The organism is Acidocella sp., assembly GCF_028687955.1.
Lineage (GTDB): Bacteria > Pseudomonadota > Alphaproteobacteria > Acetobacterales > Acetobacteraceae > Acidocella.
Genome location: NZ_JAQTZC010000002.1, coordinates 1 through 55,183 on the forward strand (window position 1 = coordinate 1; position 55,183 = coordinate 55,183).

Here is a 55,183-nt window from a genome sequence, read left to right on the forward strand (position 1 = left end):
TGCCCAGGTACTCTCCTGACTTCAACCCAATCGAAAAGGCGTTCGCCATCCTCAAACGGCAGAGATGCTTCTCAGAAAAATCCGTCGACGAGTTAATAACATGCCACTCTTAATTGGAAAAACTATAGAATTTCCTCGGCCGCGCGGCCGGCCACGATCGCCACAAGAAATGCATCAAGCGCGGACACCGTCATCGGCTTGCCCCGCCTCACACCCATGGCCGTGCCACCGGCCGCATCATTCGACCCGACGATCGTGACATGATCGAGCAGAAGCTCGGGGAAAGACAAAGTTGCGATGGCATGGCCTGCCTCATGGATCGATGCACGAAGGGGCAACTCTCGTGAGCCATGGGATTCCTCCCCAGTTATCACCATGAGCAAATCCTCAAAGAGAATCGAACGCCCGGCATTGCGCGCGTACCGCCGCGTGGTCCTGGGATATTCAAACTGACCCACTACTCAATTTCCAGCTCCCCTTGACGCCGGAGCAGAATCAATAAAAAGCTGCTCTTACCGGGGTGCCCGCAATCCGCTGGCTGAGATCAAACCCGCTGAACCTGTCTGGGTAATGCCAGCGAAGGGAGTGCATATGAGACTACACCGCCGTACCCTGTTGTCTGCCGCCACCGCCAGCGCCGCTCTGGCCGGTCCGCTTGCGCGCGCCGGAACACCGCAAAAATTCACCGTATTGCTGGATTGGTTCGTCAACCCTGACCACGCCCCGCTGTTCGCCGCCAAATATATTGGCGCCTATGCCCGCACGGGGCTGGATGTGGCGCTCATCGCGCCTACTGACCCGGATCTGCCGCCGCGCCTGCTCGCCGCTGGCAAGGCGGATGTGGCGCTCAGCTACCAGACCCAGCTTTACCTGCTGGTGGACCAGGGCCTGTCCGTGCGCCGCATTGGCACGCTGATCGACAAGCCCTTGAACACGCTGACCGCGCTGGGCGGCCGGGGCATTGCCACCCTGCATGATCTCAAGGGCAAGAAGATCGGCTATTCCATCGCCGGGGTGGAGGAAGTTCTGATCGGCACCATGCTGAAATCCGTTGGCCTGGGGTTGAGCGATGTCACGCTGGTCAATGTCAATTTCAATCTTGTCAGCTCGCTGCAAAGCCACGCGGTGGATGCCGTGATTGGCACCTACCGCACCTATGAGGATATTCAGCTGGCCCAGGCTGGGCTGAACCCGGTGATCTTTCTGCCCGAAGACTACGGTGTGCCACCTTCGGATGAACTGATCATGCTTGCTAATCTGAAGGCGCTGGGTAACCCGGCGCTGCCGCGCTTCCTCGCCGCGGTGAGGGAGGGGGCGGCGTATCTGGCCCTGCACGGCGATGCGGTGCTGGCGCAATTCCTGAAGGAGAATCCGAGCCTGAACGACAAACTCGACATCGCCTCCTGGCATGCGCTGCCGGGCGCTTTCGCGGCCGATCCCGCGAAACTCGATGCCCTCCGCTATATCCGCTACCGCGATTTCATGTTTGCCGCCGGGCTGATCAAGAAATCTCTGCCGCTGGATACCTACGCGGTGGAGATCAAGGCCTAAGGTGAATACGCCTCCCGGAATTCTGGTGCGGGATCTGTCGCTGAATTTCGGAGGCGTCACCGTTTTCGAGGGGCTGGGGTTCGAGATCGCGGCGCGAAAATTCACCGCGCTGCTGGGGCCGAGCGGCGTGGGCAAGACCACGCTGCTGCGCATTATCGCGGGGCTGGAAGCACCCGCCACGGGGCAGGTGGCGGCGAGCGACGGCGCGCCGCTGGCCGGGCGGATCGCCTATATGGCGCAGCAGGATTTTTTGCTGCCCTGGGCCAGCGCGCTGCGCAACGTGATGCTGGGCGCCACGTTGCGGGGGGCGAAGCCGGAGCCTGAGCGGGCCTTGCATCTGCTGGAGCGGGTCGGGCTGGGGGGGCAGGCAAAGGCGCTGCCGCAGACGCTCTCGGGCGGCATGCGCCAGCGTGTGGCGCTGGCCCGCACGCTCTATGAGGACCGGCCGATCGTGCTGATGGACGAGCCGTTTTCCGCGTTGGACAGCATCACCCGGCTCAGAATCCAGAATTTGGCGGCGGAGCTTTTGGCGGGGCGCACGGTGCTGCTCATCACGCATGATCCGCTGGAAGCCTGCCGCCTTGGCCATGCGTTGTTTGTGCTCTCCGGCACCCCGGCGCGGCTGGGGGCGCCGCTGCATGTGCCCGGCCCGCCGCCGCGCGCGGCGGATGATATTGCCCTGTTGCAGACCCAGGGGTCGCTGATGCGCACCCTCACCGAAGCCATCGCGCCATGAGGGGCGTTCGCCCGGCCACCACCTTCCTGGTGTTTCTCGGCCTGTGGTGGCTGGTGGCCCGCTATTCTTCCGTGCCGCCCTTCATGCTGCCACCGCCGGGTGATGTCGCCGCGGCGTTGTGGACGCAGCGGGGCCTGTTGCTGGGCAATACGCTGGTCACGCTGGCGGAAATCCTGCTCGGCCTGCTCTGCGGCACGGTGCTGGGTGGCATCGCGGCGCTGGGAATCGTGTTTTCCCCCGTGTTGCAGCGCTGGCTCATGCCGGTGCTGGTGGTTAGCCAGGCGATCCCGGTATTCGCGCTGGCGCCGCTGATGGTGCTGTGGTTCGGCTTTGGCATGGCGGCGAAAATCATCATGGCGATGCTGGTGATCTTTTTTCCCGTCACCGCCAATTTTGCCGATGGCCTGCGCCGCACGCCGCCCGGCTGGCTGGATCTGGCACGCACCATGAACGCTTCGCCCCTGGCCGTATTGCGCCATATCCGCCTGCCGGCCGGGCTGCCGGCCTTTGGCTCGGGTCTGCGCGTGGCCGCCGTCATCGCCCCCATCGGCGCGATCATCGGGGAATGGGCCGGGGCATCCTCGGGCCTGGGTTATGTCATGCTCAACGCCAATGCGCGCATTCAGACCCCGCTGATGTTCGCGGCGCTGTTCATTCTGGCGGCGCTCACCATCGCGCTTTATGTGCTGGTGGACCGCCTGCTGCGCCGCCTGCTCTACTGGGCGCCGGATACCACTGGCGGCTGAGACGCGGCGCCTGAACCGTCCCCCGGCGCCTGCGGCGTGGGGGCAGGCGGGTTCTCCAGCATGTTCCAGTCAATTTCTGGTAAATCCGCGGCTTTTTGGCCGTTGATGATCACGCTGCCCGCGCCGTAGACCAGATGCATGTTCAGCGCCTGCCCTTGCGCCGGGGTGCTGGAGAGATAAGGCGAGAGGCGCGCCTGGATCATGCCGATGGCGTTCTGCGTCTGCGGATAGGCGTTGGTGATGGCGGCGGAGAAAGCGTCGAGATGGTCCGCAGCGACATCGGCGCTGCCCTCGGGCTGGGTTTTGGTGTCAAACTTCACGGTGCCGCTGGCGTTTAGCGTGCTGGGGCCGATGGCCAGGGTGAGGCTGGCATTGGCATTGCCGCCCTGCGCTGCCCAGCCCTGCACGGCTTGCAGCGCGATTTTGCCGCGTTCGGCCGGGTTTGCCACCGGCACGGCGTTGAACTGGCTCACCAGCGCCTCCCCGTTGGCGGGAGCGGGGCCGGAGATGTTCAGTTTCAGCCCGATTTGTGTGATGGCGCCGCCAAAGGGGACCGAGGCCAGGCGCGTGAGCAAAGGCGAGAGCGAGATGCCCTTGATGGTCTCAGTGAGGCCAAGCGCCGTGGCGGCGGCGCCGGCATCGCGGTTGAAGCTGGCGTGGGCGGCGTAGCTATCGATATGGAGCAGCAGCAGGCTGCCGCTGCTGGCCAGGATGTTGATGTTGCTAGCAGAGGCGTCGCTCGCCTTGAAGGGGTCGATTTCCGCCGCCGCCAGGGCGTTCAGGTCAATCTGCTGGGTTAGCGCGATGCTGCCGAAGGTGACGGCGACATCGGCGCGCGGGGTGTTGATGCTGACCTGGCGAGGCAGGTTGTAGCGCAGCTCGCGCGGGTTGGCGGCGGCGATTTCCATGCCGAGACTCGGCAGCGTGACCGATATGGGGGCCTGGCTGGGGTTCGGCTGCACGGTGATCAGCACATTCGTGAGCGTGACATCGGCCACCAGCGGCGAGAGGCCGCGGTTGATGCGGGCGTAGCTGATTTTTACATCGCCCTGCGCTTGTATGCGGCTGGCCCAGTTGGCGAAGCCGGTCTGCATCCGGCCCTCCGCCCACCACCACAGCCCGAGCCAGACGGCCGCGAGGACCAATATGGCCATGCCCAAAACTCTGCCGATAAACCGCATGGTGCAAACTCCGTTCGGGCGATATCTGTGCCGCCATACTGCCTCACCCTTGACCTTTGGCCAAGCGTTGGGGCTTTTGCTGTGCCATGAGGATTTTCAAGGACTGGCGGGGCTTGCCCGCCGCCGCAAAAGGCGCCTGCGTGGCCCTGGGTAATTTTGACGGCGTGCATCTGGGCCATGCCGGGGTGCTGCGCGCCGCCCATGCGGCCAGGCCGGACGCGCCGCTGGCGGTGCTGACCTTCGAGCCGCACCCGCGCGAGTTTTTCCGCCCGCAGGACCCGCCGTTCCGCCTCTCCCTCTCGCCGGAGCGGGCCGAGGCTCTGGCGGGGATGGGGGTGCAGTTGCTCTATGAGCTGCCCTTTGATGCGGCGTTCTCTCATCTTTCCGCCGAACAGTTCTGCCGCGAGGTGCTGCACGAGGGCGTGGGGGCGGTGCATCTGGCCTGCGGCGGAGATTTTGCTTTTGGGCACCGACGCGGCGGCGATGTGGCGCTGCTGGCGCGCCAGGCGGAGGCCATCGGCATGGGTCTGAGTGTGGTGCCGCCGGTGAGCGACGCGCAGGGGCTGATCTCGTCCAGCCGCATCCGCCGCCTGCTACAGGACGGCTACCCAGGCTACGCGGCGATGTTGCTCGGCCGCCCCTATACCATTCGCGGCGAGGTGCGCCACGGCGATGCGCGCGGTCGCACCATCGGCTTCCCCACCGCCAATATTGCGCTTGGCCGCCATTTGGAGCCCGCGCGCGGCGTATATGCCGTAACCGTGCGGCTGCCGGGCGGGGCGGAGGTGAACGGTGTTGCCAATATCGGCCAGCGCCCGACCGTGGCCGGGGCGGAATCGCGGCTGGAGGTGCATCTGTTGGATTTTGAGGCTGATCTCTACGGTCAGGAGCTGAGCGTGGCGCTGCATCATTTTTTGCGCGAGGAACAGAAATTCCCCAGTTTCGAGGCGCTCAAGGCGCAGATCGCGCTCGATGCGGTGCAGGCGCGCGCCATGCTTGACAGAGATCAAAATCCGGCCAAACCCCTTTAGCCCATGACCGAAGCCCCGATGACCGAAGCAAAGCCCGACTATAAAGCCACCGTATTTCTGCCGCGCACGGAATTTCCGATGCGCGGGGATCTGCCAACCCGCGAGCCGGAGATGCTGCGCCGCTGGGAGGAGATGCGCCTGTGGGAGAAACTGCGCGCAGCCGGGCAGGGGCGTGAAGCCTTCATCCTGCACGACGGCCCTCCCTATGCCAACGGCAATCTGCACATCGGCCATGCGCTGAACAAAATTCACAAGGATGTTATCAACCGCGCGCAGCAGATGTCCGGGCGGGATGCCAACTACATCCCCGGGTGGGACTGCCACGGCCTGCCGATTGAATGGAAGGTCGAGGAGAAATACCGCGCCAAAAAGCTGGATAAGGACCAGGTGCCGGTTCTGGAATTCCGCCGCGAGTGCCGCGAATACGCGCAGCATTGGCTGGATGTGCAGGCGGAGGAGTTCAAGCGCCTGGGCGTCGCGGGCGATTGGGTGAACCGCTACGCCACCATGGATTTCGAATCCGAGGCGTGCATCGCGGGCGAGATCGGCAAATTCCTGCTCAACGGCGCGCTCTACCGCGGCCTGCGCCCGGTGATGTGGAGCCCGGTGGAAAAAACCGCGCTGGCCGAGGCCGAGGTTGAGTATTACGACAAAAAGGACACCGCGATTTATGTCCGCTTCCCCGTCGCGGACACGATCGCGCGCGGCGCCCCCGGCGAGGTGGCTGATCTGCTCGGCTGCGCCATTGTCATCTGGACCACGACGCCCTGGACCATTCCCGGCAACCGCGGCCTGGCGGTGGGGCATGAGCTTGATTATGTGCTGCTGCGGGTGGAGGCCATCGCCGATGGCAGCGCCGCGGTGGCGGGCGAAAAGCTGATCGTCTCCGAGGGCCTGCTGGAGGATTTCGCGGCAAAAACCGGCATTACCGCGCATAGTGTGCTGCGCAAATTTCAGGGGCGCGATCTCGAAGGCCTGTTGTTCAAGCACCCGCTGCACAGCGCCGATGCGGGGTATGATTTCGCCGTGCCGTTGATGCTGGGCGAGTTTGTCACCATGGAGGCGGGTACTGGCATTGTCCACATGGCGCCCGGCCATGGCGAGGACGATTTTCTGCTCTGCCGCGCGCATAACATCGCCGTGCCGGATACGGTGGCGGGTGACGGCACCTATTATCCCGCCGTGCCGTTGTTCGCGGGGCTGCATGTTTACAAAGCGGCGGGTCCTGTTTGCAACGCCTTGCAGGCGGCTGGGGCGCTGCTGCACCGGGCGGAGTTCGTGCATTCCTATCCGCATAGCTGGCGCTCGAAAGCCCCGCTGATCTACCGCGCCACGCCGAACTGGTTCATCCGCATGGATGGCGAGGAGCAGATCCGCGAAAAGGCGCTCGCCGCCATCGACGCGACGAAATTCGTGCCCGGGATCGGCCGCAACCGCATCCGCTCCATGGTGGAATCGCGCCCCGACTGGTGCATCTCGCGCCAGCGCGCTTGGGGCGTGCCGATTGCGATTTTTGTTGACAAAACCACGCACGAGCCGCTGCGCGATGCGGAGGTCATGGCCCGCATCGTGGAGATTTTCGCGGCCGAGAGCGCCGATGCCTGGTATGCCCGCCCGCCGCAAGATTTCTTGGGCGATAAGTACAAGGCCGAGGATTACGAGCAGGTGTTCGATGTCGTCGACGTCTGGTTCGAATCCGGCTCCACCCATGCCTTCGTGCTGGAGGCGCGCGGCCTGCCCTCCCCGGCTGATATTTATCTCGAAGGCTCGGACCAGCATCGCGGCTGGTTCCAGGCGTCGTTGCTGGAATCGGTGGGCACGCGCGGCGTCGCGCCGTTCAAGGCGGTGGTGACCGATGGCTTCGTGCTCGACGAGCAGGGACGCAAAATGTCCAAATCGCTCGGCAATGTCACCGCGCCGCAGGAGGTGAACGACAAATACGGTGCGGATATTCTGCGCTTATGGGTGATGAATGCCGACACCTCCGAGGATCTGCGCATCGGCCCTGAAATTCTCAAGCAGCAGGCGGAGCTTTACCGCCGGTTGCGCAATTCGCTGCGCTGGATTCTCGGCTCGTTGGATGGTTTTTCTGAGGCGGAAAAATTGCCGGAAGCCAAATTTCCGGAGCTGGAGCAATTCCTGTTGCACCGGCTGTGGGAGTTGAACCAAAAAATCCAGGCCGCCGTGTGTGGCCATGACTGGACTGGTGTGTACCCCGCCATCCATCATTTCTGCGCCACCGATCTTTCGGCGTTCTATTTCGATATCCGCAAGGATTCGCTCTATTGTGACCGGCCGGATGCTGTAAAACGCCGGGCATGCCGGAGCTTCTTGGATATTCTGCATCGCTGCCTCACCGCCTGGCTGGCTCCTGCGTTGCCCTTCACCGCGGAGGAGGCATGGGTCACGCGTTTTGGCGCGCAGGCGTCTGTGCATATAACGCAGTTCCCCGAAGTGCCCGATACCTGGCGCAACGACGCGCTGGCGGAGAGATGGCAGGATAAAATCCGCGCCGTGCGGGCTAATTTCACCAATGCGATCGAGCAGATGCGGCGCGAGAAGAAGGTGGGCTCATCGTTGCAAATCGCCTTGAGCATCCCCGAAAAATGGTCGTTTGGGCTGTCCGCCGGGGAATGGGCTGATGTCGTCATCGTCTCTCAGGTCGTTCTGGCCGTGGAGACTGAAAAACCGGATGACAGCATGGAGCTTCCCTTGCTCGCCTCCGGCGCCAAATGCGAGCGTTGCTGGAAAATTCTGCCGGAAGTGGGCGACAATGCCAGCCATCCCAGCTTGTGCATTCGTTGCTGCGAGGCTGTTGCGTGAACAAGCGCATCGCTGGATTTTCCCTTGCCGCCCTGGTGCTCGCGGCTGATCAGGGCAGTAAATACTGGGTGCTGCACGGCGCGCATCTGACCGACGGGCATATCCTCGTGTTGCTGCCGGTGCTCAACTTCGTGCTGGTGTGGAACCACGGCATCACCTTTGGCATGTTCGCGGGTGCGGGGGCCAAAATGTTGCTGGCCACCGTTGCCAGCGTTGTGATTTTCAGCCTGCTGGTCTGGCTGTGGCGGAGCAAAAGCTGGCTCACCAGCCTGGCGGTTGGTGCTATTTCCGGCGGGGCGATTGGCAATGTGGCGGACCGTTTGCATTATGGCGCGGTGGTGGATTTCATCCAGGCGCATATCGGCGGCTGGTCCTGGTATGTGTTTAATGTGGGCGATGCCGCCATCGTCTGCGGGGTTGCGGCGCTGATGCTGGAAAGCCTGTTTCAGCGCAAGCCAGTTGCCCCGAACGGCGCGCAGCGATAGGAAGAGGCCATGAGAATGAAAATCCCCGCCGCCTGCGCCATTACCCTTGCCATCGCCCTCTCGGGCTGTAGCAACAATATGAAGAAGACGTTCGGGCTGGAAGCCAACCCGCCCGATGCCTTCCAGGTTGGCACGCAGCCGCCGCTCTCCCTGCCGCCGGAACTGGGCGTGCTGCCCGCGCCAAACCCCGGCGAACCAAGGCCCCAGCAGGTGGACGCGGCGCAGCAGGGCGCTGATGCGCTGGATACCGCGAATGCGCTGACCACCGCCCCCACCACCCAGACCCCGGGCGAACAGGCGCTGCTGGAGCAGGCCGGCCCGGCGCCCAGCCCCGGCATCCGCGCGCAGGTGAACCAGAACGCGCTGATCGCCAGCAAGCCGCCCGGTTTTGTTGCCAAGCTCACCGGTAGCGGCCCGGTGCCCGCTCCGACCGTGGATGCCGCGGCCGAGCAACGCCGCTTGCAGGAAAACGAGGCCTTGGGCCAGCCGGTGACCACCGGCGCGACCCCGCAGGACTCAAACGTGAAACCGGGATTTTTTCAGAGCATCCTGAACGCGTTCTAATACCTGTCAGCCTTAAAGCTGACAGGTATGCGCGCGGGGCTGGTGGGGCGGCCGCGCGCAAAATCAAGAGCTTATACCAGCCCGCCACCAAACCCAGAGAGTCAAGCTCTTGGCGGGCTGGTATAAAACCCTGGCGCTCAGACGGGCACGGCCTCATCGGCCCATAGCTGGGCGATGGTCTGCCGAGGGGTGATGAGGTGGAAATGCCCACCGTCCACCAGCACGGCGGCGGCGCGCGGGCGGGCGTTGTAGCTGCTGCTCATCACCGCGCCGTAAGCCCCCGCATCCAGTATCGCGACGCGCGCGCCAGGCGCCATGGGCGGCATCGGCCGGTCCTTGGCGAAGCAATCCGCGGTTTCGCAGACCGGGCCGACGATATCAGCCGGTGAGACCGGATTTTGCAGCTGCGCCGCGCCGAGTGGTAAAATCCCGTGCCAGGCTTCGTAAAGGGCAGGGCGCATCAGATCGTTCATCGCCGCGTCCAGCACGATGAAGCGTTTGTCCCCGGCCTGTTTTTCCAGGATCACGCTGCTCAGCAGTATCCCCGCCGGGCCGACCAGATAACGCCCCGGCTCCAGCAACAGCCGCACGCCAAGCCCGCCCACCTCGCGCCGCACGGTGGCGGCGAAGGCGGCCAACGGCATGCCGGGTTCATCGCCATAGCCGATCCCCAGGCCGCCGCCGAGGTCGAGCACGCAGACCGCAAGCCCGGCCGCGCGCAATGCGCGCACCATGGCGGCGGCCTTGGCGTAGGCTTCGGCGTAAGGGGCGGGTGAGAGGATCTGGCTGCCGATGTGCAGCGCGATGCCCACCGGCTCCACCCCCGGCAGGCTTGCCGCCCGCGCGTAGAGGGCGGGAATATCCCGCGCGGCGATGCCGAACTTGTTGCCGGCGAGGCCGGTGGTGATCTTCTCATGCGTGCCCGCGTCCACATCCGGGTTCATGCGCAGCACCACCTTTGCGGTGCGGCTCATCCGCCCGGCGATGGCCGAGATCATCTCCAGCTCCTCGGCGCTCTCGACGTTGATCTGCCCAATCCCCGCGCCCAGCGCCTCGGCCAGCTCCACCGGCGCCTTGCCGACGCCTGAATAGACCACATCGGCCGCGGCGATTCCGGCACGCTGGGTACGAAGAAACTCGCCTAGGCTGACAACATCAGCCCCCGCGCCGAGGTGCCGGAAGATATTGAGCACGGCCAGATGGTCGTTGGCCTTCACCGCGTAATGCACATGCACGTTCAGCTGTTGCGCTTCCAGCGCCGTGGTCAGGGCGGCGTAGCGCGCGCGCATGCTCCCCGCGCCGTAAACCCATACCGGTGTGCCGTGCGCATCCGCGATGGCGTTCAGGGCCACGCCCTCAAAGCACAGACCGTCGCGGGCGTGCATGGAAAGGGCAGGGCGCGCGGCCAGAAGCTCCGGCAGACCCGCCGCTTGTGTTGCATCGGCCATGGTTATTGCGCCGGGTAGACGTGCGGGTAGGTCACGGACCCGGCCGGGCCGGGCGGGGAGGGTTCGCCCCGCCGCCCGCAGGCGGTGAGCGCCAGGCAAAGCATCAGAGCCACGGTGATTCGTTTCATGAAAGTTGTTCCAGCCATTTTGCCGCCTGCGCGCTCACATTCGCAGGCGCTGTTCCGCCATAACTCACGCGTGAGGCCACTGAGGCCTCGACGGTCAGCACATCAAAAATCTCCGCCGTGATACGCGCCTCGACGGAGCGCATTTCCTCAAGCGTGAGTTGCGCGATATCCACCCCCCTGGTTTCCGCCAGCCGGACGATCTGCCCAGTCACATGGTGGGCGTCGCGGAAGGGCATTTTCAGCACCCGCACCAGCCAGTCCGCGAGGTCGGTCGCGGTGGAGAAGCCGGAGCCCGCCAGCTCGGCCATGCGCGCGGTGTCGGCCTTCAGGTCGCGCACCATCCCGGCGGTGGCGGCGAGGCAGAGCGAGATGGCCTCGCTCGCGTCGAACACCGGCTCCTTGTCTTCCTGCATGTCCTTCGCATAGGCCATCGGCAGGCCCTTCATTACAGTCAGCAGCCCGAGCAGATGGCCGAAAATGCGCCCGGTCTTGGCACGGGTCAGCTCTGCGGCGTCCGGGTTGCGCTTCTGCGGCATGATCGAGGAGCCGGTGGTGAAGGCATCGGAGAGCGAAATCAGCCGGTAGGGCGAGGAGCACCAGATGATGACCTCCTCGGCGAAACGCGAGAGGTGCATCGCCAAAATGGAGAGCGCGGAGAGATACTCCAGCGCGAAATCGCGGTCGGAGACGGAATCGAGCGAATTGGCGGTCGGGCGTGCGAAGCCCAGCGCCGCCGCGGTCGCGAAACGGTCAATCGGGAAGGAGGTTCCAGCCAGCGCCGCGGCACCTAGAGGGCATTCGTTGAGGCGGCGGCGGGTATCGGCAAGCCGTCCGGCGTCGCGCGCCAGCATCTCAACATAGGCCAGCAGATGGTGCCCGAAGGTGACCGGCTGCGCCGTTTGCAGATGCGTGAAGCCCGGCATCACGCTGCCCGCATGTTCCGCCGCGCGCGTGGCCAGCGCCAGCATTAAATCTTTCACCTGCGCGCTCACATCGTCGATCGCGCGGCGCACCCAAAGGCGGAAATCCGTCGCCACCTGGTCATTACGGCTACGCCCGGTATGCAGGCGCCGCGCCGCCTCGCCGATGCGCTCAGTCAGCCGCACCTCCACGTTGGTGTGGATGTCCTCCAGCGTGTCCGAAAATTTAAATGTTCCGGCCCCGATCTCGGCGGCGATCTCCGCCAGACCGGCGTCAATGGCGGCAACGTCCTCATGAGTCAGGATTTTTTGCGCGCCCAGCATGGCCGCATGCGCGCGGCTGCCGGCGATATCCTCGGCCCATAAACGGGAATCAAACCCGATGGATACATTAATCGCTTGCATCACGGCGGCGGGTCCGGCACCAAACCGGCCACCCCATTGCAGTTTCCCGGTCGTTGGAGTCTCGCTTTTGTCCGTCAAACCCGTTCGTCCATTGTTGATGTCCCGGCGATCCATTATCGCCGCCGCCGCTGGTCTAGCCGCCGCCGCGGGCTGGGGCAAATCTTCCGCGGCCCAGATCGCGGAATCGGACCTGCCGGATGCCGCGGCGGCGATGATCCGGATGGCCCCCGTCACCGCGCCGCCGATGGTGTTCACCAATGCCAAGGGCAAACACCTCAGGCTGGCGGATTACGCCGGGCACCCGCTGCTGGTGAACCTGTGGGCCACCTGGTGCGGCCCGTGCGTCGCGGAGCTGCCCACCTTCGCGATGCTGGCGCCCAGGCTGAAGGCCAGCGGTACGCTGATTCTCCCCGTGTCGATCGACATGGAGGGCGCCGCAGCGGTGGCGCCGTTTTATGCCAGCCACGGCATCACGGATCTACCCATCCTGCTCGACCCCAACGGCGACAATATGAATGTGCTGAATACTGACGGTATCCCCGTCACCATCGTTATCAATGCCGCCGGCCAGCTGGTGGCGCGGCTTGATGGGGCTGCGAACTGGAATACCGATGCGGTGGTGGAATTCATGCAGGGCCTGGGGGGCAAACGCCCTGCCGTGAAGAAGAAAATTTTCATCCCCGTGTAGCGGCCAAATAAAAACGGCGCACCGTGAGGCGCGCCGTTTGGGCTTGTCCACCGGAGCCGTTTAATGTGTCTGCGCGGTTTCGGCGTTCGCGGCAGCGGCCTGGCCACGGCGGGAATGCCATAGTCCGACGAAGTCAATTGGCCCGAGCATCACCGGCGGGAAGCTGCCGTCGCGGGTGATATCGGCCAGGATGTTGCGCGCGAAGGGGAAGAGCAGGCGCGGGCATTCCACCAGGAGCACAGGCTCCTGCTGGTTTTCCGGGATTTCATGCAGCGTGAACACGCCGGCATACACCAGGTCCGCGAGGAACACGATCACCGGCTTTTCCTCGGCGGCGCCGTTGGGGGCTTGGGCAATGCTGCCCTCGGCGCGAATCGCCAGCGCGACCTCGAACACGTCCTGACCCTCCTGAATGCGCTTGACCTGCACATCCAGGTTGATGTTGACGGCTGGGGCGGCGCGCAGCTGGGTATAAATCGCGGGCGCATTCGGCACCTCGAAGGAAAGATCCTTCGTGTACTGGATGTTGAGGGCGAGAGGCGGCTGGGCCGGGGGAGCGGATTCTGACATGCGTAAAGTTTCCTGTTATTAGTACGCGCCCGCCTAGCACAGCGGCAACGCCATGATAAGAGAAGGTTATGAGCGCACGTATTTTTATTGACGGACAAGCCGGCACCACGGGTCTGGGCATCGTGCAGCGGCTGCGCGGCATGCCGGGCATAGAGTTGATCACCTTGGAGGAGGCTTACCGCAAGGAGCCAAAAGCCCGTGCCGAGGCCACGGCCGGGGCCGATGTCACCATACTTTGCCTGCCAGATGATGCGGCGCGCGAAGCGGTGGAGTTGGCCCCGCCCGGCGCGCGAATCCTGGATGCGAGCACCGCGCACCGCATTGCCCCCGGCTGGGTGTACGGTTTTGCGGAGCTGGATTCCGCCCAGCCGGGCAAAATCGCCGCCGCCACAAGGGTTGCCAACCCTGGCTGCTATGCCACCGGCGCCATCGCCCTGCTGCACCCGCTCATCCAGGCTGGGTTGCTGCCGCACGGCCAGCACCTGAGCATCAACGCCGTCTCGGGGTACTCAGGTGGCGGTAAGGTGATGATCGCCTCGCACGAGGCTACCAACGGGCCCGCGTTTGAGCTTTACGGCCTGGGTCTGGCGCATAAGCACATTCCTGAGATTATGGTGCTCTCCGGCCTTTCGCGCCGGCCTTTGTTCGTTCCCTCGGTCGGGCATTTCGCACAGGGCATGCTGGTGTGCATTCCGCTGTTCCTGGACCAGCTTCCCGGCACCCCCACCGCGTATGAAATTTCCGAGGCGTACCGCGAGCATTACGGCCACGCGCCCGATATCATCACCCATCCCGGAATTTACGGCGGCACGCTGGAGCCAGACGCCCTGAACGGCACCAACCAGCTCGAAATTTTTGTCTGCGCCAACGGCGCTTTCGAGCAGGCGGTGCTCATCGCGCGGCTGGACAATCTCGGCAAAGGCGCCTCCGGCGCCGCCGTGCAGAACCTAAAACTCATGCTCGGAGACAGCTGATGCCCGAATCCTATATTCCCTCCAAACCCTCGGGTTTGCTCTACGCCCTGGGCGGCGTTGCGCCCCAGATTCATCCCACCGCCTGGATCGCTCCGACCGCCGTGCTGATCGGCGACGTGCGCGTTGGCCCCGGCGCCAACATCTGGTTCAACTGTGTGCTCCGCGCGGACACCAACCCCATCATCGTCGGCGCCCGCAGCAACATTCAGGACGGCACGGTCATTCATGTTGACCACGGCGAATACCTCACCGACATTGGCGAGGATGTGACCATCGGCCACGGCGCCATCGTGCATGCCTGCAAATTGCACAATCGCGCGTTCATCGGCATGGGCGCCACCGTGCTGGACGGCGCGGTGGTCGAGGAGGCCGGGTTGCTCGGCGCGCGCGGCCTGCTCGGCCCTGGCAAACGCATCGGCGCGCAGGAACTCTGGATCGGCAGCCCCGCCAAGCTCTCGCGCGTGATGACCAGCGCCGAGCGCGCTAGCTGGGATGAAACCGTGCCGCATTACCTCGGGCTGGCGGAGATGTTCCGCAACGGCTTGGCCGAGGCCGGCTAACCATGACCGATAAGGATTTTGACCAGGCCCTGGTGAGCGCGGCGTTCGCCCTGGGGGCGCAGGACGGGTGGCGCAAGGTCTCCCCGGCTGCGGCGGCGTTGCACGCGGGGCTGGAGCTGGGTACGGCGCGGGCACGCTTTGGCTCCTGCGGCGCGATTTTGCGCAAGTTTGGTGAGATGGCCGATTGCCATGCCTTGCAGGGCGCCTTGGCGGAAGGCACCGTGCGCGACCGGCTGTTTGACACGTTGCTACGCCGGTTCGATTTTTTGCAGCTGCACCGCGAGGGGGTGGTGGCGTTGCTGGGATTCCTGCCCGCCGCGCCGCCACTGGGGCTTTGCCTGGCCCATGCCACGGTGGAGTCCATGGGGTGGCTGCTGGAGGCTGCGGGCGTCTGCGCCACGGGCCTGCGCGGGGAGGTGCGCAAGCGCGGCCTGGCGCTGGTCTGGGGCTACGGCGCGCGCGTCTGGCTGCGTGATGAAACGCCGGATCTGGCCGCGACCATGGCCGCGGTGGACAAGGCGCTGGCCCAGGCGGACGCTCTGGCCGTGCGCTTTGCCGCCCCGGCGCCCGCCGCGCCCGCCGTGGATTTGCCTTCCCCCCAGGCGGCTTCTGGGGTAGCGTGACGCAGGCCGGGGCTCCGGTCTGCCGCCAACGTGAAAAGGATATGATCCATGGCTGAAAAACCGACTTCCAAGCAAACAGGTTCCGCTTTCACCTTGCCCACTGCGATGAAGGACTTTGATTTCACTAAGTTCTTTAAGGAGATCAAGACCCCGGCGCTGCCCGACATGGAAGCCGTGCTGGCTGCGCACAAGCGCAATCTGGAGGCATTGTCGGAGGCCAACCGGGTGGCGCTCGAAGGCGCGCAGGCTGTCGCCCGCCGGCACATGGAGATCATGCAGTCCACCATGAGCGGCCTGACCGAGACGTTGAAGGATATCTCCGTGAGCGATGCGCCCGCGGCGCGCGCGGCCAAGCAGGCTGACTTGCTGAAGCAGGCGTATGAAAACGCGGTTTCCAACACCCGCGAGCTGGGCGATTTGATCCAGAAGGCGAATTCCGAGGCCATGGAGAAGCTCAACCACCGCTTCTCCGAGGCCATGAACGAAATGAAGACACTCTTCAAGAAATAGGCTTATCCTCAGCGGGCGGCGCCAGCCGCCGCCCCTTCCATTGCTTGGCGCGCGGGCCATATACTGCGCCATGTCCGCTTTTTCAGCCACTGCCCCGGTCACTTTCATCCCCGAGAAGCCATCGCCCCGCGCGCCGTTGAAGCCGTTGCGGGTGGTGTCCGAATTCGAGCCCAGCGGCGACCAGCCCGCCGCCATCGCGCAGCTGGTGGCCGGTATTGCGCAGGGCGAGCGCGACCAGGTTCTGCTGGGTGTCACCGGTTCGGGCAAAACCTTCACCATGGCCAAGGTGATCGAGCGTATCCAGCGCCCGACTTTAGTGCTGGCGCCCAACAAAACTCTGGCGGCGCAGTTATACGCGGAGATGAAATCGTTCTTCCCTGATAACGCGGTGGAGTATTTCGTCTCCTATTACGATTATTACCAGCCGGAAGCGTATGTCCCGCGCTCGGATACCTATATCGAAAAAGATTCCGCCATCAATGAGACGATCGACCGTATGCGCCACGCCGCCACCCAGGCGCTGCTGGAGCGCGGGGATGTGGTGATTGTTGCGTCTGTTTCCTGCATTTATGGCATCGGCTCGGTCGAGACCTACTCCAAGATGGTGGTGCGGCTGGAAACCGGCGGCAGCATTGACCGTGACACATTGGCCAAGGCGTTGGTGGATCTGCAATACCGCCGCAATGATGTCGCCTTCGCGCGCGGCTCGTTCCGCCTGCGTGGCGAGGTGGTGGATATTTTCCCCAGCCAGTACGAGGACCGCGCCTGGCGGGTTACGCTATTTGGCGATGAGATCGAGAAAATCTCGGAGTTCGACCCGCTGACCGGCGAGCAGACGGCGGTTCTGGAGAACATCAGCATCTATGCCAACAGCCATTATGTCACCCCGCGCCCCACGCTTACCCAGGCGATCACCCGCATCAAGCGCGAGCTGAAGGACCGGCTGGATGAGTTCGTCGCGGATGGCAAGCTGCTGGAAGCCGAACGGCTGCAACAGCGCACCACGTTCGACATTGAAATGATGGAAACCACCGGCGCCTGCAAAGGAATTGAAAACTACTCGCGCTACCTCTCGGGCCGCAACGCAGGTGAGCCGCCGCCGACGTTGTTTGAATACCTGCCGGAAAACGCGCTGCTGGTGGTCGATGAATCCCATGTCACCGTGCCGCAGATCGGCGGCATGTTCAAAGGCGATTTCTCGCGCAAATCCACCCTGGCCGATTACGGCTTTCGCCTGCCCAGTTGCATGGACAACCGCCCGCTCAAATTCGAGGAATGGGAGAAATTCCGCCCGCAGTCGGTGTTCGTCTCCGCCACGCCGGGGCCGTGGGAGCTGGAGCGCACGCAAGGGGTGTTCGCCGAGCAGATCATCCGCCCCACCGGCCTGGTGGACCCGGTAACGGAAATCCGCCCCGTCGAGCACCAGGTCGATGATCTGCTCGGTGAATGCAAGAAGGTATCCGCCCTGGGCGGGCGCGTGCTGGTCACCACGCTGACCAAGCGCATGGCCGAGGACCTCACCGAATACCTCACCGAGCAGGGCGTGCGCGTGCGCTACCTGCACTCGGATATCGACACGCTGGAGCGCATCGAGATCATCCGCGATCTCCGCCTTGGCGCCTACGATGTTCTGGTCGGCATCAATCTGTTGCGCGAGGGGTTGGATATTCCCGAATGCATGCTGGTCGCGATTCTCGATGCCGACAAGGAAGGCTTTCTGCGCTCCGTCACCTCGCTGGTGCAAACCATCGGCCGCGCCGCGCGCAATGTGGATGGCCGCGTGATCCTCTATGCCGATGTGATGACCCGCAGCCTGAAACAGGCACTGGAGGAAACCGCGCGCCGCCGCACCAAACAAACCGCCTGGAACGCGGCTCACGGCATCACCCCGCAGAGCATCCGCAAGAACATCGGCGAGGTCATCCATTCAGTTTTCGAGCAGGATTATGTCACCGTTTCGCCGGTGAAAGACTCCAGCCTCGATGAATTCGTCGGCAAGGACCTGGGCGCGACCATCGCCACGCTGGAGACCCGCATGCGCAAGGCCGCCGGCGACCTGGAGTTCGAGGAAGCGGCCCGCCTGCGCGACGAGATCAAGCGCCTGGAGGCGCTGGCGCTGGGCATCGCCCCGCCACCCCCGCCGCCGCGCGCGCCCAAAAACCGCGGCCCGGTGCCGATGGGGCCGGGCGGTGGCGGCTACGACCCGGCGCTGCGCAAGGGCAGGGGGCGCAATCGTGTTTGACGCCCCTCAAGGACAAGTCATTATACGCCCATGAAACTTCCCCTCGCTCTCCTCTGCCTGCTCGCCCCCGGCCTGGCCCATGCCGCCGGCCTCACGGGCCAGCACGCGCTCTACACCCTTGATCTCTCCAAGGTCCGCACGCATGACATCACTGGCGCCACCGGGCAGTTGAGCTTCGATGTGGTGGACGGTTGCACCGGCTGGGCCACCACCCAGCACATGACCCTGCTGGTGCGCGGCGTCGACGGCTCGTTGACCAAGACGGTGACGGACTACATCACCTGGGAGAGCAAGGACGGCAAAACCCTCACCTTCACCCTGCGCGAGCGCGACAACGGCGGCAAAGAGCAGATCGACGATGCCGGAACGGCCACCCACACCGCGGCGGACGGCTCGGGCATCATCGCCTACACCACGCCTGCCAACACCACGCTGCGGATGCCGCCGGGCACGCTCTTCCCCATGGCCCATACCGAGGCGCTGCTGGCCGCGGGCGCCGCGGGGGCCAAATTCATCTCGCCAACGCTGTTCGACGGCACCACGGCTGACGGCGCCCAGGCCACCTTCGTCGCCATTCTGGGCCACCACGGCCCCATGCCCAATATCTATCCGGCGCTGGCCGCCCTGCCGAGCGCCGATGTGGACATCGCCTTCTACGAACGCAAAAATGATGATGAAAACCCCGATTTCCGCAGCCAGATGCGCTATTTCGCGGATGGCGTGGCCGATGATATGAGCCTCGACTTCGGCGACTTCGTGATGACCGCGAAGTTGACGCACCTGAGCATCCCGCCTTCGCCCTGCGGTGCAAAATAACCCTGGCTCTTAATAATATAGAGGCGCCATGCGGGGAACGGGGTTGCCAAACGGCCCGCGCTGCCGCAAAAGCCGGGCAGCGCGCGCTGCTCGATGAGTGGCGCCGTACCCTTTTGTTTTTTCCTCGCCCGTGGAGGCTTTGATGGCTGATTTCGACCTTGGCAAGATCCGCAATATCGGGATCACCGCGCATATTGATGCCGGCAAAACCACCACAACCGAGCGGATTTTGTATTACACCGGCGTGTCGCACAAAATCGGCGAGGTGCATGACGGCAATACCACGACCGATTACATGGACCAGGAGCGTGAGCGCGGCATCACCATCACCTCCGCGGCCGTGACCTGCGAGTGGAAAGACCACCGCATCAACATCATTGACACCCCCGGCCATATTGACTTCAACATTGAAGTTAACCGCAGCTTGCGGGTGCTCGACGGCGCCATCTTCATCATCGAGGGCGTGGCCGGCGTGCAGCCGCAGTCCGAGACCAACTGGCGCCTGGCGGACCGTTACAACGTGCCACGCATCATCTTCATCAACAAGCTGGACCGTACCGGCGCGGATTTTTACCGCGCCTTCGCCACGTTGAAGGAGAAGCTGGACATCGTGGCGCTGCCCCTGCAGCTCCCCATCGGCATTGAGGACGGTTTCCTTGGCGTGGTCGACCTGATCGAGATGAAGGCGATCATCTGGGAAGGCGGCGAGCTGGGCGCGAAGTTCCATGACGAGGAAATCCCCGAGAACCTCAAGGCCCGGGCCGAGGAATACCGCCAGCTCCTGCTGGATACCGCGCTCTCGGTCGATACCGCGGCGATGGAAGAGTATTTCGACAAGGGCGATGTCTCCATCGAGACCCTGAAGCGCTGCATCAAGGCCGGCACCATCACCGGGGCCTTCCGCCCCGTGCTGTGCGGCACCGCCTTCAAGAACAAGGGCGTGCAGCCGCTGCTGGATGCCGTGCTTGATTATCTGCCGAGCCCGGTGGACGTTCCCGGCATCCGCGTTGCCCCGGAAGAAGGCCAGGAGGACGACCCGAACGCGCGCCGCATCAAGGCCGACCCGAACGCCCCGTTCTCCGGCCTCGCGTTCAAGATCATCAACGACAAATACGGCACGCTGACCTTTGTGCGCGTGTATTCCGGCACGTTGAAGTCTTCCGACACGGTGATGAACACCACCAAGGGCCACCGCGAGCGTATTGGCCGCATGTTCCAGATGCACGCTGACAAGCGCGCGGAAATCAAGGAAGTGCACGCGGGCGACATCGCGGCTTTCGTCGGGCTGAAGGATACCGGCACCGGTGACACCCTGGCCGCCGCCGAGGACCCGGTGGTGCTGGAGCGCATGGCGTTCCCGGTTCCGGTGATCGACATTTCCGTCGAGCCGAAGACCAAGGAAGGCATCGAGAAGATGACCCTCGGCCTGCAGAAGCTGGCGGGTGAAGACCCTAGCCTGCGCCTGAAGACCGACCAGGAAACCGGCCAGACCATTCTCTCCGGGATGGGCGAGCTGCATCTGGAAATCATCATCGACCGTCTGCGCCGCGAATACGGCGTGGATGCCAACATCGGCGCGCCTCAGGTGGCGTATCGTGAGACGATTTCCAAGGCGCATACCGAGACCTACACCCACAAGAAGCAGTCCGGCGGGTCGGGCCAGTACGCTGAAGTCAAGATCATTTTCGAGCCGCAGGAGCGTAACGAGGGCGTCCTGTTCGAGAACAAGGTCGTCGGCGGCACGGTGCCGAAGGAATACATCCCGGCGGTGGAAAAAGGCATCCGCAACCAGGCTGAAACCGGCGTGCTCGCGGGCTTCCCCACTGTGGACTTCAAGTACACCCTGGTTGACGGCAAGTACCATGACGTTGACTCGAGCGCCCTGGCATTCGAAATCGCCGCCAAGGCCTGCTTCCGCGAAGGCATGAAGAAAGCCAGCCCGATCATCCTCGAGCCGATTATGGATGTCGAAATCACCACCCCGCAGGACCATGTGGGCGACGTGGTGGGCGATTTGAACCGCCGCCGCGGCATGATCCAGAACCAGGAGTCCTCGGGCTCCACCATCATCGTGCGCGCGCATGTGCCGCTGAAGGAAATGTTCGGCTACATTTCGCATCTGCGCTCCATGACCAAAGGCCGCGCCTCCTTCACCATGCAGTTCCATCACTACGATCCGGTGCCGCGCAACATCGCGGACGAGATCATGGCGAAGAGCGCCTAATTTTACAGTACTGACACTGAAAACGGCGCCTTCGGGCGCCGTTTTTATTTGGCCTCTGGCTTGCCTAGATCCGCCGCCCGCCACAGATACAGCGCGGCCGTTGAGCGATACGGCGCCCACAACTCGCCAAGCCGTGCCAGCTCTTTTGGCTTGGGTTGCGCCGCCAGCCCATGCAGCAGCCGGTAACCCTCGCGCACGCCAAAATCATCCACGGGCAAAACATCCGGCCGGCGCAGGGTGAAGATCAGCAGCATTTCCACGGTCCATTGCCCCACGCCGCGAATCGCCGTGAGCCGCCCGATCAGTTCGGAATCAGTGAGGCGCAGCGCGCGGGCGCGCGAGGGGATGGTGCCATCGGCCGCCTTGGCGGCAATGTCGCGCAGTGCCGCCATTTTGCTGGCGGAGAACCCGCAGCCGCGCAGGGCTTCCTCGGGCAGGGCCAGCATGGCCGCAGGGGACGGCAGGGCGCCACCGCTAAGCATTTTCAGCCTGCCCAGAATGGCCTCGGCGGCGCGGGCGTGGAGTTGCTGGTGCGCCACGGCGGAGAGCAGGGCAGGGTAAGGCTCGGAAAATTGGGGCGGATCGCGTTTGATCCGCCCGATCCGCCCGATATGCGCGCCTAAAAGGGGGTCGGCGGCGCTCAGATGGGCGATGGCTTTCCTCATCGCCCACCCCGAACCTTATTCCGCTGCGACTCGCGCGGCTTTTTTCGCGTCGATTTCGGCCATTTTCGTCTCCACATGCTTGGAGAACACGAACTCGGCCTTGCGCGCCTTATCCAGCGGAATATCCTGCGCCATCGCGCCGTCCAGCTTCATGCCCTTGATCGCCAGCGCCGCCAGCTTCCAGGGTTTTTTCACTGAATCCATCACCGCGGTGGCCTCAAAACCGGAATGTACCATGCAGTCGGAGCATTTCTCATAATTGCCGACGCCGTATTTATCCCAGTCGGTGCTCTCCATCAGCTCCTTGTAGGTTTTGGCATAGCCTTCGCCCAGCAGGTAGCAGGGGCGCTGCCAGCCGAACACATTGCGCGTTGGGTTGCCCCAGGGGGTGCAGGCATAGCTCTGGTTGCCGGCCAAAAAGTCCAGAAACAGCGGGCTCTGGGTAAATTTCCACTTCTTGCCGCGCTTCTTGCTCTCCAGGCCGCGCTTGAAGATGGCCCGAAACAGCTCCTTGGTGCGGGTGCGGTTGAGGAAGTGCTCCTGGTCCGGCGCGCGCTCATAGGCGTAACCCGGCGAGGTCATCACGCCCTCAATGTCCATATCCGCGACGGTGTCGAGGAATGCCGCGACCCGGTCCGGGTCCGCGCCCTCGAACAGCGTGCAGTTGATGCTGGTGCGGAAGCCCTTGGCCTTGGAAAGCTGGATCGCCTCGACAGCGCGCTCATAAACCCCGTCCTGGTCGACGGATTTATCATGCATCTGCTTGTCGCCATCCAGGTGAATGTCCCAGCAGAAATTTTTGTGCGGCTTATACTGGTCGATCTTCTTCTCCAGCAGCAGCGCGTTGGTGCAGAGAATCACGTATTTGCCCATTTTCAGATAGGCGTCCACGATCTGCGGCATCTCCTTGTGCAGCAGCGGCTCGCCGCCGGCGATGGCGATAATCGGCGCCGGGCACTCGCGCGCCGCCTCGATGGCATCCGCCACAGAAATCCGCTGGTTGAGAATATCCGCCGGATAATCGATCTTCCCGCACCCGGAGCATGCCAGGTTGCAGCGGAACAGCGGTTCCAGCATCAACACCATCGGGTATCGCTTCACGCCGGTGATATGCTGCTTCACCACATAGGCGCCAACTTTAAGGGCCTGACTTAACGGAACCATGTTTGCTGTCCTTAGACTTCGGCCACTTCGGCCGGTAATTTGAATTTCACGTCTTCCGGCGTACCGGCCAGCAGCTCGATTTTTACCTGGCCGAACTGCCGCAGGCCTTCGATTACGCCTTGCACCAGCACTTCCGGCGCGGAGGCGCCCGCGGTGAGACCGACGGTGCGAATTCCCTCGAACCACGACGCCTGCAGATGCGCCGCATCGTCAATCAGGTAGCTCGGCCGGCCAAGCTCGGCGCCGATCTCCTGCAGGCGCTTGGAGTTGGAGGAATTCTTGCTGCCCACCACCAGAATCAGGTCCACCAGCTCGGCCAGGTGATGCACCGCCTCCTGGCGGTTCTGGGTGGCGTAGCAGATATCGCGTACATCCGGCCCCACGATGACGGGAAAACGCGCCTTCAGCGCAGCGATGATCCCGCGCGTATCATCCACCGAGAGCGTGGTCTGGGTGATGTAGGAGAGTTTCTCGGGGGTTTTTACCTGGAGCGCCGTGGCGTCCTCAACCGTCTGCACCAGGTAAACTGTACCGTCGATCTGGCCGATCGTGCCCTCAACCTCGGCGTGTCCGGCGTGGCCGATCAGCACGATCTCGCGGCCCTGCCCGGCGTAGCGGCGGCCTTCGGCATGCACCTTGGCGACCAGCGGGCAGGTGGCGTCAATCACCGGAAGTTCACGGGTTTTGGCGGCATTCTCCACCTTCCGGGCCACGCCGTGGGCGGAAAACACGGTCATCGCGCCATCGGGCACCTCGTCGAGCTCGTCCACGAACACGGCGCCGCGCGCCCGCAGGTCCTCCACCACATGGCGGTTATGCACAATTTCATGACGCACATAAATCGGCGGGCCGAATTTCACCAGCGCGCGTTCCACGATATCGATCGCGCGCTCCACCCCGGCGCAAAAGCCCCGGGGCTGCGCCAGTATCACACGCATCGATTTGGGAGGGGTTGTGCCGTCCATCTTAAGAATCCTGTTGCCGGTCTGTCACGCTGTTCATCTTTCTGATAGGTGCATTAGGTCATTGCCTGCCAATTCCGCAAGCAGCAGTGTAAGGTGTACCTTCATACCTGCTCTTCCGCGGCTGAACAAATCGGGCTGGCAGCGGGTTAAGGGGCGCTGGCAATTCGGTTGCGTGTCGCTTATGTGGCAGTAAATGAACGGTGAACCGGACGCTGTGCCTCTGCTGACACAGGTTTTGGTTATTTGGTTTGAGTGAAGGATAAAGAAGATAATGCGGATAACACTGGCGCGGCGTACCGGAGGATTGATCTGATGCCGCCGCGCACACCGCTTCTGGACCGGGTGAAATTCCCCTCCGACATGCGTAACCTTTCCGCCGAACAGCTCAAGCAGCTGGCTGATGAGTTGCGCGCCGAGACCATCGACACCGTTTCCGTCACCGGCGGGCATCTGGGCTCCTCGCTTGGCGTGGTGGAACTCACCGTCGCCATCCATGCGGTGTTCGAGACCCCGCGGGACCGGCTGATCTGGGATGTCGGCCACCAGACCTACCCGCATAAAATCCTCACCGGCCGGCGCGATCGTATCCGCACCCTGCGTCAGCCGGGCGGGCTCTCGGGCTTCACCCGCCGCTCGGAGAGCGAGTACGACCCCTTCGGCGCCGCCCATTCCTCCACCTCCATCTCCGCCGGGCTAGGCATGGCCGTGGCGCGCGACCTGAAGCACGAAGCAGACCCGCGCAATGTCATCGCCGTCATCGGCGATGGCTCGATGAGTGCCGGCATGGCCTATGAGGCGATGAACAACGCCGGGGCCATGAAGTCCCGCCTCATCGTCATCCTCAACGATAACGACATGTCGATCGCCCCGCCGGTCGGCGCCATGAGCGCGTATCTCTCCAAGCTGATTTCCTCACGCAGCTTCATGTCCCTGCGCGACTTTGCGGCCAAAATGGCGAAGCGCTTCCCCCGCACGCTGGAGCGCACCGCGCGCCGCGCCGAGGAATACGCCCGCGGCATCCTCACCGGCGGCACCTTGTTTGAGGAGCTGGGCTTTTATTATGTCGGCCCGGTGGACGGCCATAACCTTGAGCATTTGCTCCCCGTGCTCCGCAATATCCGCGATTCCGACAGCCACGAGCCGGTTTTGCTGCATGTTGTCACACAAAAGGGCAAGGGCTATGCCCCGGCCGAGGCGGCGGCGGACAAATACCACGGCGTCTCCAAGTTCAACGTCGTCACCGGTGAGCAGAACAAGGCCCCGCCCGGCCCGCCGAGCTACACCAACGTGTTCGCCAAGGCGCTGATCGCCGAGGCAGAAGCCAACCCCAACATCGTCGCCATCACCGCCGCCATGCCGCCGGGCACCGGGCTGGACAAGTTCGAGGCCAAATTCCCCGGCCGCATGTTCGATGTCGGCATCGCCGAGCAGCACGCGGTCACCTTCGCGGCCGGCATGGCGACCGAGGGCATGGCGCCCTTCTGCGCGATCTATTCCACCTTCCTGCAGCGTGGCTATGACCAGCTGGTGCATGATGTGGTGCTGCAATCGCTCCCGGTGCGCTTCGCGATGGACCGCGCCGGCATGGTCGGGGCCGACGGCGCGACCCATGCGGGTATTTATGATCTCTGCTTCCTCGGGCCGATGCCGCGCATGATCATCATGGCCCCCTCAGATGAGGCCGAGCTGATGCATGCCGTCGCCACCGCCGCCGCGATTGACGATCGCCCCTCCGCTTTCCGCTACCCGCGCGGCGAGGGCTTGGGCGTCGCTCTGCCCGCGCGCGGCGCGCCGTGGGAAATCGGCAAGGGCCGTATTGTGCGTGAGGGCGGCAAGGTCGCCATCCTCGCCCTTGGCCCGCGCTTGGCCGACGCCCTGCGCGCCGCCGACGAGCTGACCGCCCGCGGCTTTCCCACCACGGTTGCTGACGCCCGCTTCATGAAGCCGCTGGATATCGAGCTGGTAAGTCAGCTTGCCCGCCACCATGAGGTTCTCATCACCATCGAGGACGGCGCCGCCGGCGGTTTCAGCGCCGCTGTCGGGCATTACCTCGCCTGGAGCGGCGTGTTCGACTCGGGGCTGAAATTCCGGCCGATGACGTTGCCTGACAGGTTGATCGATCACAACACCCCGGTGGCGCAGCTGATCGATGCGGGGCTGACCACGGCTGACATCGTGGCGCATGCGATTGCGGCGCTGGGGGCGGAGACGCACTACGATCTGGTCGCAATTCCGGCACAGTGAGCAGCGATTATCACGCCATGAAAAATCTGTTTCGCAGCGCCGCGCTGGTTCTGGCGCTTGGATTCCCTCTGGCCGCCACGGCCGCCCCTCCGGAGGCGGCGCCGGTGAGCGCGCTGGACGCCGCGCTGCTGGCCACCATGAAAGCAGGCAGCGCCGGGCAGAGCTTCGCCGCGCGTTATGCGGCGCTGGACCCGGTGGTGAGGCAGACCTACAATCTGCCCCTGGTCACGCAAAATTCTGTCGGCTTCTCCTGGGCCACCCTGCCGGCCGCGCAGCAAAAGCAGCTCAGGGCGCTTTTTGAGCAGTTCACGGTGGCCAGCTATGTTAGCCAGTTCAAGGGCGAGGGCGCCAAATTCGTTCTGCTGCCCGCCGAAAAATCCCTAGGCGCGAGCAAGATCGTGGAAACCCAGATCGTCCCGGCTGACGGGAGCGCGCCGACTGAGATTGACTACGTCGTCGCCAACGGCCCCGCTGGCTGGCAGATCACCGATGTGCTGTTGGATGGCACCATCAGCCAGGTCGCCGTCCATGCGTCGGATTTCAGCGCGCTGGTCAGTGGCGGCGACGCCGTGAGGCTGATCGCGGCGCTGCGGGCCAAGATCACCACGCTTTCCGGTGGCACTCTCACCCCCAGCGGCCAGTAAGTTGCACATTCTCGCCGGGATTGCCGGGTTCTGTGCGCTCATCGGCGTGGCGCAGTTGCTCATCGGCACGGAGTTGATCCGCCGCTTCTGCGCTGCACCCGCGCCGGTGCCGTCCGCCTATCCGCCGGTTTCCATCCTCAAGCCGCTCTGCGGGGTGGAGCCGCTCACCGAGCTGGCGCTGGAGTCGTTTTTTCTCATTGAATACCCGCAATTCCAGCTGGTATTCGGCGTGCAGAGCCCGGTTGACCCGGTGCTGGAAGTTGTTGAGAAGCTGCGCGCCCGCTACCCGGATCGCGATGTCGCCGTGGTGGTGGATGACACTTTGCACGGCGCTAACCGCAAGGTTTCCAACCTTATCAACATGTATCCCGCCGCCCGGTACGAGACGCTGGTGATGTCGGACGCCGATATCCACGTCCCGCCCTATTTCCTCGACCGTGTGGTGGCGGCGATGGCCGAGCCCGGCGTGGGGCTGGTGACCACGCTTTACACCGGCCTGCCGGGCACGCCGCACCTGGCGACGCTGATGGGCGCCAACCAGATCAACTACACCTTCCTGCCCGGCGCCCTGCTGGCGCGCAAGCTCGGCCGCCAGGATTGCCTGGGCGTGACCATGGCGCTCACCAAAACCGTGCTGGCACAGGTGGGCGGGCTGGCCGCGGTGGCCGATAATCTGGCCGATGACCAGGTGCTGGGCCGGCTGGTGGTTGCCCGCGGCTACAAACTCACCCTGGCGCAGGTCATCCCGGCGACAACCGTGCCCGAGCACGATTTTGCCGTGCTGTTCCGCCACGAGCTGCGCTGGGCGCGCACCATCCGCGCGCTGGTGCCGGTGTCCTATGCCGCCTCGGTGCTGCAGATCTCGCTGTTCTGGTGCCTGCTCGCCCTGGTGTTTTCCGGCGGGGCGGCCTGGGCCTGGATATTGCTCATGGCCGTGCTGGGCGTCCGCTATGCGGCCGCGCGCGCCATCGATTCCGCCCTCGGGCTTGCCAAAGCCGGTGATGCGTGGCTTTTCCTGGTGCGTGATTTTTGTTCTTTTGTTATTTATGTTGCCAGTTTTACAGGTGACAAAGTCCACTGGCGTGGCCAGATCATGCAAGCCGACGCCGGCAAAATATTGCCGCATTGAAAAGAGAAGAATTAACCATGTTGAAGACCTTGTTTTTGCAGCCGCCCTCCTTTGATGGTTTCGATGGAGGTGCTGGCTCGCGTTATCAGGCGCGGCGCGAGATCAAATCTTTCTGGTTCCCCACCTGGCTGGCCCAGCCTGCCGCGCTGCTGCCAGATTCCACGCTGATCGACGCCCCCCCCGCGCGCCTGACCATGGCCGATGTGCTCCCCCACGCCAAAACCCATGGCCTGCTGATCATTCATACCTCCACCCCCTCCTTCGGCAACGATGTGAAGGTGGCCGAAGCCTTCAAGGCGGAAAACCCGGATATCATGATCGGCTTCGTCGGCGCCAAGGTCGCGGTGCAGCCCGAGGAATCGCTGAGCCGCGCGAAGGTGATCGATTTTGTCGCCGGCAACGAGTTTGATTTCACCATCAAGGAAATCGCCGAAGGACGGCCGCTGGCCGAGGTTGACGGTATTATGTACCGCGATGCCGCCGGCGCACTGATCAAAAACAAGGATCGCGCGATCCTGCACGACATGGACCAGCTGCCCTTCGTCACCGAGGTTTATGCCAAGCATCTGCGCATCGAGGATTATTTCATCGGTTACCTCAAGCACCCCTATGTCTCCATCTACACCGGGCGCGGCTGCAAATCGCATTGCACCTTCTGCCTGTGGCCGCAGACGGTCGGCGGGCATAAATACCGCACCCGCTCGGTGGCGAACGTCATCGCCGAGATCAAGCGCGCCAAGGAGCTTTTTCCGCAGGTCGAGGAGTTCATGTTCGATGATGACACCTTCACCGATGACCTGCCCCGCGCCGAAGCCATCGCGATCGAGCTGGGCAAGCTCGGCGTCACCTGGTCGTGCAACGCGAAGGCGAATGTGCCGTACAAGACCCTGAAAATACTGAAGGAAAATGGCCTGCGCCTGCTGCTCGTCGGCTACGAGAGCGGCAACCAGCAGATCCTCCACAACATCAAAAAAGGCATGCGCATCGACGTTGCCAAGCGCTTCACCGCGGACTGCCACAAGCTCGGCATCAAAATTCACGGCACCTTCATCGTCGGCCTGCCCGGCGAGACGCAGGAAACCCTGAAGGAGACGGTGGAATTCGCCAAGGAGATCAATCCGCACACCATCCAGGTTTCGTTGGCGGCGCCTTACCCCGGCACCTTCCTCTACAACCAGGCGGTGAAGGAAGGCTGGCTCGACATCGAGCACGCGGAACTGATCGATGAGCACGGCGTGCAGATCGCCCCGTTGCACTACCCGCATCTGAGCCATCAGGAAATCTTCAACTCGGTGGAAATCATCTACCGCAAGTTCTATTTCCGGCCGTCGAAAATCCTCTCCATCCTGAACGAGATGCTGCGCAGTCCGCAGATGATGAAACGCCGCCTGCGCGAGGGTGTGGAGTTCTTTGCGTTCCTGAAAGAGCGCAAAGCGGCATAAATGCTGGCGCCAGACCGCAAGGTCAAAATCTGCGGCGTCAACAGCCCCGCCGCGTTCGATGCGGTGGTGGAAGCCGGCGCGGATTACCTGGGTTTCGTCTTCTTCCCGCGCTCGCCGCGCTACGTCACGCCCGGCGAGGCGGCGGCGCTCGCGGCCCGTCAAGCGGGCGGACCGCGGCGTGTCGGCCTGTTCGTGAACCCGGGGCTCGATGAAATCGATGAAATCCTGCAACAGGTCCCGCTCGATGTTTTACAGGTTTATGCCCCGGCTGAGGCCATAGCCGCGCTGCGTAACCGTTTTGGCCGCCCGGTGTGGCGCGCGCTCGGGATCGCAACGCCGGCGGATTTTCCGGTGCCGAAGGAGGTGGCCGACGGCTATGTGGTGGAAGCCAAGCCCCCGCCGGGCGCCACTCGCCCTGGCGGCAACGCCGTGCTGGCGGACTGGCATCTTCTCTCCACTTGGCGGGCCCAGAAATTCTGGCTTCTGGCCGGCGGGCTGACACCTGACAATGTTGCCGCCGCGTTGGCGCAGACCAACGCCCCTGGGGCGGATGTGTCCTCCGGCGTGGAGAGCGCACCTGGCGAAAAATCCCCTGAGCTGATCCGCCGCTTCGTCGCCGCCGTCCGCGGATAGGCGCGGGTAGGGCGTCATATTCCAGCCTTAGTCGGGGCGGAATCACGCCGCATTGCGCGCCGATAGTGAAATTCTCGATTTTGTTTTCATGGGAGTTTACGCGATGGCCCTGAAGCCGCTTTTATTCGCAACAGCCGTGATTGGATTTGGCGCCGGTCTGTATCATCCGGCGAAGGCCGACAGGGATGGGCTTGGCGGGCTTGGGTTTTTTTTCAGCATAGCCCCGCCGCCAGTGTATTATGCGCCACCCCCGCCGCGGGTTTATTATGCGCCCCCGCCGCCGCCGCCGCCGGTGTATTATGCGCCGCCTCCGGTCTACTATCCGCCGCCCGGCTATTATTACGGCGGTGAGCGTCATTATCATGAAGACGATGACGACGACAATTAAACCCTAACCGGCCGCAGGGTTTATCTGCCTGTCTGGCCCCGGTGGCGCAACAAATGGTCGGCTAGCACGCAGGCCACCATGGCTTCCCCCACCGGCACGGCGCGGATGCCGACACAGGGGTCGTGGCGCCCCTTGGTGAACACATCAGCATTTTCTCCAGCGGCGGTCACACTGCGCATCGGCGTGAGGATCGAGCTGGTCGGCTTCACCGCGAACCGCGCCACAATATCCTGCCCGGTGGCGATACCGCCCAAAATACCCCCGGCATGGTTGGCGAGGAAGGTGATCTTATCGCCCTCCATGCGCATCTCATCGGCGTTTTCCTCGCCGCGCAATGCGGCGGCGGCAAAACCATCGCCGATTTCCACACCTTTGACGGCGTTGATGCTCATGAGCGCGGCGGCGATATCAGCGTCCAGCTTGCCGTAAATCGGCGCGCCCAACCCTGGTGGCACGCCCTGCGCCACCACCTCCAGCACCGCGCCGATGGATGACCCCGCCTTGCGGATGCCATCCAGAATACCTTCCCATTGCGTGGCGGCCAGCGGGTCTGGGCAGAAAAACGGGTTCTCCTCCACCGTTTCCCAGTTCCAGCGCGCGCGCTCGATCTCATGCGCACCCAGCGCCACCATCGCGCCGCGGATCACCACCTCAGGCCCCAGCACCTTGCGCGCCACGGCCCCGGCCGCCACGCGCATCGCCGTCTCGCGCGCCGAGGACCGCCCGCCGCCGCGCGGGTCACGATGGCCGTATTTCATGTCATAGGCCACATCGGCATGGCCCGGCCGGTAGCGCGCCGCGATGTTGGCATAATCTTTCGAACGCTGGTCGGTATTCTCGATGAGCAGCGAAATCGGCGTGCCGGTGGTGCGCCCCTCATACACGCCCGAGAGGATTTTCACCTGGTCCGGCTCCTGGCGCTGGGTGGTGAAGCGTGATTGCCCCGGCCGGCGCCTGTCCAGAAACGGCTGAATATCAGCCTCTGTCAGTTCAATTCCCGGCGGGCAGCCGTCCACCACGCAGCCAATCGCCGGCCCGTGGCTCTCGCCCCAGGTGGTGACGCGGAAAAGCTGCCCGAAACTGTTGAACGACACGGTTCAGCCGAAATCGTTGGCGATGGCCAGGTCCGGCGCGGTCGGATTCTTCATGCCCACGATATGGTAGCCGCAATCCACATGGTGTACCTCGCCGGTCACACCTTTGGAAAGGTCGGAGAGCATGTACAGCCCCGCGCCGCCGACTTCCTCCAGCTCGATATTACGCTCCAGCGGCGCGTTATACTTGTTCCATTTCATGATGTAGTTGAAATCGCCGATGCCCGAGGCGGCGAGCGTCTTGATCGGCCCGGCCGAGATCGCGTTTACGCGGATCTGCCGCACGCCGAGGTCGGCCGCCATATAGCGCACCGATGCCTCCAGCGCCGCCTTGGCGACGCCCATTACGTTATAATGCGGCACCACGCGCTCAGCCCCCAGGTAGGAGAGGGTCAGCAGGGAGCCGCCATCCTTCATCAAAGCCGCGGCGCGCTGCCCGGCGGCGGCGAAGGAATAGCAGGAGATGTCCATTGCCTGCTGGAACACGGCGCGGGGGGTATCAATATAGCGCCCGCGCAGAAAGTTTTTGTCCGCGAAGCCGATGGCATGCACCAGAAAGTCGATCTTGCCCCATTTCTCACCCAAAGCGTCGAAGGCGATGTCCATGGCGCTGTCATCGCTCACATCGCAGGGCAGTAGAAAATCCGTCCCGATGGAATTGGCCAGCGGGCGTACCCGCTTTTCCAGCGCCTCGCCCTGATAGGTGAAGGCAACCTCGCCCCCCTGCGCGGCCACCGCCTGCGCGATGGCCCAGGCGATCGAGCGGTTATTGGCTACCCCCATGATCAACCCGCGCTTGCCCTGCATGAGCGTACCCTTGGGCGGCGAAATCTGGGACTCGGTATCGGGCATGGGCGCTATCTCCGTCTGGGCATTCGTATCGGTGCCGGTGGTGGCATTGCAATGTGATCGTTTTAGGTTGACCCACCCTGGCGTCAACCTCAATCGTAAATTGCTCGCTAACTATCTGATATTTTGCTGATTTCTGTTTGCGATTGTAACGCAACCGCGATTCGACGGCGCCCACCCAGGCTCTTACACTATCCGGCGCTTCACAAGCGCATAAATTTGGAGATTCTGCATGGACCAAGACCCGTTTACCAAATTTGGCACCTGGCTGGCCGCGGCCGAGGCCAGCGAGCCGAACGACCCGAATGCGATGGTCGTGGCCACGGCTTCCGCTACTGGCCGCCCGGCGGCGCGCGTGTTGCTGCTGAAGGGGTGGGACCGTGCGGGCTTTGTGTTCTATTCCAATCTGGAGTCACGCAAGGCTGATGAAATGCGTGCGAACGCTCAGGTCTCGCTTTTGTTCCACTGGAAGAGCCTGCGCCGGCAAATCCGCATCGAAGGGCTGGTAACCCAGGTGAGCGCGGCGGAGGCCGATGAATATTTCGCCTCGCGCCCCCGGGTTTCCAAGCTGGGCGCATGGGCCTCGGCGCAATCGCGCCCGTTACCCTCGCGCGAGGTTTTCGAGGCCAGGCTGGCCGAGGTGGCGGCGCGTTTCCCCGGCGAGGATGTCCCCCGTCCTGAACACTGGTCCGGCTGGCGCCTGGTCCCCGATTACGTCGAGTTCTGGCAGGACCGTGAATTCCGCCTGCATGACCGTGAGGTGTTCATCCGCCAGGGCGGCACCTGGCAAACCGGGTTGCTCTACCCTTAAGAGAGCTATTCCCGCTTCATCTCCAGCGCCCGGGCATAAATCTGTTTCTTTGCCAGCCCGGTCGCGGCGGCCACGGCGTTCACTGCATCCTTCAGGCTCATCTGTGCCAGTGCTGCCGCCAGGGCGCCGTCCAGCGTCTCGGCGGAGGTGGGCTCATCGGGCGCCGGGCCGATCACCAAGGTGATCTCCCCGCGCGCCGCCTGGGTTTGGTAGTGTGCGGCCAACTCCGGCAGAGGGCCGCGCCGGACCTCCTCGTAATGCTTGGATAACTCGCGGCACACCGCCGCTGGGCGCGGGCCGAATATCTGCGCGGCATCGGCCAGGAATTCCGCCAGCCGGTGCGGCGCCTCGTAGAAAATCAGCGTGGCGCTCAGCCCGGCGGCCTCGGCATTGCGCAGCCGGGTGAGGGCGGCCGTGCGCGCGCCGGATTTCACCGGCATGAACCCCGAGAACAAAAACGGGTGCGGCGGCAGGCCCGAGAGGGTGAGCGCCAGCACCGCCGCGTTCGGCCCGGGAATCCCGCCCACGAGCAATCCCGCCTCAATTGCTGCGCGCACCAGCCGGTAGCCGGGGTCGGAGACCAGCGGCGTGCCTGCATCCGAGATCAGCGCATAGCGCGCGCCGTTACGCATGGCCTCGACCAGCCCCGGCACCCGCGACTCCTCGTTATGCTCATGCAGCGCAATCAACCGGGTTTTGATATCCCAGGCACGTAGCAGAACCGCGCTGGTCCGGGTATCCTCGCACAGAATCGCGTCAACTCCTGCCAGGGTATCGCGCGCGCGCGGTGAAAAATCTTTAAGGTTGCCGATCGGGGTGGAAACCAGCACAAGAGCGGCGGCTGACGCGTGTTGCGGCGCCATAGAGAGAGGTTCGGTCCTTGGTTCGCAAGTCCTTGGTTCAAAAATATCCGGTTCGCCGTTCGCATCTGCTGTCATCTGGGGCCCTCCTGGCCACGCTGGCGCTCCTAGGTTGCGCCGGTCAAGCACCGAATTCGCCATATGGCTATAGCCCCACCTTTCTGGGCGCAGGCCCCGCGCCCACGCCGCTTGCCGCGGCCGGGCCAAGCATAGGCAAGACCAGCGGCAATGTATTGCTGCTTCTGCCGCTCAGCGGTCCGCTCGCGCCCGTAGGCCAGGCTATGGAAAACGCCGCCAAACTGGTGTTCCCGCAGGGCAGTGCGCCCAGCCTGGATATCCGCGATACCGCCGGCACGCCCGATGGCGCCGCGGCCGCCGCGCAAGCCGGCATCGCGGCGGGTGACGGCATCATCCTGGGACCGCTGACGGCGGTGGAAACCCGCGCCGTCGCCCCGCTGGCGCAAAATGCTGGCGTTAACATGCTGAGCTTCAGCAACGACCCCACGCTGGCGCAGCCAGGCATCTGGCCGCTGGGCATCACGCCTGGCCAGCAGGTGCGGCGCGTGGTGCAGGCCGCGGCGGATGCCGGGCGCACGCAGCTTGCCGCACTGCTGCCCGATTCTGATTTTGGCCACAGCCTGGCCAGCGCCATCAGCGCCGCAACCGCCTCCCTTAGCGAGCCGGCTCCGCAAATCACCTTCTACCCGCAGGATTTCAACGGCCTGAACCGGGCGGTGAACCAGATGTCGGACTTTGCCGATCGCGGCCAGGGGCTTGAGGACCAGATCAAGGCCGCGCAGGATCTCGGTACGCAGGCCGGCCGGCTGAAGGCGCACGAGTTGCAGCACCAGCAGATCCCGCCGCCCAGCTTCAACGCCCTATTCATTGGCGCCACGGACGGCAACACCCTGGCGGAGCTGGCGAATTTCCTTCCGTATTACGATGTCAACCCGCCGCAGGTGCAATATTTGGGGCCTGAGTTCTGGTCCACCCTCGCTGCGCAGATGGCGCATCAATCCGTATTCCTCGGCGCGCTGTACGCGGCGCCGGACCCGGCGGCAGCGGCGGCGTTCGACGCCAAATACCAAACGGCATACGGTAGCGCGCCACCGGCCATCACGGATGTCGCCTTCGATGCCGCGGCACTGGCCAAAATGGCGGCGTCCTCGGGCGGGTACACCAGCACGGTCCTGACCGCGCCGGCCGGCTTCATCGGCACTGACGGTGTGCTGGTCTTACAGCCGGACGGCCAGGTGCGGCGCGGGCTGGCGGTGTTCAAGATCGCCCCTGGCGCGCCGGTCATCGCCTCCGCGGCACCCACGCAGCTCAGCCAGCCGGGCAATTGATGTCCGCACAGCCGCTGGACCGGGCGTGGCCGGCCGCGCTTGCGTTTTTTTTGGCGCTGGCGATTTTGCCGAGCGTGGCATTTGGCCTGCTTGTGGTTGTTGGCGCTTTGCATGTGCTGCCTGCCTTTCTGGCCTGGGCAGCCTGCACGGGCGTGGCGGCCGGCTTTGGCGTGCTGCTGGGGCGCGACATCATGCTGATGACCGCGCTGGTCCGCGCCCTGCAAACCCGCCCGGAGGATATGCCGCGTAACACCTCCTTGCTGGTGCCGGGCATGCGCCTGCTCGGCCAAGAGGCGATCCGCCTGATCCACGCCGAACGCCTCTCTCGCGCGCGCCTGGTCGCCAGCGCGACCGAGGACCGCGCCTTGGTGGAGCGCCTGCCTGACCCGCTGATGAAGCTGGACACCGCGGGCAATCCGGTTTGGCGTAACGCGAGCGCGGTGGCGGCCTTCGGCACAGAGACCGCGGCCCTGCTGCGCCACCCCATGTTGCGCACCGCCCTGGCGGATGCCGGGCAGACCAACGCCCCCGTGCGCAGCCGGTTGACCCTGTCGGTGCCGGTCCCGCGCGACCTTGACGTGACCGTGATCCCCGTGAACGGCCCGGTATATGTGCTGGTGACGGACCGTACCCATGAGCGCGCGCTGGAGAAGATGCGGGCTGATTTCGTCGCGAACTCCAGCCACGAGCTGCGCACGCCGCTTGCCAGCCTGATCGGCTTCATCGAGACCCTGCGCGGCCCGGCGGCCGACGACCCGGAGGCGCAGAAGCGTTTCCTGAGCATCATGGCCGAACAGGCGGCGCGCATGCAGCGTGTTATCGGCGACCTGCTCAGCCTCTCGCGGATCGAAATTTCCGAGCACCAGCCGCCGGAGGAGCTGCTCGATATCCGCCCGCTGCTGGAGCGCATCATCGCCGGGATGGAGCCCATGCTGCATGAAGATGAGATGCGCCTGGAAGTGGCGATCCCGCCGGACCTGCCTGTCGTCCCCGCCGATGCCGACCAATTGGCTCAGGTGTTCACCAACCTGCTCGACAATGCGATTAAATACGGCAAACGTGGCGGCTGCATAAAACTGGTGGCGGCGCGCGCCGGCACGGATGCGCGTTTTGCCGCCAATGGCGTGCTGGTGAGCGTAGCGGACGACGGCGCCGGGATACCTCGCGAGCATATCCCCCGGTTGACCGAGCGTTTCTACCGTGTGGATAAAGGGCGTTCGCGCGCCGTGGGCGGAACCGGGCTTGGCCTGGCCATCGTCAAGCATGTCATCAACCGCCATCGCGGCCGGCTGGTGATCGACTCGACAGAAGGCCGTGGCACGGTCTTTACCGTCTGGCTGCCCACGCGAATCTAGACGGATACGGCTGCACGCCGCGCAGGATGCCCAGTGTGTAATGCCCAGTGGGTAAAGCTCAGTGCGTGAGGTTTAGCACCAGAACAAGGCAAAGGGTAAATATGGCAATATACCCGACACCTACCGCAAAGCAGGTCCAACCCCCCAGTGGGTCTCTGTCATGCCGCGAATGTCCTGCCATGACCATGGCACATATTCCTTCAATTTCCTCTGGCCCGTGTGCGTTTTTCCGCCTGTTGCCGTACCCATCATACGCCGGGTGCCGAGAAAAAATAAAGAATATTCACCGCCGTATGCCTGCAAAGGCCGATGACTTGCCAGCAGCATCGCCGTTGGCGGCCGGGCCCGCTTTCCTGGTTTAATCCGGGGTGTCGCTCTCGCCATCACCTGTATCGGCGACGAGCAGGGCCTCCGAAATCACCACCGCCTGCTCGCGGATTTTTTTCTCGATGGCGTCCGCCATCTTCGGGTTTTCGCGGAGGAACTGTTTGGCGTTCTCGCGTCCCTGGCCGATTCGCGTGCTGTCATAGCTGAACCAGGCACCGGATTTCTCCACCACCCCGGCTTTCACGCCCAGGTCCACCAGCTCGCCCATTTTGCTGATGCCCTCGCCGAACATGATATCGAATTCCACCTGCCGGAATGGCGGCGCCAGCTTGTTTTTCACAACCTTCACGCGGGTGTGGTTGCCGGTCACTTCCTCGCGGTCCTTGATCGAGCCGGTGCGCCGGATCTCCATGCGGATTGAGGCATAGAACTTGAGCGCGTTGCCGCCCGTCGTCGTTTCCGGGTTGCCGAACATCACGCCGATTTTCAGGCGGATCTGGTTGAGGAAGATCAGCATGGTGTTGCTGCGCGAGACCGAGCCGGTGATCTTGCGCAGCGCCTGGCTCATTAGGCGCGCGTGCAGGCCGACATGGCTATCGCCCATCTCCCCCTCAAGCTCGGCGCGCGGCACCAGTGCTGCCACCGAGTCGATCACCAGAACATCGATGGAGCCCGAGCGCACCAGCGTATCGGCGATCTCCAGCCCCTGCTCACCGGTATCGGGCTGGGAGATCAGCAGATTGTCGACATCAACCCCCAGCTTGCGCGCATAGGTGGGGTCCAGCGCGTGTTCCGCGTCAATAAAGGCGCAGGTGCCGCCGCGCTTCTGCGCCTCAGCGATGGCGTGCAGCGCCAGCGTGGTCTTGCCGGAGCTTTCCGGCCCGTAAATCTCGATCACGCGCCCGCGTGGCAGCCCGCCGATCCCCAGCGCCAGATCCAGCCCGAGCGAGCCGGAGGGGATGACATCAATCGCCTCGCCAGTGCCCTTGGCCCCCATGCGCATGATGGAGCCCTTGCCGAAGGCCCGTTCGATCTGCGCCATGGCGGCGTCCAACGCCTTGTTTTTTTCCATGTCCGGCTTCCTGGTCATTGCTGTTTCCCCACCGTCCGACACCGAATCGACTGCCGTCAAACGGCGTTTTGGTCCTGACGCGGGTGCAACCATAGCGTGTTTTCCTTGGAATGCCAAAATGAAGATCTGAAACGCAGGTTGCCAGGGGTAGAACAAAATAGCAACATTAAAATTAACTTTTCGTTCTCTTTGTGTTCCGCCGGCCGGAAGCCCTCTATTCGGTTTATTCGAACCGGCGGATCAAAGTTTTCCTCTCTACAGGCTGCCGCCGCGCCGGCCGATTGCCGCCCCCAACCGCAGGCGCAGCGAGTTTAGCTTGATGAAACCGGCGGCGTCCTGCTGGTTATAGGCGCCGGCATCGTCCTCGAATGTCACCATCCGCGTTGAGTAGAGCGAATGCGGGCTTTCGCGCCCGATGACGATCACATTGCCCTTATAGAGCTTCAGCCGCACCGTGCCGGTGACTGAGGCTTGCGACGTGTCGATCAACGCTTGTAGCATCCGCCGTTCGGGCGAGAACCAGAAGCCGTTATAGATCAGCTCCGCATAGCGGGGCATGATGCTGTCCTTCAAATGCCCGGCCTCGCGGTCCAGCGTGATGGACTCGATGGCCCGGTGCGCCTGCAACAAGATCGTCCCGCCCGGCGTCTCATACACCCCGCGCGACTTCATGCCGACGAAGCGGTTCTCCACCAGGTCCAGCCGGCCGATGCCATTGGCCTTGCCGTAGGCGTTCAGGCGCGTGAGGATGGTGGCCGGCGAGAGCGCCTCGCCGTTCAGTTCCACAGCGTCACCATTGGCGAAGCCGATGGAGATTTCGGTGGGCTGGTCGGGCGCATCCATCGGGCTGATGGTGCGCTGATACACAACCTCCTCCGGTTCCACGGCGGGATCTTCGAGGATCTTCCCCTCCGAGGAGGAGTGCAGCAAATTGGCATCCACCGAGAACGGCGCTTCACCGCGCTTGTCCTTGGTGATGGGGATCTGGTTGGCCTCGGCGTATTCGATCAGCCGGGTGCGCGAGGTGAGGTCCCATTCGCGCCAGGGGGCGATCACGCGGATATTCGGGTTCAGCGCGTAATAGCCAAGCTCGAAGCGCACCTGGTCGTTGCCTTTGCCGGTTGCGCCATGCGCCACCGCATCCGCGCCGACCATCTCGGCGATCTCGATCTGCCGTTGCGCGATGAGCGGGCGGGCGATGGAGGTGCCGAGCAGATACTGGCCCTCATACACCGCATTGGCGCGGAACATCGGGAAGACGAAATCCTTCACGAAGGTCTCGCGCAGATCCTCGATGAAAATCTGCTTGATGCCGAACATCTCGGCCTTGGCGCGGGCTGGCTCCAGCTCCTCGCCCTGGCCGAGATCGGCGGTAAAGGTCACCACCTCGCACTCATAGGTGTTTTGCAACCAGCGCAGAATGACCGAGGTATCCAGCCCGCCGGAGTAGGCGAGCACAACTTTTTTGACTTTATGTTCCATGAGGACGCCTTGTATTAACTTGGGGCTCGTCTGCCAAGCAGGGCCGCGCTGAACATCCTCACCCCTGTGAGTTGCTGTTCCAGATAAGTGCCGGTGGCCAGTTTCTCGGGCGCTCTCGCGTCGCCGGTGGGCATCCACACCGGCGAGAAATCAGCGGTGCGGAAAATAATGTCCCAAAATGTGAATACCCCGCCGTAGTTGAACGAGGAGCGCCCGGCGGCGCGCAGCGCGTGGTGCAGGCGGTGGAAGCGCGGCGAGACCAGAACATATTCCAGCGGCCCGAACGAGACCTTGATATTGGCGTGCGAAAAACTCTCAATGAAGCGAAGCAGCAGGATCAACAGCGGGAACTGCAACGGCGGAATGCCGATCGCCAGCCCGATGGCGAAGAACCAGAAGAAGGAGATCACATCGTCAAACAGATGGTTGCGGTCATCCGACCAGAAACTCATTTGCCGTTGTGCATGGTGCAGCGCATGCAACGCGTACCAGGCGCGGAAGCTGTGCGAGAGCCGGTGGCGCCAGTAGTCGGCCAGATCCAGGATCAGTGCGTAGCACAAAAAGGCGGCCAGCGGATGGCCAAACAGCGCGGGGAACATCGTCTCCAGCGTTGGCGGAATATACCCCGCACTCACCAGCATGCCCGAAAACCACGTCTGCACCTGATAGAATATCAGAAAATTGACGATGGGGATCACGCCCACCCGCGAGACGAAAGTGTAGAACACGTCCACCGCCACGGCTTTTTTGTTGTCCCAATGCTCGATGGGGAACAGATGCTCCAGCGGCCAGCAGATCGCGTAGGTCACGATCACCGCGAACATGCCGTAGACGCACACCAGCGCCCAGTCGAAGGAGAGGTCCCCCCACTCCATCCAGCCGAAATGATAGAGAACGGGCAGGATCGCATACTGGTCGATGCCGCCCGCGATGATGCTGAAAAACCGGTCGATACCCATGATATGGCCTACATTCACAGCGCTTAGTGATAGCCGGTTCCGCCCTGGTTTGCGAGGTGCTTTCCCAGTGCGGCGGGCATATCAGCCCACGCGCATGCCGGCCAGCACGGTTGCCAGCACGCTGAGCAGCACCAGCAGCACGATAATTGAGACCACCCAGCGCAGCGTGAGATAATTGGCGGCCACCACCCCGCGGCCGCGCCCGATCGTCTCCACCACGATGGTAACGAAAAACCCCACCAGCAGCAGGAACAGCGCCAGCGCCGGCGCCTGGAAATGCAGCATGACTGAGAGCGCCAGCCAGCCGATAACCGCGGGGATGATGCCGAAGATGAGCAGTTGCCGCTCAGAGCCCAACACCGCCGGGCTGAGCGGCGCGCCGTTTAGCGGATGCGCGCTCTCGCGTAGGGCAAAGCCCCAATGCACCGCGCCAGTGAAGGAAAGGATGACCGCGCCATAGCTGATCAGCACCTCGATCGCGGTTTTAGACCCCAGCGGGTCCAGCAGCACCACGGCGCCGAGCGCCAAAAACGGAACGGCCCCCGCCAGGGTGATGAGGACGGCCACGCTAAATGGTTGTTTGAACATGTTGGCTCCTTATTCTGGCTTGTCGATGACGTAACCCAGCCGATCAATGACCGGACGAAGGCTCTCCAGCACCGGCTCCAGATGCGCCAGATACGGCCGGTAGCGGTAGCGTGACCTGTCATAGAGTTTCTCCGTCACCTGCGCGTAGCTCGCGGTGCGGGCGTAGCGGGTGTTCTGCTCGAAGCTCAGGCAGCGCGGGTCGAAATCGACGCCGATGAACGCGAGAATCTTCCGCACATTCGCCTCCTGGTCCACCACCATGTCCTCATAGCGCACCGGCAGGTAGCGCATGTTCACATTCTGGCGGTAATGCGCGATCAGCTCCGCAACCAGATTATAGTGCTGCGCGATGCTCTCCATTGCCGCCGCGCAGAAAAATCCGTGCGTCAGGTGGTTGGAGTAGACAGAGAGCAGCACGTCCAGCGGGTGGCGGATCACATGGATGATTGGCGATTGAGGAAACAGCAGCGCGATGAGGCCGAGATGCGTCTCATTCAGCGGCATTTTGTCGGTAAAAAAATCAGCGCCCTCCTTGAAGATACCGCTCTTGGCGGCGCGGTTCAGGTAATAGTCACGCAGCTCGTTCAGGCCCTCGCGCTGGTCGCCCATCCAAAGCTCGGCCAGCGCGTCCGGGTAGTTGAGCGGGCTGGCCAGCAGCCGCGGCATGATCTGCGTGATGTCGTTGATATAGGGCAACTCGTCCCCGGCCGAGATGCGCGGATGCACGGTCAGCGTCTGCTCGATCAGCGTGGTGCCCGAGCGAGGAAACCCCACGATGAACACCGGCTGCGGAAAATCGCGGCGAAGCTCGGCCACCGGCAGGGTTTTCAAGCGCCGTGCACTGAAAAACCCCTTTAACCGGCCGGCGAGGTCATTGGCCGCTTCCGCCATATAGGGCCGGGCGCCATGCGCCATTGCGCGCTTCTTGGCGGAGTCAAACGCGGCGAAAGCTTCGTCATACCGGCCAAGCTGGTCGAGCAGGCGGCCCTTCTCCGAGAGCTCAGCCGGGCCAAGCCGCAGCTTCGGCGCGGCTTCGGTGCCCTCCTCAGGCTCGTGCAGAATCGCCAGCGCGGCCTCAGTTTTTTTCTGGCGGGCGAGCACGGTGGCGCGGGTAAGCTGCACGCTGGGGTTGTCGGGCAGCAGGCGCTCGGCCTCGTCGAGCAATTTCAGCGCCGCATCAAACTTGCGGTCGGCCTCCTCCATCTTGGCGAAGCCCAGCACGGTTTGCAGCACATCGGGCTTGCGCTCCATCGAGCGCCGGTACAGCGCCCGCGCCTCGTCGATTCGCCCTTGGTTCTTCAAATTCCAGGCCAGGTTGGCAAGCGTGATCGGCTCCTCCGCCTCGGCCAGTTCCAGCACCCGGCGGTAATGGTATTCGCCGATCAGCGGTCGGTTTGCCTCGGTCAACACCAGCCCCATGAGATTATGCGCCTGCGCGTTTTGCGGGGCGATGCGGATGGCGTTGCGGGCGTGGATTTCAGCTTCCGCCAGCGCGCCTTTGCCGAGCAGCATCAGGGTCAGCTCGTTGGTCGCCCCGAAATTGTTCGGGTTGATGGCGACCACGCGGCGGATCAGCGCCTCGGCCGCATCCATGCGGTTTTGCTGGCGCGAAAGCCGGTAGAGAAACAGCAGCGCGTCCTCGCGCCCCGGCGCGAGTTCCAACATATGGCGGACATTGTTTTCAGCCGTCTCGATGTCCCCGGCTTTCAGCGCCGCTTCCGCCTGGGCGAGCATTGGCACGAGGGCATTGGCAGCTTCGGGCGGGCTAAGCGTTGAGAGATCAAGCCCGCAGCAGCGGACGCGCCGCAGGCCGGAGCCGCAAGGGCAGAGGGTGAAATCAACCATAAAAGGAGTGTAACGAGGAGGTGGCGAGGCGGCTAGTGTCCTGCCCCTGAAGTCTGCTGCACCGGGCAGCGAACGGAAGGGACGAGCAGGCCACGGTTGATTTAGTGTCCTGCCCCTGAAGTCTGCTGCACCGGGCAGCGGACGGAAGGGACGAGCAGGCCACCGGCATCTTCTCTAACGAAGACGCCGTGGTCAGGCTCATCGGCGCTTTGCTCCTGGAGCAAAATGACGAGTGGGCAACCCAACGTGCCAGAGATGGCACACTGATACCAGCCCGCCAAGAGCTTGACTCTCTGGGTTTGGTGGCAGGCTGGTATAAGCTCTTGATTTTGCGCGCGGCCGCCCCACCAGCCCCGCGCGCATACCTGTCAGCCTTAAGGCTGACAGGTATGATAACGCAGCCATTGCTGCGCAGCATACCGCGCGCGGTATCCTGCGTCATGAGTGTCGATTGGTCCTAGAGCCATATGCGTTGGGATTGACCCGCAAAGCGGATCACTCCGAACCTATCGCGCCCGAAAAACCACGCTCAACAGATACACCACACCGCTGAGCGCCGAAATCCAGAAGCTCGCCGGCCAGTCCGTGTAATAGCTAAGCGCAATTCCCGCCCAGGCTTCGGCCAGCGCAATCCCCGCCGCCAATCCCAGCCCCGGCAATACGCGCATGCTCAGCCGCTGCGCCGTCGCCGCCGGGCCAACCATCAGCGCAAATACCAGCAATACGCCCACAATCTGCGCACAGGCCGCCGTGGTCAGCCCCACCAGGCCCAGAAACACAAGCCCTAGCCCGCGCAGCGAAACGCCCTTCGCCTCCGCCAACTCCGGGTTGAGGCTGGCAAACAGCAATGGCCGCGCAATCACCCCCAATATCCCCAGCGAGAGCGCCGCCAGCCCGAGCAGCGCGTAAATCGTCGGCAGATCCACCCCCAGCACGTCGCCAAACAGCAGCGCCGTTGCCGCCGTGGCATAGCTGGTGAAAAAATGCAGGAACAAGAGCCCCAGCCCGAGCGACATGGTTAAAATCACCCCGATGGCGATATCGCGCTCGGCCAGCCTTTCTCCCAGCGCGCCCATCAGCACGCCGCCCAGCACCGTTACCCCCAGCATCCCCGCCAGCGGCGAGACGCCCAGCAGCACCGCCCCCGTGGCTCCGGCAAAACCTACATGGCTCAGCGCATGCCCTGCAAACGCCTGCCCCCGCAGCACCAGGAAATAACCGACAAACCCCGCCAGCACGGCCACAATCCCGGCCGCGAGAAACGCATGGCGCATAAAATCATAATCAAGCATGGTCACACATATTATGCGCATCGGGCCGGTCGGAGAGCACGAAAATCCGCCCCCCCGCACGCAGCACCTCAATTTTGGAGCCGTAGAGCTTTGAGAGGCCCTCACTGGTGATCACCTCGTCCACCGTGCCCAGCGCGGCATGTCCGGCTGAAAGGTAGAGTACACGGTCCATGCTGCCGAGCAGCGGGTTTATATCATGGGCGGCGAACAGCACGGTTAGATTACGCGTGCGCCGCAGCCGCGCGATCAGCGCGATCATCGCCGCTTGCGCCGCCGGGTCCAGGCTTATCAGCGGCTCGTCCAGCAGCAGCAGCTTCGGCGCCCCCAGCAGGGCAGTGGCCAGCAACAGGCGCTGGCGCTGCCCGCCGGAGAGCCGCGCCAACGGCCGCGCCGCCAGCTCCACCCCGTCCACATCCTCCAGCGCCGCCATCACCTCTTCGCGCAGCCGCCTGCCGCTCAGCGGCAAGCCAAACTCATGCCCGCGCGCGGCATTGGCCAAAACATCGAATCCGCAGATGTTGGAGGGGGGCAGGGTGCTGCGTGTCTGCGGCATATAGCCGATATCCTGGTTGCCCCGCCGCGCCGGCGCGCCAAATACCTCGATGCGCCCGGCACTCAGTGGCTGCAACCCCAGAATCGCGCGGAACAGCGTGGTTTTCCCGGCGCCGTTCGGCCCCAGCACGCCGACAAACTCGCTATCGCGAAACGCCAGCGATATATCGCGCAGCACATCCTGCCCGCCGCGCGTAATGGTGACATTTTGCAGTGAAATCATCCGCCACCCAGTGCCTTATCCACGCTGTCCAGTCCACTGCTCAGCCATTGTTGATAATCCATCCCCGCCGGTTCGGTTTCGCTCACCCCCACCACCGGCACGCCGGAGCGCCGCGCCAGCGCCCGCAGCGAGGCGGTCAGATCATCCGTAACCTGCGCGTTATAGAACAACACCCGCACCCGCCGCCGCCGCAAATCATCCTCGAACGCCGCCATGTCAGAAGGGGCCGGTTCCGTGCCGTTCATCACCGCCCGTTGAAAACGCTGGTTGCGCATCACCAGCCCGAGCGCGCGCGCCATCAGCCCGAACACCGGCTCCGTCGCGCTGACCGGCGTCCCGGCGTATTTCGCCCGCATCGCCGCCACGCGCGCATAAACCGGCGCCAACGCATCCAGCAACCGGGCGCCATTGCGCTGATACACCGCGGCGCCGGCGGGATCCTTCGCCGCCAGCACCGCCACCAGCCGCGCGATGAGCGCGGGTGCGACCGCCGGGTCGTACCATAAATGCGGATTATCCCCCGGCTTGCGCCCCAACAGCGTGGCGACATTGATCACAACCCGCCCCGGCGCGGCGGAGGCCGCCAGCAGCGGCCCCATCCAGGGGTCATAATCCGCGCCGTTGACAATCACGACATCCGCCGCCGCCAACTCCCGCGCCACCGAGGGGCTGGCTGAGAACATATGCGGATCTTCATTTGGGTTTTTCAGTATGCTGGTCACGCGCGCCAGCCCGCCGCTTATCTGCCCGGCAATATCCCCATACATATTCTCCGCCGCGACGATGCGTAATACCGAAGCTGCCCGCGCCTTGCGCGCCAGCGCCAGCCCGCCCAGCCCAGCCATCACATCCCGCCTGAAAAGCCTCATTTCATTTCCCCCCGTCCGCGCCACCGCCGCAACGCCTGGCGCACCGGCGCCATCGTCCGCCACATGCGGCTGCTTTCAATCGCCCGCGCATGCGCCGCCAGCCGGTCAATCTCGCGCTGCTGATGCTCGATAAACGCCCGCAACGTCACAATCGCCTCATAGCGTTCCACCGCTGAATCAATCCAGTGCCGCAGCTCCGCCGCGCGGGTGCGTGCCGCATCCTCCAGCGCCGCCAGCGCACCGCCAAACAGGGGCTCCGCCACGGCCAGATCAGCCGCAATCGCATCCAGCCCATCGCCCGGCGCCTCACCGGCCGCCGCGGCGATGTGCCAGCGATACGCCTCGCGCACCTCCCAGGGCACAGCCGTGTTTCCCAGCACCTCGTCCGCATCGCGCTCATGGTGGCGCAGGGCAGGGGACAAAAACGCCCGCATCTCCGCCGCCGCAACCTCCGGCGCGCGCGGCCAGTCCATCCCCAGTTCCCGGCCCAGCCGCTCAACCATGCCCGGCGCATCGGCCAAAACCTGCTCATAGGTCACGAATGCGCGCCGCATCCCTCGGCTGTCCTGCTCGGCGGCCAGCACATGGCGCAGCCACAGCAGCAGCGCCTTGCCTTCGCCAACCCCGTCGCGCACACGCAGCGAGGCCGCAACCTCCAGCGGATGGCGCACCGCTAGCACCACCAGCGGCTCAATGCCCAGCTCCGCCAGCACCGGGCGCCACAGCGGCAGCAACCGGCACAGCCTGGGGTCTTTCACCAGCAGCAGCGGCGCCGCGCCATATTCACTGGCCAACAACGTGCCCAGCCGCGCGCGGAACACCGCCGCCGCATCGCTCGCGAACCAGCCCGCATCCATCGCCCGCAGATCATGCCAGGAGCCGCCCGCCGCCGCCAAAATCTCATCATGCAGCGCCAGCAGCGCCCGCGATTCCCAAAACCCGGTGGCGTTCACATCCGCCGCCGCCTCAACCAGCGCCTCCGGCAAGGCCGCGCCGCAGAGGTTTAGCAACCTGGCCAGCGCCGATGTGCCGCTGCGATGCATCCCCAGCACCAGCACGGCCCGCCGCCCCCTTGCGCTCATCGCAGCAAAGCCTCGGCCAATTCCTTCCAGCTTGCCGCATCGGGGGTGAGCAGCAGCCCGCCGCCGGTGACCGAGGGGGTATATGCCGAACCATCAAACCGCCGCCCATAGCCGCCGGCCTCCTGGTGCAGCAAAAACCCCGCCGCATGGTCCCAGGGCAGCAGCTTGCGAAACATCTGCGCGTGGCAATGCCCGGCGGCCAGCATCCGGTATTGGTGCGCGGCGCAGCGATAATCCGTCACCGCCGCCATCCGGTCCAGCCGGTGCAGCACATGGCTGCGCAGCGGCTCTTCCATGTACCGCCAGGACATCGAGCCTGTCATCCGCGCCACGGGAACCGGCGCCGCCACCCGCAGCCGCCGCCGCGTGCCATCGGCCGCCACCATCCAGGCACCGCCGCCCAGCGTCGCGACCGCGGTATCATCGCTCACCGGATCATGGATGAACCCGGCCAGAATCCGGTCTTCCTCCACCAGCGCCGCCATCACGCCAAACAGCGGCAGCTCGGCGGCAAAATTCGCGGTGCCGTCAATCGGGTCGATAATCCAGACCCGCCCCGGCCGCGCCAGGCGTCCCAGCAGCGACTCATCGGCCGAAACTGCCTCTTCGCCCAGCACGTCATCGCCTGGAAAGAGTGCCCGCAGCCCGGCATCCAGCGCCCGTTCGGCCGCCTCATCGGCCACCGTCACAGGGTCCAGCGGGCCGGATTTGCTCCGCACATCGCCCGCCGCCAGATGCTTGAAGCGCGGCATGATCTCAGTGCGCGACACTTCGCGCAGCAAGCTGATCACATCCTCGATCACAGCCGCTCGAACCTGGCTTTATCGGCCGCCGTCATGCGCACCCGCAGCTTCACCAGCTCCTCGCCATCCACGCGCGCCAGCACCTCGCCATTGCGGTACAGCCAGGCGATCCTGGCGCCATCGCTCACCAGCAGTTCCATCTCCAGCACCTCCATCCGCGCCGCCAGCCGCGCGTCGACCCCGGCGCGCAGCCGCTCCAGCCCTTCGCCGGTGAGCGCCGAGACCGCCATGCCCTCGCCCTGGATCACACTGCCCACGCCGCCCAGCAGGTCGGCCTTGTTCAGCACCTCCAGCGTGCGGTCCTGCCAATTCTCATCCAGCGTGCCGTCCTTGGCCATGCGGTTCAGCACCGCGCGCACATCGGCCGCCTGCGCCTGCGTATCCGGGTGCGCCACGTCGCGCACATGCAGCAGCACATCGGCTTCCGCCACCTCCTCCAGCGTGGCGCGAAACGCCGCCACCAGCTCGGTCGGCAGATCGGAGATGAAGCCCACCGTATCAGAAAGTATGATCTGCCGGCCCGATGGCAGCACAATGGCGCGCATCGTCGGGTCAAGCGTTGCGAACAACTGGTCCTGCGCCATCACCTCAGCCCCGGTCAGCGCATTGAACAGCGTTGATTTTCCGGCATTGGTGTAGCCCACAAGCGCCACCACGGGGTAGGGCACCTTCTTTCGCGCGCCCCGGTGCAGCCCGCGCGTGCGCCGCACGTCCTCAAGCTCCAGCCGCAGCCGTGTAATCCGATCGCCAATCAAGCGCCGGTCCGCTTCGATCTGCGTCTCCCCCGGCCCGCCTAAAAACCCGAAGCCGCCGCGCTGGCGCTCCAGATGCGTCCATGAACGCACGAGCCGCGAGCGTTGATACTCCAGATGCGCCAATTCCACCTGCAACGCCCCCTCACGGGTGCGCGCGCGGGCGCCGAAAATATCCAGGATCAACCCCGTCCGGTCGATCACCTTCACCCCCCAGGCCGTCTCCAGGTTGCGCTGCTGCACCGGCGTCAGGCTGGCGTCCACCACGGCCACATCCACCAGCGCATCGGCCAGAGCGGCACTGGCCATTTCCACCTGCCCCTTGCCGAACAAGGTTGCAGGCGTAACACTACGGGTGATGAACACATGTTCATGCACCACCACGAGGCCGATGCTCGCCGCCAGACCCACCGCCTCGGCCAGCCGCGCCTCCGCCGAGCGCGAAGCAACGCTCAGCCGTGCAGCTGATTTATCCCAAGGCAGAAGTATGGCCGCCCTCTTGGGCGGCGGCGCCGTCTCTTTCATCTGCCGCCCAGCCGCCCCGCTGTCCTCGCGCGAGGTCAGTTGTCCATGTCCGGGTCGTACTGCGGCTCGGGCGCGCGGTTCAGCTTCAGGGTCCCGGTGGTGTCCACGGGCGCCGCCGCAGCGCCTTCGGCCTTGGAGGCATCGAACAGCATGATCGGCGCCCCCGGCATCACGGTGCTGATCGCGTGCTTATACACGAGCTGGGTATGCCCATCGCGGCGCAGCAGCACGGAGAAATTATCAAACCAGGTGATAACACCCTGTAATTTCACGCCATTCACAAGAAACACCGTCACAGGTGTCTTGCTCTTGCGGACGTGATTCAGGAACACGTCCTGAACGTTCTGAGACTTATCGTTGGCCACGGCGGTTATCCTTTTTTTGTCGTCCTGCGGACGATGACTGAGTCGGGTTATCCTAAAAGCGCAAAGTTTACCGGTACCTGCGTGGCGCGCGGCACCGGCTGTTTCAACTATATCCAAATTGTGCGTCGCGACAACCAGCGCAAGGGGCGGCAGCGCCGTTAAATCGTGCTCCAGAGTAACGCGAAGTTGAACACCAGGATCAACCCGGTTACCAGCCAGCCCGCCCCGCGCAGCCAAACCGGCGGGCGGAGCGCCTTCAGCCGTACCACGAAAAACATCAGCGGCAGCATTGCAAACGGCAACTGCAATGAGAGAACAACCTGGCTCAGCACCAGCAGCTTGTTCACCGCCGCCGGCCCGGCCAACACCAGCACGCCCACAACAGGCAGCACCGCCAGCCCGCGCGTGAGCAGCCGGCGCGCCGCCACGGGCATGCGCATGCGCAAAAACCCTTCCATCACCACCTGCCCGGCCAGCGTGCCGGTCACCGTGGCGTTAATCCCCGAGCCCAGCAACGCCACGGCGAAAATAATCGCCGCCGCGCGGTTGCCCAGAATCGGCGAGAGCAGCGCGAATGCTCGCCCCAGATCCTGCACATTCGTCTCCCCATGCGCGTGGAACACGCTGCCCGCCATCACCAGAATCGCCGCGTTCACGAAAAACGCGAACACCAGTGCCGCGCAGCTATCCACCAGCGCCCAGAAAATGGCGCTGCGCCGGGCTTTCTCGCCCTCATGCACATGGCGCGTCTGCACCAGAGCCGAGTGCAGATACAAATTATGCGGCATCACCGTGGCGCCGATGATCCCAACGCCGATATAGAGCATCCCTGGATTGCTCAGCAGCGTCATATGCGGCGTCAGCCCCGCCAGGATTGGCCCCAGCGCCGCATGCGCCATCAGAATTTCAATGAACAGCGCCATCGCGATCACGCTGCACAGCCCGATCACCGCCGCCTCCAGCAGCCGCATCCCCGAGCGCAGCAGCATCAGCACCACAAACGCATCGCCGATGGTTAAAACCGCGCCCAGCAGCAGCGGAATATGGAACAACAGGTTGAGCGCGATGGCGCCGCCGATCACCTCCGCCACATCGCAGGCGATAATCGCGCTCTGCGCCGCCACCCACATCACCGCGCCCCAGAACGGCGGCATCGCCGCGCGCGTCAACTGCGCCAGGTCGCGCCCCGTCGCCAGCCCCAGCCATGCCGCCAGCGCCTGCAACACCATCGCCATCACGCTGGCCAGCAGCACCACGGCCAGCAGCGCATAGCCGTAGCTAGACCCAGCGGCGAGGTCCGTCGCCCAGTTGCCCGGGTCCATATACCCCACCGCGATGATATACCCCGGCCCGAACGCCGCCAAAAACTGCCGCCATTTCCCCGCGCCGGCCGGCGCGCGCACGCTACCATGCACATCCGAGAGCGAAAGATCGGTTGCTTCGGTCTTGATGTTCATCAAGCTCTATTATGTAGCCTTGGCTACACTTTTGCAAGCGCGCCTTCAATGTGTCATCCTTTCAATGCGCCACCTGGAGATCGCCCGTTTTGCTGAAACCTTGCCCCCCGCCGCCCATGCCCGCAGAGCCCACCCAGGCGCGGCGTTTCAGCAAGGCTCGCGCCGCGCAGAGTTATGCGCTGCTGGAGGATTATGTGGAGCTGATTGATGATTTGCTCACCGCCACCGGCGAGGCCCGCGCGACTGACATCGCCCGGCGCTTAGGCGTCAGCCACGCCACGGTCATCAAGGCCATCGGCCGCCTCAAGCGCGAGGGCCTGGCCACCTCGCTGCCTTATCGTGGCGTGTTCCTCACCCCCGCGGGTGAAACACTGGCGGGCAAATCACGCGCCCGCCACCGCCTGGTGGTGGCCGTGCTCACCGCCATCGGCGTGCCACCCGAAGCCGCCGAGCAGGACGCCGAGGGCCTGGAACACCACATCTCCCCCGCTACGTTGAAGGCTTTTGCCGCGTTTCTCAAGCGCCAGGGCTGAAACCCCGGCGCCGCGCGCCCGCCGGCCTGTTATACCAGCCCGCCCATGCCCGGCGGTGTCAGCCCACCGGCACCAAACCGCCGGTTTGTACGTTAAAATGCATCCCCGCCAGAGTCAGGCTGCCATCGGCCACCCGCGCCGCAATCCAGGGAAATGTCATCAGATTCTCAAGCGAATCACGAATCGCCTCATGCTCGCAGGCGTGGCACAGCGAGTCGAAATCCGCATCCCCGGCCTGCGGCGAATCGCAAACCCGCTGGCGCGCTTTATGCGCAATGGTCATCCAGGAGGCGATAAAATCCCCCTGGCCGGCGCCGGGCCCCTTCATCAGCGCGCGAATCCCCCCGCACTGGCTGTGGCCCAGCACCACGATGGTGCACACCTTCAGCGCCGTCACCGCGAATTCCAGCGCGGCGGAGGTGCCGTGGTTGCCGGTATCGGGCGCATAGGGCGGCACCAGCGCGCTCACGTTGCGCACCACGAAAATCTCCCCCGGCGCGCAATCAAAAATCACCTCCGGCGCCACGCGGGAATCCGCGCAGGCGATCACCATCGCCGGCGGCGACTGCCCGTCGCGCGCCAGCATCGAGAACAAAGCCTTGTGCCGGCGCCAGTACCCTTTGCGGAACCGCGCATATCCGTCCATCAACGTCTTCATAGTCCGGCTTCCTTTGCCTTGTTCCAGAGCGCGTCCATCTCCGCCAGATCAGACATTTGCGGCGTCTTGCCCGCGCGCGCCAGCGCATCTTCCACAAAGCCAAACCGGCGGGCGAATTTCGCATTCGCCCCCGCCAGGCACTCTTCCGCGTTCAGCCCCAGCTTGCGCGCCAGATTGGCCATCACGAACAACATATCCCCGAGTTCATCGGCCAGCCGTGCCGGGGCCGCGCCGGGCAGTTCGGCGCGCAACTCGCGCACCTCTTCCTCCAGCTTGTCCAGCACCGCCTCCGCATGCGGCCAATCAAACCCCACCCGCGCCGCCCGCGCGCAAAACTTATGCGCCCGCGCCAAAGCGGGCAGGGCGCTCGCCACCCCGCTCAATGTCCCGCTTTCGGCCTTCTCCAGCCGCTCCTGCGCTTTTTGCGCCTCCCAGGCGGCGCTCTGCGCCCCGGCATCGCGCGCCGCCTCGCCGCCAAACACATGCGGATGCCGCCGGATCATCTTCTCCGTAATTCCCGCCGCCACCTCGTCAAAGCCAAACCACCCGCGCTCGCTGGCCATCTGCGCATGGTAGACCACCTGAAACAGCAAATCCCCCAGCTCATCGCGCAACGCTTCCGGCTCCCCGGACTCGATCGCCGCCCGCACCTCATAGGCTTCCTCGATCGTATAAGGCGCGATCGTCGAAAAATCCTGCTCCTTGTCCCAGGGGCAGCCCGTAACAGGGTGCCGCAGCGCGGCCATGACATTGATAAGCTCGAGTACGCGCGGTTGATCGGTCATGGCCAAGTTGTAAATTCCCCAGCCGCAAATGGCCAGGGCCGCGTTGCTCCCCCCGCCGATCAATGCTTCACTGCCCCCGCCGCCCCTCAATTCAGGAGCCCGCGATGACCAGTGCCTATAATTTCTCCTTCGAGACCCTCCAGGGGCAGCCTTATCCCCTGCGTGCGCTCGCCGGCCGGCCGCTGCTCATCGTCAATACCGCCTCCCAATGCGGCTTCACCCCGCAGTACAAGGCGCTGGAAGCCCTCTGGCAGGCCCATAAAACCAGCGGCCTGGTGGTCATTGGCGTCCCCAGTAATGATTTTGGTGCCCAGGAGCCCGGTTCCGCCACGGAAATCGCCAGCTTCTGCGAACTCAATTACGGTGTTGACTTCCCCATGATGGCCAAGGTCCATGTCAAAGGTTCTGATGCCCACCCGTTTTTCCAATGGGCGGCGGGGCAGGGGGGCTTTCTCGCCAAACCCCGCTGGAATTTCTACAAATACCTCATCAACAAAAACGGCGGGCTGGAGGACTGGTTCTCCAGCCTCACCCGCCCCGACTCACCAAAATTCAAGGCGGCAATTGCGAAAATGCTAGGTTGATCATCCGCAGCACCTCGTTCCACAACCCATACGCATCAAAATCATCCTGCCTCACCCAGGCAAGCTCGCTCACATCATCGCCCGCCGCCGCCTCGCCGCCCACATAGCGCGCGCCAAAGTCGAGGATGGTGTAATGATATTCGATGCGCCCCCCGGCATCGTAATGGATGGAATCCACATGCCCGAGCAGCACCAGCGCCCCGCATTCCAGCCCGGTCTCCTCGCGCAGCTCCCGCCGGGCGCAATCCTGCGCGCTCTCGCCCAGCTCCTGCCTGCCGCCGGGCAGCGACCACGCCCCCGCCGCCGGCGGCCGCCCGCGGCGGACCAGCAAAACCTCATCGCCGCGCAGCAACACAATTCCAATGCCCACGCGCGGATGTTCCGGGTAGCGCCTCATCCTGCCCGCACGGTCAAAATCGCCTCGCGCTGATCGAACAAATTCAGCAACACCCGCACCGCCTGCCCGCGTTCGCTCTCCAGCCTCGGGTCGCGCTGCAACAGCAGCACCGCGTCCTGGCGTGCCATCGGCAACAAATCCGCATGTTTCTCCGCATCCGCCAGCCGGTATCCGGGCAGGCCGGACTGCTTGGTGCCGAGAAAATCCCCCGAGCCGCGCAGCCTGAAATCCTCATCGGCAATCACGAACCCATCCTCGGTATCGCGCAGCAACGCCAGACGCTTGCGCGCGCCCCCGCTGATCTTGTCATCATGCAGCAGCAGGCAAAAACTTTTCGCATCGCCGCGTCCCACCCGTCCGCGCAGCTGGTGCAACTGCGCCAGGCCAAACCGCTCGGCATGCTCTATCACCATGATATTCGCCGCGCGCACATCCATCCCAACCTCGATCACCGTCGTCGCCACCAAAATCTTGCAGCGCCCGGCGCCAAAATCGTCCAGCGCCGCATCGCGCACCGCCGCCTCCTGCTGCCCATGCGCCAGCGCCACCAGCGCACCGAAGCGTTCGCGCAACTGCGCGTAGCGCACCTCGGTCGCGGTAATGTCCAACACCTCGGATTCCGTCACCAGCGGGCACACCCAATACACCAGCCCCCCCGCCGCGATCGCCCGCTCAATCGCCGCCAGCACCTTCTCCAGTTCCGAGACCTTGTGCAGCGTCGTGGTGATTTTCTGCCGCCCCGCCGGCTTTCCGGTAATCCGGCTCACCTCCATCTCCGCCCAATGGGTCAGCAGCAGCGTGCGCGGTATCGGCGTTGCGGTCATCACCAGCAAATCGGCGGCATCTCCCTTGGCGCTCAGCGCCAGCCGCTGGTCCACACCAAAGCGATGCTGCTCATCAATCACCGCCAGCGCGAGGTCATTAAATGCCACCTCTTTCTGGAATATCGCGTGCGTGCCAATCACAATCGGCAAACGCCCATCCGCCAGCGCCGCCAGAATCCGCCGCCGCTCAACCCCCTTCACATTGCCCGTCAACAACGCCACCGGCACCGGGCAGAGTTTCTGAAACGTCGCATAATGTTGCTTAGCGAGAATCTCGGTCGGGGCCATCAGCGCCGCCTGCGCGCCTGCCTCCACCGCGCGCAGCATCGCCAGCAAGGCCACCAGCGTCTTGCCCGCGCCCACATCGCCCTGCAACAGCCGCAACATCTGGTGCG

At 64.1% G+C, this 55,183-nt stretch carries 55 protein-coding genes and 1 riboswitch; of the genes, 26 read left to right on the forward strand and 29 right to left on the reverse strand.

The annotated features are described in order from the left end of the window. Nucleotides 1–122: 122 nt before the first annotated feature. Nucleotides 123–458 (reverse strand): hypothetical protein, encoded by a 336-nt coding sequence (locus PHE40_RS00300; RefSeq protein WP_299956337.1) that lies wholly within the window; start codon nt 456–458, stop codon nt 123–125. A gap of 48 nt (nt 459–506) precedes the next feature. Next, a riboswitch (TPP riboswitch) is annotated at nt 507–602 on the forward strand. Between PHE40_RS00300 and PHE40_RS00305 the strand changes: the two genes are divergently transcribed. The 3 genes from PHE40_RS00305 to PHE40_RS00315 all read left to right on the forward strand — a co-directional run bounded on the left by PHE40_RS00305 (nt 592) and on the right by PHE40_RS00315 (nt 3,033). Next, a complete protein-coding gene (locus PHE40_RS00305; protein WP_299956340.1) occupies nt 592–1,551 on the forward strand; it encodes an ABC transporter substrate-binding protein in 960 nt (319 codons plus the stop codon). Its footprint overlaps the riboswitch before it by 11 nt. 1 nt (nt 1,552) lies before the next feature. Continuing rightward, nucleotides 1,553–2,287, forward strand: a complete 735-nt coding sequence (locus PHE40_RS00310) for an ABC transporter ATP-binding protein (protein ID WP_299956342.1) — start codon at nt 1,553–1,555, stop codon at nt 2,285–2,287. Next, on the forward strand, nt 2,284–3,033 hold the full coding sequence (locus tag PHE40_RS00315; protein WP_299956345.1) for an ABC transporter permease: 750 nt from the start codon (nt 2,284–2,286) through the stop codon (nt 3,031–3,033). Before PHE40_RS00310 ends, PHE40_RS00315 begins: the two co-directional genes overlap by 4 nt. Here PHE40_RS00315 and PHE40_RS00320 read toward each other — a convergent pair. Then, complete coding sequence (locus tag PHE40_RS00320) at nt 3,003–4,214, reverse strand: DUF2125 domain-containing protein (protein ID WP_299956348.1); 1,212 nt, start codon at nt 4,212–4,214, stop codon at nt 3,003–3,005. The genes PHE40_RS00315 and PHE40_RS00320 overlap by 31 nt on opposite strands. An 86-nt stretch (nt 4,215–4,300) precedes the next feature. Between PHE40_RS00320 and PHE40_RS00325 the strand changes: the two genes are divergently transcribed. Genes PHE40_RS00325 through PHE40_RS00340 form a run of 4 tightly spaced genes read left to right on the forward strand, consistent with a single transcriptional unit; the run spans nt 4,301 to nt 9,117 of the window. Beyond that, complete coding sequence (locus tag PHE40_RS00325; protein ID WP_299956351.1) at nt 4,301–5,245, forward strand: bifunctional riboflavin kinase/FAD synthetase; 945 nt, start codon at nt 4,301–4,303, stop codon at nt 5,243–5,245. A gap of 3 nt (nt 5,246–5,248) precedes the next feature. Continuing rightward, nucleotides 5,249–8,068: an isoleucine--tRNA ligase gene (ileS, locus tag PHE40_RS00330; RefSeq protein WP_299956354.1), complete on the forward strand. Its 2,820-nt coding sequence runs from the start codon at nt 5,249–5,251 to the stop codon at nt 8,066–8,068. Beyond that, the gene (gene lspA / locus PHE40_RS00335) at nt 8,065–8,553 is read left to right on the forward strand and encodes a signal peptidase II (RefSeq protein ID WP_299956356.1); all 489 of its coding nucleotides are present in this window, start codon (nt 8,065–8,067) and stop codon (nt 8,551–8,553) included. The genes ileS and lspA overlap by 4 nt, the downstream gene beginning before the upstream one ends. Before the next feature lie 9 nt (nt 8,554–8,562). Next, complete coding sequence (locus PHE40_RS00340) at nt 8,563–9,117, forward strand: DUF3035 domain-containing protein (RefSeq protein WP_299956359.1); 555 nt, start codon at nt 8,563–8,565, stop codon at nt 9,115–9,117. A 137-nt stretch (nt 9,118–9,254) separates the two neighbouring features. Here the strand turns inward: PHE40_RS00340 and lysA are convergent, their stop codons facing one another. From lysA to argH, 3 genes are read right to left on the reverse strand one after another with little or no spacing between them, the layout of a single operon-like run. Beyond that, nucleotides 9,255–10,565: a diaminopimelate decarboxylase gene (gene lysA / locus PHE40_RS00345; protein WP_299956362.1), complete on the reverse strand. Its 1,311-nt coding sequence runs from the start codon at nt 10,563–10,565 to the stop codon at nt 9,255–9,257. Nucleotides 10,566–10,567: 2 nt separating this feature from the next. After that, nucleotides 10,568–10,693, reverse strand: coding sequence for an LPS translocon maturation chaperone LptM (gene lptM / locus PHE40_RS00350; protein WP_299956365.1), 126 nt, complete (start codon nt 10,691–10,693; stop codon nt 10,568–10,570). Next, on the reverse strand, nt 10,690–12,132 hold the full coding sequence (gene argH, locus PHE40_RS00355) for an argininosuccinate lyase (RefSeq protein WP_408838206.1): 1,443 nt from the start codon (nt 12,130–12,132) through the stop codon (nt 10,690–10,692). The genes lptM and argH overlap by 4 nt, the downstream gene beginning before the upstream one ends. Here argH and PHE40_RS00360 point away from each other — a divergent pair. Continuing rightward, nucleotides 12,116–12,706: a TlpA disulfide reductase family protein gene (locus PHE40_RS00360; RefSeq protein ID WP_299956371.1), complete on the forward strand. Its 591-nt coding sequence runs from the start codon at nt 12,116–12,118 to the stop codon at nt 12,704–12,706. The two genes, argH and PHE40_RS00360, sit on opposite strands and share 17 nt — an antisense overlap. A 60-nt stretch (nt 12,707–12,766) precedes the next feature. Here PHE40_RS00360 and secB read toward each other — a convergent pair whose 3' ends face one another. Next, nucleotides 12,767–13,276 (reverse strand): protein-export chaperone SecB, encoded by a 510-nt coding sequence (secB, locus tag PHE40_RS00365; RefSeq protein ID WP_299956374.1) that lies wholly within the window; start codon nt 13,274–13,276, stop codon nt 12,767–12,769. A 68-nt stretch (nt 13,277–13,344) separates the two neighbouring features. Here secB and argC point away from each other — a divergent pair, with 68 nt between their 5' ends. The 7 genes from argC (at nt 13,345) to fusA (ending at nt 21,225) form a co-directional block, all read left to right on the forward strand. Next, the gene (gene argC / locus PHE40_RS00370) at nt 13,345–14,250 is read left to right on the forward strand and encodes an N-acetyl-gamma-glutamyl-phosphate reductase (protein WP_299956376.1); all 906 of its coding nucleotides are present in this window, start codon (nt 13,345–13,347) and stop codon (nt 14,248–14,250) included. After that, complete coding sequence (locus PHE40_RS00375) at nt 14,250–14,810, forward strand: gamma carbonic anhydrase family protein (protein ID WP_299956379.1); 561 nt, start codon at nt 14,250–14,252, stop codon at nt 14,808–14,810. Before argC ends, PHE40_RS00375 begins: the two co-directional genes overlap by 1 nt. 2 nt (nt 14,811–14,812) lie before the next feature. Further along, nucleotides 14,813–15,433: a TetR family transcriptional regulator gene (locus PHE40_RS00380; RefSeq protein WP_299956382.1), complete on the forward strand. Its 621-nt coding sequence runs from the start codon at nt 14,813–14,815 to the stop codon at nt 15,431–15,433. Between the two features lie 48 nt (nt 15,434–15,481). Next, the gene (locus PHE40_RS00385) at nt 15,482–15,943 is read left to right on the forward strand and encodes a phasin family protein (protein ID WP_299956385.1); all 462 of its coding nucleotides are present in this window, start codon (nt 15,482–15,484) and stop codon (nt 15,941–15,943) included. 70 nt (nt 15,944–16,013) lie between these two features. After that, nucleotides 16,014–18,185 carry an excinuclease ABC subunit UvrB gene (gene uvrB, locus PHE40_RS00390; RefSeq protein ID WP_299956390.1) on the forward strand — a complete coding sequence of 724 codons (2,172 nt, stop codon included), beginning with the start codon at nt 16,014–16,016 and terminating at the stop codon, nt 18,183–18,185. Between the two features lie 30 nt (nt 18,186–18,215). Then, a complete protein-coding gene (locus PHE40_RS00395; protein WP_299956393.1) occupies nt 18,216–19,001 on the forward strand; it encodes an EipB family protein in 786 nt (261 codons plus the stop codon). A gap of 142 nt (nt 19,002–19,143) precedes the next feature. After that, entirely contained in the window at nt 19,144–21,225 is a 2,082-nt protein-coding gene (gene fusA, locus PHE40_RS00400) for an elongation factor G (RefSeq protein ID WP_299956396.1), read from the forward strand. A gap of 44 nt (nt 21,226–21,269) precedes the next feature. Here the strand turns inward: fusA and PHE40_RS00405 are convergent, their stop codons facing one another. From PHE40_RS00405 to ispH, 3 genes are read right to left on the reverse strand one after another with little or no spacing between them, the layout of a single operon-like run. Further along, on the reverse strand, nt 21,270–21,890 hold the full coding sequence (locus tag PHE40_RS00405; RefSeq protein WP_299956399.1) for a DNA-3-methyladenine glycosylase: 621 nt from the start codon (nt 21,888–21,890) through the stop codon (nt 21,270–21,272). 15 nt (nt 21,891–21,905) lie between these two features. Next, entirely contained in the window at nt 21,906–23,054 is a 1,149-nt protein-coding gene (gene hpnH, locus PHE40_RS00410; RefSeq protein WP_299956402.1) for an adenosyl-hopene transferase HpnH, read from the reverse strand. 11 nt (nt 23,055–23,065) lie between these two features. Beyond that, nucleotides 23,066–24,019 carry a 4-hydroxy-3-methylbut-2-enyl diphosphate reductase gene (ispH, locus tag PHE40_RS00415; RefSeq protein ID WP_299956405.1) on the reverse strand — a complete coding sequence of 318 codons (954 nt, stop codon included), beginning with the start codon at nt 24,017–24,019 and terminating at the stop codon, nt 23,066–23,068. A gap of 312 nt (nt 24,020–24,331) precedes the next feature. Between ispH and dxs the strand changes: the two genes are divergently transcribed. From dxs to PHE40_RS00445, 6 genes are read left to right on the forward strand one after another with little or no spacing between them, the layout of a single operon-like run. Continuing rightward, on the forward strand, nt 24,332–26,263 hold the full coding sequence (gene dxs / locus PHE40_RS00420; RefSeq protein WP_299956408.1) for a 1-deoxy-D-xylulose-5-phosphate synthase: 1,932 nt from the start codon (nt 24,332–24,334) through the stop codon (nt 26,261–26,263). 17 nt (nt 26,264–26,280) lie between these two features. Further along, complete coding sequence (locus PHE40_RS00425) at nt 26,281–26,907, forward strand: ABC transporter substrate-binding protein (RefSeq protein ID WP_299956411.1); 627 nt, start codon at nt 26,281–26,283, stop codon at nt 26,905–26,907. Beyond that, entirely contained in the window at nt 26,879–28,036 is a 1,158-nt protein-coding gene (gene hpnI / locus PHE40_RS00430) for a bacteriohopanetetrol glucosamine biosynthesis glycosyltransferase HpnI (RefSeq protein ID WP_299956414.1), read from the forward strand. The genes PHE40_RS00425 and hpnI overlap by 29 nt, the downstream gene beginning before the upstream one ends. Nucleotides 28,037–28,053: 17 nt before the next feature. Beyond that, complete coding sequence (gene hpnJ, locus PHE40_RS00435; protein ID WP_299956417.1) at nt 28,054–29,478, forward strand: hopanoid biosynthesis associated radical SAM protein HpnJ; 1,425 nt, start codon at nt 28,054–28,056, stop codon at nt 29,476–29,478. Beyond that, nucleotides 29,479–30,111 (forward strand): phosphoribosylanthranilate isomerase, encoded by a 633-nt coding sequence (locus PHE40_RS00440; protein ID WP_299956420.1) that lies wholly within the window; start codon nt 29,479–29,481, stop codon nt 30,109–30,111. It begins immediately after the preceding gene. A 52-nt stretch (nt 30,112–30,163) separates the two neighbouring features. Then, nucleotides 30,164–30,499, forward strand: coding sequence for a hypothetical protein (locus PHE40_RS00445; RefSeq protein ID WP_299956422.1), 336 nt, complete (start codon nt 30,164–30,166; stop codon nt 30,497–30,499). A gap of 20 nt (nt 30,500–30,519) precedes the next feature. Here PHE40_RS00445 and aroC read toward each other — a convergent pair whose 3' ends face one another. Both aroC and fabI read right to left on the reverse strand, forming a co-directional pair. Next, nucleotides 30,520–31,593, reverse strand: a complete 1,074-nt coding sequence (gene aroC, locus PHE40_RS00450) for a chorismate synthase (RefSeq protein ID WP_299956424.1) — start codon at nt 31,591–31,593, stop codon at nt 30,520–30,522. Nucleotides 31,594–31,596: 3 nt separating this feature from the next. Continuing rightward, entirely contained in the window at nt 31,597–32,445 is an 849-nt protein-coding gene (gene fabI, locus PHE40_RS00455; RefSeq protein WP_299956427.1) for an enoyl-ACP reductase FabI, read from the reverse strand. A gap of 229 nt (nt 32,446–32,674) precedes the next feature. Between fabI and pdxH the strand changes: the two genes are divergently transcribed. Further along, nucleotides 32,675–33,253 (forward strand): pyridoxamine 5'-phosphate oxidase, encoded by a 579-nt coding sequence (gene pdxH / locus PHE40_RS00460; RefSeq protein ID WP_299956430.1) that lies wholly within the window; start codon nt 32,675–32,677, stop codon nt 33,251–33,253. Nucleotides 33,254–33,258: 5 nt separating this feature from the next. Here pdxH and rsmI read toward each other — a convergent pair whose 3' ends face one another. Then, the gene (gene rsmI, locus PHE40_RS00465) at nt 33,259–34,116 is read right to left on the reverse strand and encodes a 16S rRNA (cytidine(1402)-2'-O)-methyltransferase (RefSeq protein WP_299956435.1); all 858 of its coding nucleotides are present in this window, start codon (nt 34,114–34,116) and stop codon (nt 33,259–33,261) included. Nucleotides 34,117–34,148: 32 nt separating this feature from the next. Here rsmI and PHE40_RS00470 point away from each other — a divergent pair, with 32 nt between their 5' ends. Then, a complete protein-coding gene (locus tag PHE40_RS00470) occupies nt 34,149–35,459 on the forward strand; it encodes a penicillin-binding protein activator (protein WP_299956438.1) in 1,311 nt (436 codons plus the stop codon). Then, entirely contained in the window at nt 35,459–36,814 is a 1,356-nt protein-coding gene (locus PHE40_RS00475; RefSeq protein ID WP_299956441.1) for a cell wall metabolism sensor histidine kinase WalK, read from the forward strand. The genes PHE40_RS00470 and PHE40_RS00475 overlap by 1 nt, the downstream gene beginning before the upstream one ends. 358 nt (nt 36,815–37,172) lie before the next feature. Here the strand turns inward: PHE40_RS00475 and recA are convergent, their stop codons facing one another. The 13 genes from recA to PHE40_RS00540 all read right to left on the reverse strand — a co-directional run bounded on the left by recA (nt 37,173) and on the right by PHE40_RS00540 (nt 51,007). After that, on the reverse strand, nt 37,173–38,213 hold the full coding sequence (gene recA, locus PHE40_RS00480) for a recombinase RecA (RefSeq protein ID WP_291421742.1): 1,041 nt from the start codon (nt 38,211–38,213) through the stop codon (nt 37,173–37,175). A gap of 255 nt (nt 38,214–38,468) precedes the next feature. Continuing rightward, on the reverse strand, nt 38,469–39,695 hold the full coding sequence (locus PHE40_RS00485; RefSeq protein ID WP_299956446.1) for an argininosuccinate synthase: 1,227 nt from the start codon (nt 39,693–39,695) through the stop codon (nt 38,469–38,471). A 14-nt stretch (nt 39,696–39,709) separates the two neighbouring features. Beyond that, nucleotides 39,710–40,654 carry a sterol desaturase family protein gene (locus PHE40_RS00490; RefSeq protein ID WP_299956449.1) on the reverse strand — a complete coding sequence of 315 codons (945 nt, stop codon included), beginning with the start codon at nt 40,652–40,654 and terminating at the stop codon, nt 39,710–39,712. An 81-nt stretch (nt 40,655–40,735) separates the two neighbouring features. Continuing rightward, a complete protein-coding gene (locus PHE40_RS00495) occupies nt 40,736–41,242 on the reverse strand; it encodes a DUF3429 domain-containing protein (protein WP_299956452.1) in 507 nt (168 codons plus the stop codon). Between the two features lie 9 nt (nt 41,243–41,251). Further along, on the reverse strand, nt 41,252–43,087 hold the full coding sequence (locus tag PHE40_RS00500) for a tetratricopeptide repeat-containing sulfotransferase family protein (RefSeq protein WP_299956455.1): 1,836 nt from the start codon (nt 43,085–43,087) through the stop codon (nt 41,252–41,254). Between the two features lie 506 nt (nt 43,088–43,593). Continuing rightward, nucleotides 43,594–44,379 (reverse strand): metal ABC transporter permease, encoded by a 786-nt coding sequence (locus tag PHE40_RS00505; RefSeq protein ID WP_299956458.1) that lies wholly within the window; start codon nt 44,377–44,379, stop codon nt 43,594–43,596. Then, nucleotides 44,372–45,154: a metal ABC transporter ATP-binding protein gene (locus PHE40_RS00510; protein WP_299956461.1), complete on the reverse strand. Its 783-nt coding sequence runs from the start codon at nt 45,152–45,154 to the stop codon at nt 44,372–44,374. Before PHE40_RS00510 ends, PHE40_RS00505 begins: the two co-directional genes overlap by 8 nt. Further along, on the reverse strand, nt 45,151–46,023 hold the full coding sequence (locus PHE40_RS00515) for a metal ABC transporter solute-binding protein, Zn/Mn family (RefSeq protein WP_299956464.1): 873 nt from the start codon (nt 46,021–46,023) through the stop codon (nt 45,151–45,153). The genes PHE40_RS00510 and PHE40_RS00515 overlap by 4 nt, the downstream gene beginning before the upstream one ends. Then, nucleotides 46,020–47,105, reverse strand: a complete 1,086-nt coding sequence (locus PHE40_RS00520; RefSeq protein ID WP_299956467.1) for a sulfotransferase family protein — start codon at nt 47,103–47,105, stop codon at nt 46,020–46,022. Before PHE40_RS00520 ends, PHE40_RS00515 begins: the two co-directional genes overlap by 4 nt. Next, nucleotides 47,102–47,908 (reverse strand): inositol monophosphatase family protein, encoded by an 807-nt coding sequence (locus PHE40_RS00525; protein ID WP_299956470.1) that lies wholly within the window; start codon nt 47,906–47,908, stop codon nt 47,102–47,104. The genes PHE40_RS00520 and PHE40_RS00525 overlap by 4 nt, the downstream gene beginning before the upstream one ends. After that, on the reverse strand, nt 47,905–49,185 hold the full coding sequence (gene hflX, locus PHE40_RS00530; RefSeq protein ID WP_299956473.1) for a GTPase HflX: 1,281 nt from the start codon (nt 49,183–49,185) through the stop codon (nt 47,905–47,907). Before hflX ends, PHE40_RS00525 begins: the two co-directional genes overlap by 4 nt. A gap of 35 nt (nt 49,186–49,220) precedes the next feature. After that, nucleotides 49,221–49,550 carry an RNA chaperone Hfq gene (hfq, locus tag PHE40_RS00535; protein WP_299956476.1) on the reverse strand — a complete coding sequence of 110 codons (330 nt, stop codon included), beginning with the start codon at nt 49,548–49,550 and terminating at the stop codon, nt 49,221–49,223. Nucleotides 49,551–49,708: 158 nt separating this feature from the next. Continuing rightward, nucleotides 49,709–51,007: an Nramp family divalent metal transporter gene (locus PHE40_RS00540; protein ID WP_299956480.1), complete on the reverse strand. Its 1,299-nt coding sequence runs from the start codon at nt 51,005–51,007 to the stop codon at nt 49,709–49,711. Between the two features lie 116 nt (nt 51,008–51,123). Between PHE40_RS00540 and mntR the strand changes: the two genes are divergently transcribed. Then, nucleotides 51,124–51,540, forward strand: coding sequence for a manganese-binding transcriptional regulator MntR (mntR, locus tag PHE40_RS00545; RefSeq protein ID WP_291425668.1), 417 nt, complete (start codon nt 51,124–51,126; stop codon nt 51,538–51,540). Nucleotides 51,541–51,598: 58 nt separating this feature from the next. Here mntR and PHE40_RS00550 read toward each other — a convergent pair whose 3' ends face one another. Beyond that, nucleotides 51,599–52,198: a carbonic anhydrase gene (locus PHE40_RS00550; RefSeq protein WP_299956489.1), complete on the reverse strand. Its 600-nt coding sequence runs from the start codon at nt 52,196–52,198 to the stop codon at nt 51,599–51,601. Then, a complete protein-coding gene (gene mazG / locus PHE40_RS00555) occupies nt 52,195–52,983 on the reverse strand; it encodes a nucleoside triphosphate pyrophosphohydrolase (RefSeq protein ID WP_299956492.1) in 789 nt (262 codons plus the stop codon). The genes PHE40_RS00550 and mazG overlap by 4 nt, the downstream gene beginning before the upstream one ends. A 104-nt stretch (nt 52,984–53,087) precedes the next feature. Here mazG and PHE40_RS00560 point away from each other — a divergent pair, with 104 nt between their 5' ends. Further along, nucleotides 53,088–53,567, forward strand: a complete 480-nt coding sequence (locus PHE40_RS00560) for a glutathione peroxidase (protein ID WP_299956495.1) — start codon at nt 53,088–53,090, stop codon at nt 53,565–53,567. Here the strand turns inward: PHE40_RS00560 and PHE40_RS00565 are convergent. Next, nucleotides 53,536–53,964 carry an NUDIX hydrolase gene (locus PHE40_RS00565; RefSeq protein ID WP_299956498.1) on the reverse strand — a complete coding sequence of 143 codons (429 nt, stop codon included), beginning with the start codon at nt 53,962–53,964 and terminating at the stop codon, nt 53,536–53,538. The two genes, PHE40_RS00560 and PHE40_RS00565, sit on opposite strands and share 32 nt — an antisense overlap. Then, on the reverse strand, nt 53,961–55,183 hold a 1,223-nt coding region (locus PHE40_RS00570; RefSeq protein ID WP_299956501.1), incomplete at its 5' end, for an ATP-dependent DNA helicase RecG. The genes PHE40_RS00565 and PHE40_RS00570, both read right to left, overlap by 4 nt.

What these genes read in the sequence shown, in the direction of transcription:
- dxs (WP_299956408.1), top strand. Translation starts at nt 24,332, where the DNA reads ATGCCGCCGCGCACACCGCTTCTGGACCGGGTGAAATTCCCCTCCGAC.
- ileS (WP_299956354.1), top strand. Translation starts at nt 5,249, where the DNA reads ATGACCGAAGCCCCGATGACCGAAGCAAAGCCCGACTATAAAGCCACC.
- PHE40_RS00380 (WP_299956382.1), top strand. Translation starts at nt 14,813, where the DNA reads ATGACCGATAAGGATTTTGACCAGGCCCTGGTGAGCGCGGCGTTCGCC.
- PHE40_RS00565 (WP_299956498.1), bottom strand. Translation starts at nt 53,964, where the DNA reads ATGAGGCGCTACCCGGAACATCCGCGCGTGGGCATTGGAATTGTGTTG.
- PHE40_RS00315 (WP_299956345.1), top strand. Translation starts at nt 2,284, where the DNA reads ATGAGGGGCGTTCGCCCGGCCACCACCTTCCTGGTGTTTCTCGGCCTG.
- PHE40_RS00495 (WP_299956452.1), bottom strand. Translation starts at nt 41,242, where the DNA reads ATGTTCAAACAACCATTTAGCGTGGCCGTCCTCATCACCCTGGCGGGG.
- uvrB (WP_299956390.1), top strand. Translation starts at nt 16,014, where the DNA reads ATGTCCGCTTTTTCAGCCACTGCCCCGGTCACTTTCATCCCCGAGAAG.
- mazG (WP_299956492.1), bottom strand. Translation starts at nt 52,983, where the DNA reads ATGACCGATCAACCGCGCGTACTCGAGCTTATCAATGTCATGGCCGCG.
- PHE40_RS00520 (WP_299956467.1), bottom strand. Translation starts at nt 47,105, where the DNA reads ATGAGCGCAAGGGGGCGGCGGGCCGTGCTGGTGCTGGGGATGCATCGC.
- PHE40_RS00385 (WP_299956385.1), top strand. Translation starts at nt 15,482, where the DNA reads ATGGCTGAAAAACCGACTTCCAAGCAAACAGGTTCCGCTTTCACCTTG.
- PHE40_RS00505 (WP_299956458.1), bottom strand. Translation starts at nt 44,379, where the DNA reads ATGCTTGATTATGATTTTATGCGCCATGCGTTTCTCGCGGCCGGGATT.
- PHE40_RS00440 (WP_299956420.1), top strand. Translation starts at nt 29,479, where the DNA reads ATGCTGGCGCCAGACCGCAAGGTCAAAATCTGCGGCGTCAACAGCCCC.
- hflX (WP_299956473.1), bottom strand. Translation starts at nt 49,185, where the DNA reads ATGAAAGAGACGGCGCCGCCGCCCAAGAGGGCGGCCATACTTCTGCCT.
- ispH (WP_299956405.1), bottom strand. Translation starts at nt 24,019, where the DNA reads ATGGACGGCACAACCCCTCCCAAATCGATGCGTGTGATACTGGCGCAG.
- mntR (WP_291425668.1), top strand. Translation starts at nt 51,124, where the DNA reads ATGCCCGCAGAGCCCACCCAGGCGCGGCGTTTCAGCAAGGCTCGCGCC.
- PHE40_RS00320 (WP_299956348.1), bottom strand. Translation starts at nt 4,214, where the DNA reads ATGCGGTTTATCGGCAGAGTTTTGGGCATGGCCATATTGGTCCTCGCG.
- PHE40_RS00500 (WP_299956455.1), bottom strand. Translation starts at nt 43,087, where the DNA reads ATGGTTGATTTCACCCTCTGCCCTTGCGGCTCCGGCCTGCGGCGCGTC.
- PHE40_RS00405 (WP_299956399.1), bottom strand. Translation starts at nt 21,890, where the DNA reads ATGAGGAAAGCCATCGCCCATCTGAGCGCCGCCGACCCCCTTTTAGGC.
- recA (WP_291421742.1), bottom strand. Translation starts at nt 38,213, where the DNA reads ATGGAAAAAAACAAGGCGTTGGACGCCGCCATGGCGCAGATCGAACGG.
- secB (WP_299956374.1), bottom strand. Translation starts at nt 13,276, where the DNA reads ATGTCAGAATCCGCTCCCCCGGCCCAGCCGCCTCTCGCCCTCAACATC.
- PHE40_RS00325 (WP_299956351.1), top strand. Translation starts at nt 4,301, where the DNA reads ATGAGGATTTTCAAGGACTGGCGGGGCTTGCCCGCCGCCGCAAAAGGC.
- fusA (WP_299956396.1), top strand. Translation starts at nt 19,144, where the DNA reads ATGGCTGATTTCGACCTTGGCAAGATCCGCAATATCGGGATCACCGCG.
- PHE40_RS00425 (WP_299956411.1), top strand. Translation starts at nt 26,281, where the DNA reads ATGAAAAATCTGTTTCGCAGCGCCGCGCTGGTTCTGGCGCTTGGATTC.
- argH (WP_408838206.1), bottom strand. Translation starts at nt 12,132, where the DNA reads ATGGATCGCCGGGACATCAACAATGGACGAACGGGTTTGACGGACAAA.
- PHE40_RS00540 (WP_299956480.1), bottom strand. Translation starts at nt 51,007, where the DNA reads ATGAACATCAAGACCGAAGCAACCGATCTTTCGCTCTCGGATGTGCAT.
- PHE40_RS00485 (WP_299956446.1), bottom strand. Translation starts at nt 39,695, where the DNA reads ATGGAACATAAAGTCAAAAAAGTTGTGCTCGCCTACTCCGGCGGGCTG.
- PHE40_RS00510 (WP_299956461.1), bottom strand. Translation starts at nt 45,154, where the DNA reads ATGATTTCACTGCAAAATGTCACCATTACGCGCGGCGGGCAGGATGTG.
- argC (WP_299956376.1), top strand. Translation starts at nt 13,345, where the DNA reads ATGAGCGCACGTATTTTTATTGACGGACAAGCCGGCACCACGGGTCTG.
- hpnH (WP_299956402.1), bottom strand. Translation starts at nt 23,054, where the DNA reads ATGGTTCCGTTAAGTCAGGCCCTTAAAGTTGGCGCCTATGTGGTGAAG.
- fabI (WP_299956427.1), bottom strand. Translation starts at nt 32,445, where the DNA reads ATGCCCGATACCGAGTCCCAGATTTCGCCGCCCAAGGGTACGCTCATG.
- PHE40_RS00305 (WP_299956340.1), top strand. Translation starts at nt 592, where the DNA reads ATGAGACTACACCGCCGTACCCTGTTGTCTGCCGCCACCGCCAGCGCC.
- lysA (WP_299956362.1), bottom strand. Translation starts at nt 10,565, where the DNA reads ATGGCCGATGCAACACAAGCGGCGGGTCTGCCGGAGCTTCTGGCCGCG.
- PHE40_RS00515 (WP_299956464.1), bottom strand. Translation starts at nt 46,023, where the DNA reads ATGAGGCTTTTCAGGCGGGATGTGATGGCTGGGCTGGGCGGGCTGGCG.
- PHE40_RS00340 (WP_299956359.1), top strand. Translation starts at nt 8,563, where the DNA reads ATGAGAATGAAAATCCCCGCCGCCTGCGCCATTACCCTTGCCATCGCC.
- PHE40_RS00550 (WP_299956489.1), bottom strand. Translation starts at nt 52,198, where the DNA reads ATGAAGACGTTGATGGACGGATATGCGCGGTTCCGCAAAGGGTACTGG.
- PHE40_RS00395 (WP_299956393.1), top strand. Translation starts at nt 18,216, where the DNA reads ATGAAACTTCCCCTCGCTCTCCTCTGCCTGCTCGCCCCCGGCCTGGCC.
- PHE40_RS00360 (WP_299956371.1), top strand. Translation starts at nt 12,116, where the DNA reads ATGTCCCGGCGATCCATTATCGCCGCCGCCGCTGGTCTAGCCGCCGCC.
- PHE40_RS00490 (WP_299956449.1), bottom strand. Translation starts at nt 40,654, where the DNA reads ATGGGTATCGACCGGTTTTTCAGCATCATCGCGGGCGGCATCGACCAG.
- lptM (WP_299956365.1), bottom strand. Translation starts at nt 10,693, where the DNA reads ATGAAACGAATCACCGTGGCTCTGATGCTTTGCCTGGCGCTCACCGCC.
- PHE40_RS00475 (WP_299956441.1), top strand. Translation starts at nt 35,459, where the DNA reads ATGTCCGCACAGCCGCTGGACCGGGCGTGGCCGGCCGCGCTTGCGTTT.
- PHE40_RS00560 (WP_299956495.1), top strand. Translation starts at nt 53,088, where the DNA reads ATGACCAGTGCCTATAATTTCTCCTTCGAGACCCTCCAGGGGCAGCCT.
- rsmI (WP_299956435.1), bottom strand. Translation starts at nt 34,116, where the DNA reads ATGGCGCCGCAACACGCGTCAGCCGCCGCTCTTGTGCTGGTTTCCACC.
- hpnJ (WP_299956417.1), top strand. Translation starts at nt 28,054, where the DNA reads ATGTTGAAGACCTTGTTTTTGCAGCCGCCCTCCTTTGATGGTTTCGAT.
- pdxH (WP_299956430.1), top strand. Translation starts at nt 32,675, where the DNA reads ATGGACCAAGACCCGTTTACCAAATTTGGCACCTGGCTGGCCGCGGCC.
- PHE40_RS00375 (WP_299956379.1), top strand. Translation starts at nt 14,250, where the DNA reads ATGCCCGAATCCTATATTCCCTCCAAACCCTCGGGTTTGCTCTACGCC.